At 60.6% G+C, this 55,537-nt stretch carries 61 protein-coding genes (1 of these 61 running past the window's edge); 35 read left to right on the forward strand and 26 right to left on the reverse strand.

Annotated elements, in window-relative coordinates:
• Window positions 1-180: 180 nt before the first annotated feature.
• Both metS and YWU_RS14230 read right to left on the reverse strand, forming a co-directional pair.
• Window positions 181-348, reverse strand: a complete 168-nt coding sequence (gene metS / locus YWU_RS0100270; RefSeq protein WP_027018892.1) for a methionine/alanine import NSS transporter subunit MetS — start codon at window positions 346-348, stop codon at window positions 181-183.
• Window position 349: 1 nt separating this feature from the next.
• Window positions 350-2,029: a sodium-dependent transporter gene (locus YWU_RS14230; protein ID WP_084141425.1), complete on the reverse strand. Its 1,680-nt coding sequence runs from the start codon at window positions 2,027-2,029 to the stop codon at window positions 350-352.
• Between the two features lie 269 nt (window positions 2,030-2,298).
• Here YWU_RS14230 and ychF point away from each other — a divergent pair, with 269 nt between their 5' ends.
• The 3 genes from ychF to YWU_RS14235 are packed head-to-tail and all read left to right on the forward strand — an operon-like array spanning window position 2,299 to window position 5,116.
• Entirely contained in the window at window positions 2,299-3,408 is a 1,110-nt protein-coding gene (gene ychF / locus YWU_RS0100280; RefSeq protein ID WP_027018893.1) for a redox-regulated ATPase YchF, read from the forward strand.
• Window positions 3,405-4,556, forward strand: coding sequence for a hypothetical protein (locus tag YWU_RS0100285; RefSeq protein ID WP_027018894.1), 1,152 nt, complete (start codon window positions 3,405-3,407; stop codon window positions 4,554-4,556). The genes ychF and YWU_RS0100285 overlap by 4 nt, the downstream gene beginning before the upstream one ends.
• A complete protein-coding gene (locus tag YWU_RS14235) occupies window positions 4,553-5,116 on the forward strand; it encodes a DNA N-6-adenine-methyltransferase (protein ID WP_051259834.1) in 564 nt (187 codons plus the stop codon). The genes YWU_RS0100285 and YWU_RS14235 overlap by 4 nt, the downstream gene beginning before the upstream one ends.
• Before the next feature lie 72 nt (window positions 5,117-5,188).
• On the opposite strand, the gene YWU_RS0100295 is transcribed toward YWU_RS14235, so the two are convergent.
• From YWU_RS0100295 to YWU_RS0100305, 3 genes are all read right to left on the reverse strand, one after another.
• Complete coding sequence (locus YWU_RS0100295; RefSeq protein WP_027018895.1) at window positions 5,189-5,611, reverse strand: hypothetical protein; 423 nt, start codon at window positions 5,609-5,611, stop codon at window positions 5,189-5,191.
• Window positions 5,612-5,715: 104 nt separating this feature from the next.
• Window positions 5,716-6,207, reverse strand: coding sequence for a DUF3558 family protein (locus tag YWU_RS0100300; RefSeq protein WP_027018896.1), 492 nt, complete (start codon window positions 6,205-6,207; stop codon window positions 5,716-5,718).
• Between the two features lie 116 nt (window positions 6,208-6,323).
• A complete protein-coding gene (locus YWU_RS0100305; protein WP_027018897.1) occupies window positions 6,324-7,205 on the reverse strand; it encodes a macrolide 2'-phosphotransferase in 882 nt (293 codons plus the stop codon).
• 117 nt (window positions 7,206-7,322) lie between these two features.
• On the opposite strand from YWU_RS0100305, the gene YWU_RS0100310 reads away from it, so the two are divergent.
• From YWU_RS0100310 to YWU_RS0100325, 4 genes are all read left to right on the forward strand, one after another.
• Window positions 7,323-8,270 carry an alpha/beta fold hydrolase gene (locus YWU_RS0100310; RefSeq protein ID WP_027018898.1) on the forward strand — a complete coding sequence of 316 codons (948 nt, stop codon included), beginning with the start codon at window positions 7,323-7,325 and terminating at the stop codon, window positions 8,268-8,270.
• An 88-nt stretch (window positions 8,271-8,358) separates the two neighbouring features.
• Entirely contained in the window at window positions 8,359-9,111 is a 753-nt protein-coding gene (locus YWU_RS0100315) for an SDR family NAD(P)-dependent oxidoreductase (RefSeq protein ID WP_027018899.1), read from the forward strand.
• A gap of 69 nt (window positions 9,112-9,180) precedes the next feature.
• Window positions 9,181-9,618, forward strand: coding sequence for a VOC family protein (locus YWU_RS0100320; RefSeq protein WP_027018900.1), 438 nt, complete (start codon window positions 9,181-9,183; stop codon window positions 9,616-9,618).
• A gap of 2 nt (window positions 9,619-9,620) precedes the next feature.
• Window positions 9,621-10,184, forward strand: a complete 564-nt coding sequence (locus YWU_RS0100325) for a dihydrofolate reductase family protein (RefSeq protein ID WP_027018901.1) — start codon at window positions 9,621-9,623, stop codon at window positions 10,182-10,184.
• A 2-nt stretch (window positions 10,185-10,186) separates the two neighbouring features.
• On the opposite strand, the gene YWU_RS0100330 is transcribed toward YWU_RS0100325, so the two are convergent.
• A complete protein-coding gene (locus YWU_RS0100330) occupies window positions 10,187-11,152 on the reverse strand; it encodes an alpha/beta hydrolase (RefSeq protein ID WP_027018902.1) in 966 nt (321 codons plus the stop codon).
• A 227-nt stretch (window positions 11,153-11,379) separates the two neighbouring features.
• Between YWU_RS0100330 and YWU_RS0100335 the strand changes: the two genes are divergently transcribed.
• Together YWU_RS0100335 and YWU_RS0100340 are read left to right on the forward strand one after the other, a co-directional pair.
• Window positions 11,380-12,444: an NAD(P)-binding domain-containing protein gene (locus YWU_RS0100335; RefSeq protein ID WP_027018903.1), complete on the forward strand. Its 1,065-nt coding sequence runs from the start codon at window positions 11,380-11,382 to the stop codon at window positions 12,442-12,444.
• Between the two features lie 43 nt (window positions 12,445-12,487).
• The gene (locus YWU_RS0100340; RefSeq protein WP_027018904.1) at window positions 12,488-13,192 is read left to right on the forward strand and encodes a hypothetical protein; all 705 of its coding nucleotides are present in this window, start codon (window positions 12,488-12,490) and stop codon (window positions 13,190-13,192) included.
• Between the two features lie 85 nt (window positions 13,193-13,277).
• Here the strand turns inward: YWU_RS0100340 and YWU_RS0100345 are convergent, their stop codons facing one another.
• The 3 genes from YWU_RS0100345 to YWU_RS0100355 form a co-directional block, all read right to left on the reverse strand.
• Window positions 13,278-13,475: a hypothetical protein gene (locus YWU_RS0100345; protein ID WP_156892643.1), complete on the reverse strand. Its 198-nt coding sequence runs from the start codon at window positions 13,473-13,475 to the stop codon at window positions 13,278-13,280.
• A gap of 148 nt (window positions 13,476-13,623) precedes the next feature.
• The gene (locus YWU_RS14240; RefSeq protein ID WP_027018906.1) at window positions 13,624-14,232 is read right to left on the reverse strand and encodes a hypothetical protein; all 609 of its coding nucleotides are present in this window, start codon (window positions 14,230-14,232) and stop codon (window positions 13,624-13,626) included.
• Between the two features lie 73 nt (window positions 14,233-14,305).
• Window positions 14,306-15,562, reverse strand: coding sequence for a serine hydrolase domain-containing protein (locus tag YWU_RS0100355; protein WP_027018907.1), 1,257 nt, complete (start codon window positions 15,560-15,562; stop codon window positions 14,306-14,308).
• Window positions 15,563-15,657: 95 nt separating this feature from the next.
• Between YWU_RS0100355 and acuI the strand changes: the two genes are divergently transcribed.
• Window positions 15,658-16,644 (forward strand): acrylyl-CoA reductase (NADPH), encoded by a 987-nt coding sequence (acuI, locus tag YWU_RS0100360; protein ID WP_027018908.1) that lies wholly within the window; start codon window positions 15,658-15,660, stop codon window positions 16,642-16,644.
• Here the strand turns inward: acuI and YWU_RS0100365 are convergent.
• The 3 genes from YWU_RS0100365 to YWU_RS14245 all read right to left on the reverse strand — a co-directional run bounded on the left by YWU_RS0100365 (window position 16,641) and on the right by YWU_RS14245 (window position 20,238).
• Window positions 16,641-17,597: an alpha/beta hydrolase gene (locus tag YWU_RS0100365; protein ID WP_027018909.1), complete on the reverse strand. Its 957-nt coding sequence runs from the start codon at window positions 17,595-17,597 to the stop codon at window positions 16,641-16,643. The genes acuI and YWU_RS0100365 overlap by 4 nt on opposite strands.
• 105 nt (window positions 17,598-17,702) lie before the next feature.
• Window positions 17,703-19,319, reverse strand: a complete 1,617-nt coding sequence (locus tag YWU_RS0100370) for an ABC transporter permease (protein ID WP_051259835.1) — start codon at window positions 19,317-19,319, stop codon at window positions 17,703-17,705.
• Entirely contained in the window at window positions 19,306-20,238 is a 933-nt protein-coding gene (locus tag YWU_RS14245) for an ABC transporter ATP-binding protein (RefSeq protein ID WP_051259836.1), read from the reverse strand. The genes YWU_RS0100370 and YWU_RS14245 overlap by 14 nt, the downstream gene beginning before the upstream one ends.
• A 99-nt stretch (window positions 20,239-20,337) precedes the next feature.
• On the opposite strand from YWU_RS14245, the gene YWU_RS0100380 reads away from it, so the two are divergent.
• The 7 genes from YWU_RS0100380 to YWU_RS0100410 are packed head-to-tail and all read left to right on the forward strand — an operon-like array spanning window position 20,338 to window position 28,414.
• Window positions 20,338-22,410, forward strand: coding sequence for a RecQ family ATP-dependent DNA helicase (locus YWU_RS0100380; RefSeq protein ID WP_027018911.1), 2,073 nt, complete (start codon window positions 20,338-20,340; stop codon window positions 22,408-22,410).
• Between the two features lie 34 nt (window positions 22,411-22,444).
• Entirely contained in the window at window positions 22,445-22,909 is a 465-nt protein-coding gene (locus YWU_RS0100385; RefSeq protein WP_027018912.1) for an RpiB/LacA/LacB family sugar-phosphate isomerase, read from the forward strand.
• 19 nt (window positions 22,910-22,928) lie between these two features.
• Complete coding sequence (locus YWU_RS0100390; RefSeq protein ID WP_027018913.1) at window positions 22,929-23,468, forward strand: shikimate kinase; 540 nt, start codon at window positions 22,929-22,931, stop codon at window positions 23,466-23,468.
• Window positions 23,465-24,037 carry a sugar O-acetyltransferase gene (locus tag YWU_RS0100395; RefSeq protein ID WP_027018914.1) on the forward strand — a complete coding sequence of 191 codons (573 nt, stop codon included), beginning with the start codon at window positions 23,465-23,467 and terminating at the stop codon, window positions 24,035-24,037. Before YWU_RS0100390 ends, YWU_RS0100395 begins: the two co-directional genes overlap by 4 nt.
• A gap of 9 nt (window positions 24,038-24,046) precedes the next feature.
• The gene (locus tag YWU_RS0100400) at window positions 24,047-25,039 is read left to right on the forward strand and encodes a pyridoxal-phosphate dependent enzyme (protein ID WP_027018915.1); all 993 of its coding nucleotides are present in this window, start codon (window positions 24,047-24,049) and stop codon (window positions 25,037-25,039) included.
• The gene (locus YWU_RS17755) at window positions 25,036-27,645 is read left to right on the forward strand and encodes an FAD/NAD(P)-binding protein (RefSeq protein ID WP_027018916.1); all 2,610 of its coding nucleotides are present in this window, start codon (window positions 25,036-25,038) and stop codon (window positions 27,643-27,645) included. Before YWU_RS0100400 ends, YWU_RS17755 begins: the two co-directional genes overlap by 4 nt.
• Window positions 27,646-27,700: 55 nt before the next feature.
• On the forward strand, window positions 27,701-28,414 hold the full coding sequence (locus YWU_RS0100410) for a hypothetical protein (RefSeq protein ID WP_027018917.1): 714 nt from the start codon (window positions 27,701-27,703) through the stop codon (window positions 28,412-28,414).
• On the opposite strand, the gene YWU_RS0100415 is transcribed toward YWU_RS0100410, so the two are convergent.
• From YWU_RS0100415 to YWU_RS0100425, 3 genes are read right to left on the reverse strand one after another with little or no spacing between them, the layout of a single operon-like run.
• Entirely contained in the window at window positions 28,395-28,601 is a 207-nt protein-coding gene (locus YWU_RS0100415) for a helix-turn-helix domain-containing protein (RefSeq protein ID WP_027018918.1), read from the reverse strand. The genes YWU_RS0100410 and YWU_RS0100415 overlap by 20 nt on opposite strands.
• Entirely contained in the window at window positions 28,602-28,898 is a 297-nt protein-coding gene (locus tag YWU_RS14255; protein WP_338025259.1) for a DUF2975 domain-containing protein, read from the reverse strand.
• Between the two features lie 10 nt (window positions 28,899-28,908).
• Complete coding sequence (locus YWU_RS0100425) at window positions 28,909-29,706, reverse strand: alpha/beta fold hydrolase (protein ID WP_027018919.1); 798 nt, start codon at window positions 29,704-29,706, stop codon at window positions 28,909-28,911.
• Window positions 29,707-29,861: 155 nt separating this feature from the next.
• Here YWU_RS0100425 and YWU_RS14260 point away from each other — a divergent pair, with 155 nt between their 5' ends.
• Window positions 29,862-31,595: a GNAT family N-acetyltransferase gene (locus tag YWU_RS14260; protein ID WP_084141434.1), complete on the forward strand. Its 1,734-nt coding sequence runs from the start codon at window positions 29,862-29,864 to the stop codon at window positions 31,593-31,595.
• Between the two features lies 1 nt (window position 31,596).
• Here the strand turns inward: YWU_RS14260 and YWU_RS0100435 are convergent, their stop codons facing one another.
• Both YWU_RS0100435 and YWU_RS0100440 read right to left on the reverse strand, forming a co-directional pair.
• Window positions 31,597-32,112 (reverse strand): hypothetical protein, encoded by a 516-nt coding sequence (locus YWU_RS0100435; RefSeq protein ID WP_027018920.1) that lies wholly within the window; start codon window positions 32,110-32,112, stop codon window positions 31,597-31,599.
• A 2-nt stretch (window positions 32,113-32,114) separates the two neighbouring features.
• Window positions 32,115-32,450, reverse strand: a complete 336-nt coding sequence (locus YWU_RS0100440) for a hypothetical protein (RefSeq protein ID WP_027018921.1) — start codon at window positions 32,448-32,450, stop codon at window positions 32,115-32,117.
• A gap of 329 nt (window positions 32,451-32,779) precedes the next feature.
• Here YWU_RS0100440 and YWU_RS14265 point away from each other — a divergent pair, with 329 nt between their 5' ends.
• From YWU_RS14265 to YWU_RS18865, 5 genes are all read left to right on the forward strand, one after another.
• Window positions 32,780-33,130 (forward strand): GNAT family N-acetyltransferase, encoded by a 351-nt coding sequence (locus YWU_RS14265; RefSeq protein WP_240484020.1) that lies wholly within the window; start codon window positions 32,780-32,782, stop codon window positions 33,128-33,130.
• Between the two features lie 10 nt (window positions 33,131-33,140).
• Window positions 33,141-33,935 (forward strand): zinc transporter ZupT, encoded by a 795-nt coding sequence (gene zupT / locus YWU_RS0100450; protein ID WP_027018922.1) that lies wholly within the window; start codon window positions 33,141-33,143, stop codon window positions 33,933-33,935.
• Between the two features lie 18 nt (window positions 33,936-33,953).
• Window positions 33,954-34,328, forward strand: coding sequence for a YchJ family metal-binding protein (locus tag YWU_RS0100455; protein WP_027018923.1), 375 nt, complete (start codon window positions 33,954-33,956; stop codon window positions 34,326-34,328).
• Window positions 34,325-34,984 carry an isochorismatase family protein gene (locus YWU_RS0100460; protein ID WP_084141437.1) on the forward strand — a complete coding sequence of 220 codons (660 nt, stop codon included), beginning with the start codon at window positions 34,325-34,327 and terminating at the stop codon, window positions 34,982-34,984. Before YWU_RS0100455 ends, YWU_RS0100460 begins: the two co-directional genes overlap by 4 nt.
• Window positions 34,985-35,106: 122 nt before the next feature.
• Window positions 35,107-35,262 carry a CD225/dispanin family protein gene (locus YWU_RS18865; RefSeq protein ID WP_420805282.1) on the forward strand — a complete coding sequence of 52 codons (156 nt, stop codon included), beginning with the start codon at window positions 35,107-35,109 and terminating at the stop codon, window positions 35,260-35,262.
• Here YWU_RS18865 and YWU_RS0100470 read toward each other — a convergent pair.
• Entirely contained in the window at window positions 35,246-35,797 is a 552-nt protein-coding gene (locus YWU_RS0100470) for a gamma carbonic anhydrase family protein (protein WP_027018926.1), read from the reverse strand. The genes YWU_RS18865 and YWU_RS0100470 overlap by 17 nt on opposite strands.
• A gap of 32 nt (window positions 35,798-35,829) precedes the next feature.
• On the opposite strand from YWU_RS0100470, the gene YWU_RS18025 reads away from it, so the two are divergent.
• The 5 genes from YWU_RS18025 to YWU_RS0100495 all read left to right on the forward strand — a co-directional run bounded on the left by YWU_RS18025 (window position 35,830) and on the right by YWU_RS0100495 (window position 39,128).
• Window positions 35,830-36,063, forward strand: a complete 234-nt coding sequence (locus YWU_RS18025) for a PLDc N-terminal domain-containing protein (RefSeq protein WP_027018927.1) — start codon at window positions 35,830-35,832, stop codon at window positions 36,061-36,063.
• Window positions 36,064-36,086: 23 nt separating this feature from the next.
• The gene (locus YWU_RS0100480; RefSeq protein ID WP_027018928.1) at window positions 36,087-36,410 is read left to right on the forward strand and encodes a putative quinol monooxygenase; all 324 of its coding nucleotides are present in this window, start codon (window positions 36,087-36,089) and stop codon (window positions 36,408-36,410) included.
• Window positions 36,410-36,931, forward strand: coding sequence for a hypothetical protein (locus YWU_RS0100485; RefSeq protein ID WP_027018929.1), 522 nt, complete (start codon window positions 36,410-36,412; stop codon window positions 36,929-36,931). Before YWU_RS0100480 ends, YWU_RS0100485 begins: the two co-directional genes overlap by 1 nt.
• Before the next feature lie 89 nt (window positions 36,932-37,020).
• The gene (locus YWU_RS0100490) at window positions 37,021-37,887 is read left to right on the forward strand and encodes a 3-hydroxybutyryl-CoA dehydrogenase (protein WP_027018930.1); all 867 of its coding nucleotides are present in this window, start codon (window positions 37,021-37,023) and stop codon (window positions 37,885-37,887) included.
• 104 nt (window positions 37,888-37,991) lie between these two features.
• Window positions 37,992-39,128, forward strand: coding sequence for a phosphatase PAP2 family protein (locus YWU_RS0100495; RefSeq protein WP_027018931.1), 1,137 nt, complete (start codon window positions 37,992-37,994; stop codon window positions 39,126-39,128).
• Here YWU_RS0100495 and YWU_RS0100500 read toward each other — a convergent pair.
• The gene (locus YWU_RS0100500) at window positions 39,118-40,284 is read right to left on the reverse strand and encodes a MalY/PatB family protein (RefSeq protein WP_034646516.1); all 1,167 of its coding nucleotides are present in this window, start codon (window positions 40,282-40,284) and stop codon (window positions 39,118-39,120) included. The genes YWU_RS0100495 and YWU_RS0100500 overlap by 11 nt on opposite strands.
• Window positions 40,285-40,480: 196 nt before the next feature.
• Between YWU_RS0100500 and YWU_RS17255 the strand changes: the two genes are divergently transcribed.
• A complete protein-coding gene (locus YWU_RS17255; RefSeq protein WP_027018933.1) occupies window positions 40,481-42,232 on the forward strand; it encodes an HNH endonuclease signature motif containing protein in 1,752 nt (583 codons plus the stop codon).
• On the opposite strand, the gene YWU_RS0100510 is transcribed toward YWU_RS17255, so the two are convergent.
• Both YWU_RS0100510 and YWU_RS14275 read right to left on the reverse strand, forming a co-directional pair.
• Window positions 42,165-43,844, reverse strand: a complete 1,680-nt coding sequence (locus YWU_RS0100510) for an FAD-binding oxidoreductase (RefSeq protein ID WP_027018934.1) — start codon at window positions 43,842-43,844, stop codon at window positions 42,165-42,167. The genes YWU_RS17255 and YWU_RS0100510 overlap by 68 nt on opposite strands.
• A complete protein-coding gene (locus YWU_RS14275) occupies window positions 43,841-45,361 on the reverse strand; it encodes a glycerol-3-phosphate dehydrogenase/oxidase (protein ID WP_084141440.1) in 1,521 nt (506 codons plus the stop codon). Before YWU_RS14275 ends, YWU_RS0100510 begins: the two co-directional genes overlap by 4 nt.
• A 125-nt stretch (window positions 45,362-45,486) precedes the next feature.
• Between YWU_RS14275 and YWU_RS0100520 the strand changes: the two genes are divergently transcribed.
• Window positions 45,487-46,431: a diacylglycerol kinase gene (locus tag YWU_RS0100520; RefSeq protein WP_034646517.1), complete on the forward strand. Its 945-nt coding sequence runs from the start codon at window positions 45,487-45,489 to the stop codon at window positions 46,429-46,431.
• A gap of 275 nt (window positions 46,432-46,706) precedes the next feature.
• Here YWU_RS0100520 and YWU_RS0100525 read toward each other — a convergent pair whose 3' ends face one another.
• From YWU_RS0100525 to YWU_RS0100540, 4 genes are all read right to left on the reverse strand, one after another.
• On the reverse strand, window positions 46,707-48,554 hold the full coding sequence (locus YWU_RS0100525) for an ABC transporter ATP-binding protein (protein WP_027018936.1): 1,848 nt from the start codon (window positions 48,552-48,554) through the stop codon (window positions 46,707-46,709).
• Window positions 48,555-48,580: 26 nt separating this feature from the next.
• On the reverse strand, window positions 48,581-48,838 hold the full coding sequence (locus tag YWU_RS0100530; protein WP_027018937.1) for a hypothetical protein: 258 nt from the start codon (window positions 48,836-48,838) through the stop codon (window positions 48,581-48,583).
• A gap of 133 nt (window positions 48,839-48,971) precedes the next feature.
• Window positions 48,972-50,300, reverse strand: a complete 1,329-nt coding sequence (locus YWU_RS0100535; RefSeq protein WP_027018938.1) for a PH domain-containing protein — start codon at window positions 50,298-50,300, stop codon at window positions 48,972-48,974.
• A complete protein-coding gene (locus YWU_RS0100540; protein ID WP_034646518.1) occupies window positions 50,297-50,785 on the reverse strand; it encodes a PH domain-containing protein in 489 nt (162 codons plus the stop codon). Before YWU_RS0100540 ends, YWU_RS0100535 begins: the two co-directional genes overlap by 4 nt.
• Before the next feature lie 28 nt (window positions 50,786-50,813).
• On the opposite strand from YWU_RS0100540, the gene YWU_RS0100545 reads away from it, so the two are divergent.
• On the forward strand, window positions 50,814-50,993 hold the full coding sequence (locus YWU_RS0100545) for a hypothetical protein (RefSeq protein ID WP_027018940.1): 180 nt from the start codon (window positions 50,814-50,816) through the stop codon (window positions 50,991-50,993).
• On the opposite strand, the gene YWU_RS14280 is transcribed toward YWU_RS0100545, so the two are convergent.
• Window positions 50,990-52,234 (reverse strand): carboxylesterase family protein, encoded by a 1,245-nt coding sequence (locus YWU_RS14280; RefSeq protein WP_051259839.1) that lies wholly within the window; start codon window positions 52,232-52,234, stop codon window positions 50,990-50,992. The genes YWU_RS0100545 and YWU_RS14280 overlap by 4 nt on opposite strands.
• Before the next feature lie 17 nt (window positions 52,235-52,251).
• Here YWU_RS14280 and YWU_RS0100555 point away from each other — a divergent pair, with 17 nt between their 5' ends.
• From YWU_RS0100555 to YWU_RS0100575, 4 genes are all read left to right on the forward strand, one after another.
• Window positions 52,252-54,267 (forward strand): M3 family metallopeptidase, encoded by a 2,016-nt coding sequence (locus YWU_RS0100555; protein WP_027018941.1) that lies wholly within the window; start codon window positions 52,252-52,254, stop codon window positions 54,265-54,267.
• Between the two features lie 11 nt (window positions 54,268-54,278).
• Window positions 54,279-54,464, forward strand: a complete 186-nt coding sequence (locus tag YWU_RS0100560) for a hypothetical protein (RefSeq protein WP_027018942.1) — start codon at window positions 54,279-54,281, stop codon at window positions 54,462-54,464.
• Between the two features lie 130 nt (window positions 54,465-54,594).
• Window positions 54,595-55,092, forward strand: coding sequence for an META domain-containing protein (locus tag YWU_RS17260; RefSeq protein WP_027018943.1), 498 nt, complete (start codon window positions 54,595-54,597; stop codon window positions 55,090-55,092).
• 213 nt (window positions 55,093-55,305) lie between these two features.
• Window positions 55,306-55,537: the start of an AMP-dependent synthetase/ligase gene (locus YWU_RS0100575; RefSeq protein WP_027018944.1), read on the forward strand. It continues 1,589 nt past the right edge of the window; only the first 232 of its 1,821 coding nucleotides appear in the window; the start codon lies at window positions 55,306-55,308; its stop codon lies off the right edge, out of view.

Genomic DNA, 55,537 nt, shown 5'->3' on the forward strand with positions numbered 1-55,537 from the left:
GACGGCCTCGTCGAAGGCGTCCGGTGTCTCGAAGTTAGACGATTCCCCGGGACGCTCCTCCGGGACCTCGCCTCTGTTGGGAGGGCGATTTTAGTTCACGCCCCTAATTATTCCCCAGGGAAAACCTTATGGCGTTCAATGGGTGTAACCAGGGGAGTTTCAGACGCCCCTGGTTGCGACTTAGTGTCGCTCTAGCTTGATGAGGTCACCGTTGGTGGTGCCGGATTCCTTTGCGAGTTCGCCGGAGCGCTCGTCAGGGTGCCGGACGAGGTGGACCATCGAGGCGATCATGCCGCCCCAGATGACCACGATGAAGAGGATCATCATGGTGATGGCGATAGGCGTCATGTCAGGACTCCTTCGTGGGGTTGTCTGCAGACGGGACGCTCTCAAGGAACGGCGCGTCAGATGCAACGACATTCTCGGGAAGCGGAACTGCCTGCTGGGGTGCGTGCGGAGTGACCTTTCCCTTTCCAACTGGGACACCGAAATTGGAGCCTGGTGGGCCTGCAAGGTACTGGTTACCCTTCCAAGGGCGGGTGCTGAAGATGACCGCAGCGATGATGATCAATGCCACGACACCCCAACCAAAGATGCCGATCTGCACCTGGGAGTAGCCCTCGTATGGTTCGGTGACCAGGTTGATGACTTCCGGGACAAGTATTGCCAGCAGTACGACCGGGGTAATGACGTTGATGAACAGCTTCCACCAGCCACGGGTCGAGAATGACGACACTGCGTCGAGATGCTTCGACAGCTCATCGGTACGGCGGTTAACCCACGCGATGATGATGACTGCAATCAGGGCGACGCCAACGATTCCCAGCGAGTTGGTGAACTTGTCCATGACATCCAGGGTGGCCAGGCCAGAAGTGGTCGGGAATAGGATCATTGCCAGAACTGCCATCGGGATGCCGACGCCAAGGACCGCAGTCTTGCGGTTGAGATCCAGCTTGTCCTGCACCGAGGAGACAACAGTCTCCAGCAGCGACATCAAGGAAGTCAGTCCCGCCAGGAAGAGGGAAGCGAAGAACAAGAAGCCGAAGATGGAACCGAAGAGGCCGCCCATCTGAGAAATGACCGTCGGGAAGGCGACGAATGCCAGGCCGATACCGGAGGTTGCGACCTCGTCGATCGCGGATCCTGCCTGCATGGCCATGAAGCCCAGCGTCGCGAAGACGCCGACACCGGCGAGAACCTCGAACGCGGAGTTCGAGAAACCGACGGTCAGGCCGCTGGCGGTGAGGTTGGTGCGCGGACGCAGGTAAGACGCGTAGGTGACCATCAGACCGAAGGCCACGGACAGGGAGAAGAAGATCTGTCCGTAGGCGGCGATCCACACACCCGGGTTAGCCAATGCGGTCCAGTCAGGAGTGAAGAACGCGTTGAGGCCGTCGACGGCACCGTCCAGGGTGAGCGAGAAGACCACAACGACCATGAACAGGACGATTAGCAGCGGCACGAACAGTTTCGCGACGCCACCGATTCCCTTATCGACACCGGCGTACAGGATGCCGATCGTAAGGATCCAGACCAGCAGCAGGGCGCCGGCGATCGGCCAGATCACGGTGGACGAGACCGTAGCGTCAGCGTCCATCTGAAGGAAGGACTCGAAGAAGTACCCGTTGGCGTCATCGCCCCAGGTCTTGCCGAAGGACTTGAACGCGTAGAGCAGCGCCCAGCCGAGGATCAGCGAGTAGTACAGCGTGATGAAGAACGCCACACCGACCTGGATCCAGCCGACGGTCTCTGCCTTACGGGAGAAACGACGGAACGCTTTCGGCGGTGATCCCCTGAAACGGTGTCCCATCGCGTAGTCGAGGAACAGCAACGGGATACCTGCGGTCAGCAGCGCCACGAGGTAAGGGATAAGGAAGGCGCCGCCGCCGCTTTCGTAAGCGACGTACGGGAAACGCCAAATGTTGCCGAGGCCGACGGCAGAGCCGATCGCGGCCATGAGGAACGCGGTACGCGTCGAGAATACGGCGCGTGTCGGCTCCTGCTTCACGGTGCTCTTAGATGAGGACACGGGAGATGTTCCGTTCGTGGGTGGAGTGTGCGGCGCATCAATGTCGCTGGCCCCGGGGGGTGGTGGGGAGTCTGTTGGTGCACAATGTGCAGGCTCCGGTGAGAGTCTGCTGATCAAGTCTTTTGGTGTATTTCGTTCATTTTTACGTGAGAGATGTTCTCAAAGTGTGAACGGCACTTTATCAGTAAACTCTTACCCAGCTGAACCCCCGGTTTTGCTTACTGACGCCCAACTCCCATTCCGCGGGCTTCACGTCGTAGGATGTCCGCGTGAGCCTTACTCTTGGAATCGTCGGTCTGCCCAATGTCGGCAAGTCAACCCTGTTCAATGCCCTGACCCGCAATGACGTGTTGGCGGCCAACTACCCGTTCGCGACCATCGAGCCGAACGTCGGCGTGGTGGAGCTGCCGGATCCGCGTCTTGGCAAGCTCGCCGAGATCTTTGGTTCCGAGCGCATCCTGCCTGCGACGGTGTCTTTCGTGGACATCGCGGGCATCGTGAAGGGCGCCTCTGAAGGGGAGGGCATGGGCAATGCGTTCCTCTCCAACATCCGTGAAGCAGACGCGATCTGCCAGGTTGTGCGTGCATTTACTGACGACGACGTCATCCACGTCGACGGCAAGGTCGACCCAGAGCACGACATCTCCGTGATTGAAACCGAGCTGATTCTCGCAGACCTTCAGACCATCGAGAAGGCACTGCCGCGCCTGGAGAAGGAAGGCAAGAAGGACCGCGATAAGGCCGACGCCGCTGAGGCTGCCAAGAAGGCACTGGCCATCATCGAGGATGGCCGCACCCTTTTCTCTGCGTCCGTCAACGGCGAGATCGACCTCGCATCGGTCCGTGAACTGCACCTGATGTCCGCGAAGCCGTTCCTGTACGTCTTCAACTCCGATGAAGCAGTGCTTACCGACGACTCCCGCAAGCAGTCCCTCCGCGACCTCGTCGCTCCGGCTGACTGCGTCTTCCTTGACGCCGCCACCGAGGCAGAGCTTCTGGAGCTTGACGACGAAGAGGCCGCTGAACTGCTCGCCTCCGTCGGTCAGGATGAGCCTGGTCTGATCACCCTGGCCAAGGCTGGATTCGAGACCCTCGGTCTGCAGACCTACCTCACTGCAGGTCCGAAGGAGTCTCGCGCCTGGACCATTCGCAAGGGCTACACCGCTCCGCAGGCGGCCGGCGTCATCCACACCGACTTCGAGCGTGGCTTCATTAAGGCCGAGATTGTCAGCTTCGATGACCTCGAGTCCGCCGGCTCCATGGCCGAAGCTAAGTCCGCTGGCAAGGTCCGCCAGGAAGGCAAAGACTACGTCATGGTTGATGGCGATGTCGTGGAGTTCCGGTTCGCAGTAACGTCTGGCGGAAAGGGTGCCAAGTGAGCTATCAGTCAGTCGATGCGCTGCAGTCTGCTCTGGCTAACGGAGCCTTTAAGAAAAGAGGTTCGCCGAAGAAGGCGGCAGGTCGAGCGCTGGGTACCGTCGTGGAGATCATCACGTTCTACATGATCCGGCAGTGGGAACTCGAAGACGGTATTGCTATCGAGAGACGCCTTCCTGAGTACGGTAGCCCGGCCGTGACTCACAACGTGGAATTCACTCTTCACGGATCCAGGAGGGTGGCAGTTTCGGACATTCCTAAACCGGTTAGCAAGTCGATGACTACTAACTGGATTAAAAAGGACCTTCCGCACATTCATGCAGGTGAGCCGAAGAAGGGAAACTCTCTGATTAACGCCAAGGGAGTTGTTCGGCACGGTTTCACGATCGGTGAAAGTGATCGGTCGTTTTTCACTGCGATCACTCTCCCTTCGGGCGCCCAATACGCCGTGAACGAGCTTTCTAAGACACCGTACGCGATGTTCGAATGTAAGCGGGTAGGCGTTGAAGAAGGGCAAGCTCGTGGTCCGCAGGCGATCGAGAAGGCTAAGCAAGGAGCGTACGTCGCGCGATCAGTGTCAGGCCTGCAGCGAGTCCCTCGCAGAGATGGGACAGTTGCTGCCATCGTAGAGAATGCCGACGGGGATCTCCAGACCCATGAGAACTACTACGACTTCCTGCAAGGGGCCATCACGCGCAAGTCGAGAGAAGACCTCGATAACATCGTACTCACGGTGGGGGTCGTCAGTAATCATGGAAACTGGTTCTCGTCGGGAAATCAGTCCAAGGAAATCAAGGTGCTCGCACAATCCTACGACTGGCTCCTGTTCTTGACTGACGCAGCTTTGTCGGAGTTCATTGAGACGGTGCTGCAGGGCAAAGATCCCCGCTTCAAGGCCACTAGAGCAGCCTTCGATGCCACTCATGCGCAGGGGCGCACTGGGTCAACTACCTTCACGAAGATAATGATTGACTTCGAGGCAGACAAGGAGCTCACGGACTACTTCGAGAGAACAAAGCCGTGGGAGAAGTGGTTTAATGTCATTACGCCTGCGCCGACAAAAGAGCAGGAAGCATCCGGAGCGAAGATTGACGAGCTCCGTCTTGACTTGAGGAAATTGGCTGAAATCTATCGAGGAGCTAAACCATGACTGCGGGACGCAAGTCTGTTTCCGACACGAAGCACTGGTGCACTCCTCCAGGGATTTTGGATTCAGTACGCTCTGTGTTCGGTGGTAAGATTGACTTAGACCCCTGCTCAAACGAGCATTCGTTAGTCAATGCCTCGGTGGAGTACAAGCTTCCTGAGAATGATGGATTGGCTGAGTCATGGGACTTCGAGCGCATATTTGTGAACCCGCCCTATGGTTCGGACCCAGTTCGCAAGACGCGAATCGCGCACTGGTTCGCGAAAATCGCTGAGTCGGTTCGTAATGGGTCTGAAGTTATAGCGCTTGTTCCTGTAGCGACTAACACGCGACACTGGAAAAACCATGTTTTCCCGTTGGCCGCAGCGGTGTGCTTTCTGTACGAGCCTCGTGTGAAGTTTTATATCGATGGACGGGAAGATCCGAAAGGTGCTCCGATGTCGTGCGCCATTATTTACTATGGGCGGCACCTTGAGTCCTTCGCTGAGAACTTCCGACATCACGGTGCTGTTGTTCCTATGACAGGAGTTGTGCTGCCCCCTACTTTGGTCGAGCTCTTCTAGCTCGTACCCAATCGGGCGCAGGGCATGACAAAACCCCGAGCACTAGGTGCTCGGGGTCAATCTTAGGTGGGTCTAGTCGTCCTGGTCCTCACCGCGGGCGATGCGGTCAGCCTCGATCCATGCCTGGAGGTGGCCGGGATACGTGACGGTCTCGACGGCGGTCTCGACGATCAGTCGCCGAGCGATTGCCAGCTCGGCTGCTTCGGCCTGTGCCATCTCAAGCTCGCCCTGGAATTGCTCGTTCACTCCCTCGTCATCGGTGTCACCGGCGTCGAACTCGACGCATTCGAACGCGTCATGCGTCGAGCCCCACTTCCGAGACTGCTGCAGAACGCGCTCAGTGGTCTCTTCGACGGTGTCTGAGGTATGCACCGTGAAGTACTCGTGATTTCCTGAGCACTGATTAAACTGCTCGTGACTGCACAGACCGCGGAGTCCTTCGGATTCTGTCTCGATGTTGATGTAGAACCCGAAACGATCGGGCTCCACGGTCACCGACACAGTTCCCTCTGATCTGCTGAACCGTCATCGAGACTGAGCTCTACTGCTGGTTCCGATTGCCACTGTGCTTCGATGAGGCACGGTGACCCCAGCAGCCCTTAGAGTTTCGTCCGGACGAGTTCGGCCATGTCCTCTAGGGTGCTTAACTCGTCCTCGACTTCCATCTTTCCGCCAACACCGAGCTGGAACATGAGCCGGTCTTCGCCGAAGCGCACTGTGAGCCGGCTCCACGACGGAGCGAAGAATGCTTCGTCGCCGATCCCGGAGACTGGTTCGCCGTCGGCTGCATCCATCCATCCCTCGGATACCTCGGTATAGAGGCTCGCGAATGCGCCGAAGGTGCATCCGGGGAATACTCCATTGAAGTCATCTGCCCGCGTTGCGCCGAGTGTGTTGTCGGTGGCGCCGATCGAGCGCAACTCCTCGTCGGAGAGAAGTTCGCACGGGTCGGCTAGCGCGGGGTTCGGCGCAGATTCCGTGGTTGAGGTTTCTGATGTGGATTCGGTGACCGAGGTGGTCGCTTCGGTATCCGTGGTCGTGGTGGACTCGACTGTCGTTTCAGTGGTGTCGGCGTTCGTGCAGGCGCTCAACGCGGCAATCAACGTGCACGCGGCGAGCGCCGACTGGAGTCTGGAAGGCCTGCGTGGAGAGGTTATGCCCCATTCATATTGTCGCCAAAATGATTTTTGCCACACCTTGCCGGGTTTTAGGGGTTCAATAGCTTTGTCGCAGCGTCCGCGTCGATTGGGTCGCCAGTTGTCAGTGCGTAGTCGGCGTAGGTGAGGGGGCCTGCGGCAATGAGGGCGTCGCAGCGCTCTTCCAAATGACGGGGGCGCTGGCCGGTGATCTCGGCATAGGCGCCCAGGGTCTCGGCGAATGCCTCTGGAGTCGACATCATGCGCTGATACATGAAGTCCACCGCAGGATCCCCGACCTTCGCGGTGGTCCAGTCGAGGACCGAGAGGATGTCGCAGTTGTCGTTGAGGAGCAGGTGCGCGGGATAGAGCTCACCATGGGTGAAAGCGGTGTATTCCGGCCATAGCTCGTCGTCCTGAATCCAGGTGTGCCAGGTGTGGGATAGGGCGTCGTTAAGCGAAAACTCTGCACTAACCCGCTCCAATCGGGCCCGCCACTCCTCGCGAACGTCCTCAGGGGACTGTGTCGGAATTCCAGCGGCCTTGGCCTCATCCGGGGACATGCTGTGCAGTTCCGAGATGAGCCGACCGAGCTGCCGTGCGTAGTGTCGGTTTTCCTGGTCGAAGTGGAATTCGGGCTCGCCGGCATCGTTGAGGGTCAAGCCTGGCGTGCCGGGCAATAGGGGATAGGCGATGAGGTCACGAGTGTGGATCTTCCATTCAGGCACCGCGGCAGAAAGTCGCGAGCGGACGAAGTCGAGGATGCGCGCTTCGTCAGGAATCTTGTCTGACACGTCAGCTCGCCGGGGAATGCGCAGCACCCAGTCCGTGCCATCGTCATCCACCGCAAACGCGGCTCGGTAATCGAGTCCAGCCTCAACGACCGTGATGGCGGAGGGGTTTATCTGCAGGCCGTGGGTCGCGGCCAGCTCTGCGATTTCTGGGCGGATCATGCAAGTCCCTCCCTTCGGTGCTGGTTCATGATGACACATGCGGATGAAGTCACGGCGAATGAGGTGTGATCGCCATTACACTGACGGCACAGTTATCCACCGGCAGGGGAGTAGTTCATGGCGCTTCAGGAGTTCGAGTTCGAATCGGCTAACGGCCGCGACACCATCAATGGCTGGTTGTACACGCCGACCGGAGAAACCCAGGCGATCGTCCATCTCATTCACGGACTGGGAGAGCACTCCCGCCGCTATATCCACCTGATTTCTTCGCTTCTCGACGCCAACGTCGCAGTCGTCGCCGACGACCACTCCGGTCACGGTCGCACCGCAATGCAGTCAGGGGTGTGGGCGGATTCGGGAGATGACGCGGCGAATGTGGTGGTCGCTGACGAGCTCACGATGATGTCGAAGGCCCGCGCGGAACTGCCTGACGTGCCGTATGTCGTCTTCGGTCACAGTTGGGGATCCATGATCGCCCGAGTTGTTGCGGTGAGTCCGAATGTGGAACTTTCCGGGCTTATTCTCGGCGGAATTGCGGCGCAATTGAAAGGGATCGAGAAGACCCTCGATCGGCAGGAGCTGGCCGAACTGGCGGCAGGTGACGCCCGCGAAGAGCCGGCCCCGATGCACCTGATCGGCCAGCTTTTCGACGGCTTCACCGACCGCTTCGGGCCCGACGCCGGCCCCACTGCCTGGGTTGCTTTGGATGAAGACGTGGTCGCGGATCATGGGCGAGATCCCTTCAATAACTTCGGCGCTCCGATGAGCTCCCGCTTTTTGCAAGGCTTCGTCGACGTGTACGACCGGGCTAATGATGACGATTTCTACTCGTCCTTGCCCGATGAGCTGCCCGTGCTGATCCTGGCCGGTGAGCAGGACCCGGTCGCCAACTTCGGTGAAGGTGCGCTCCATGTCGCCAATCGACTCCGCGACACCGGCCATGACGACGTCACTGCCCATGTCTTCCCGTTGGTGCGCTATGAAGTCCATAACGAGCCGCTCACTCGGGCTCAGGTGGAGGACGAGATCATCGATTTTGTCGAGCGGGTGTCCTCTCCAGAATGACCGTTTATACGGGAAACGGTTGCGTTCGCTGAGTTTGATCGCACCCTCATATATATTTAAGTATTCTCGTCTGGAAGGAACTCACATCATGACTTTCGACAACAAGGTCGCAGTGGTCACCGGCGCAGGATCGGGAATTGGGCACGCGTGTGCAGTTGACCTCGCCGCGCGTGGAGTCTCTGTCGTCGTGGCGGATATCAATGTGGAGGCGGCGGAAGACGTCGTAAAGCAGATCGAGGAGGCAGGCGGCACGGCCGCCGCTTTCCGTGCGGATTCCTCCTCCCCGGAGGACAATAAGGCACTTGTCGACTTCGCGGTAGAGACCTACGGCAAGCTCAACTACGCAGTGAACAACGCCGGCATCGCCGGAGAGAACAAGCGGGTCGGCGAACTCGACACCGACAACTGGGACAAGGTCATCGACCTCAATCTCAACGGCGTCCTGTACGCCATGCGGTACCAGGTACCCGCCATGCTGGAGGCTGGCGCCGACGAATCTGCAATCGTCAACATGGCGTCAATCCACGGATCGGTCGCTGTGCTGGGCAACGCTGCGTACACCGCAGCCAAGCACGGCGTGGTTGGTCTGACGAAGAACGCCGCCGCCGAATACGGCCCTGAAGGCCTGCGAGTCAACGCGGTCGGCCCGGCGTACATCGACACCCCGCTGTTGAAGGCGATGGACGATGACGCACGGAAGGGACTTGTCGCGAAGCACCCGCTGGGTCGTCTAGGCAAGCCAGAAGAAGTCGCAAAGTTCGCGTCCTTCCTGCTGTCGGACGATGCATCCTTCATCACCGGTTCCTACCACCTCATCGATGGTGGCTACACCACCGTGTAAGCACAGCCCTGACCTGTAGAACGCAGGTATATTTGATGGCCATACGACGTCCCACAAGGAGGCGGAGATATGGCCATCATTTTTGAGAACGTCGGGATTGCCGTCGACGACATCGAGGCGGCAATCTCGTTCTTCAGTGATCTCGGCCTCGAGGTCATTGGGCGCGACACTGTCAGTGGGGAATGGGCCGACACGGCCGTGGGATTGGACGGAAACCACGCAAAGATTGCGATGCTTCAGACGCCAGGCGGGGAAGGGCGTTTGGAGCTTATGGAGTACCTCCATCCCGATGCCGTGCCCCAGCTGCCGACGGTTCCGAATAACATCGGCATGCACCGAGTCGCCTTTTCTGTCGACGACATAGATGAATCTCTCGCCATCGCCGCACGCCACGGTTGCCACCCGCTCAGGGGAGTGGCGAACTATCGGGACATCTACAAACTCTCCTACGTTCGCGGACCAAGCGGGATCATCGTCATGCTGGCGCAGGATCTGACGAAGGGCTGATCATGGGATCACTGAGTTACACCGTCGCGATGTCCCTGGATGGCTACATCGCAGACGCAGATGGAGACTTCGACTGGGCCGCGCCGAGCCAGGAACTGTTCCGGTGGCACATCGACCGGCTCGCCAGCGCATCCACCGAGATCATCGGGCGGAACACGTTCTTGTTGATGAAGTACTGGGAACAAGAACCGGACGATGAATCCTGGGGCCCGGACGAACGCCAGTTTGCAGAACTATGGCAGGGATTCCACCACACTGTGGTGTCCTCAACGTTGACCGCAGCCGACGTGACCTCACCGAACACGGATCTCGTCTCTGAGCTAAGTCTTGCTGACCTGCGTCGGATCGTCGACGAGGCCACTGGCGAAGTAGAGATCTTTGGACCGACCACCGCAGCCGAGGCAATCAAGGCCGGAATGGTCCGAGACTTCCGATTCTTGATCTACCCGAAGATCGTCGGAGGTGGCCTTCGTGCCATGCCGCCGGGAGCAGACCTCGACCTGGAATTCGCCGGACAAAGAACTTTCGACAACGGGATCGTGCTGATGCATTACTGGGCCACGTAGGCTCAGAACTGGTTGAACTGCCAGTACAGTTTCTGCTCGGTGAACGCTGCCCGGATCCAGGTATTCCAAGCGTGGATGCCGGTTGGGATGTACGTGATGTGGACGTTCGACTTTCCGTTGAGGCGAGACAGCACATCCCATGCTGCCGTTTCGACTAATGTTCCGGCCTCGAGGAAGCCTCCCTCGACCAAAGTCTGTGTTTCGTAATCCTGGAGATCAGTCTCATGAGGAATGCCAGTAGCAGTGGCCATGTGAACGGGCATTGTCAGGTTGTCGATGTTCCGCCACGGATTGTCCTCGGCTCGGGATGCCTCTGAATCCCACGGAACACCGGAGTTTGTCTCGCCGTGGGTGTTTACGCTGAGATCCGTTGCAGCCCGGCCGATGGGACCTTGGGTGTTATAGAAGCCACTCATCGCCAGCACTGACTTGTACAGATCAGGGTGCTTGGCAGCGAGATTGACTACCGAGTACCCCGTCATGCTGATCCCGACTAGCCCAGTATTGCCCTTGCCTCCGGCGGGGACATCGAAGTTCGCTTCGAGGTAGGTAGGGAGCTCCTCGGTGATGAAGGTCTCGTACTTCATCTTCGTGTCGTTCGGTGGCGCCGGGCTGTCCCAGTCAACGAAGAAGGATCGAGCGTCGGAGGTGGGGAAGATGAGGGTGGCATCTTCGTCCTCAAGATGCTCCAGAACGGATTTCCCATCCTGGTCAGATCGGGTGCTCCAGCCATCGCCGCCGTCAATTCCACTGAAGAACTGGACCACCCGGCTGTTGTTGTCAGTCAGTGACGGCCGAATAACCGTTGGAATCGGCTTGTCCATTGCATCGGACCACACCTCGCATTTCACGGCGGTGCCTCGGTGAGCGGTGCAGCCAGTGGGGTTTGCGGTGGCAGTGGGAACTGCGACTACGGAGACTAGTGCAACTGCAGCCGCAGCAAGTGTGGCGGAGAGGAACCTTTTCACGGAAACAACTTTCAGGGAGTAATCAGCGATCTCGTAGAGATCTGAGACTAACTACTTTCCCTATGGATGCAATGTTCAGATGGAAAGGGGGTGTTCAGGTTTACGGCTGCTAACGAGGGGGCTGGTGCGACGCTCTGTTCGCCGCGTTCTGGTCTCCGCCCACGGGCTTTAACGATTTCCCATAGCAGGCACGGAAGAATCGACGCTGCCTTTTCGTTGTGGTTGATATGTCAACGTACGACTCTTTGGTGATCGGCGCCGGGCAGGCCGGGCTGTCCAGTTCGTTCCACCTCAAGCGGTTCGGGATCAACCACGTGCTTCTCGACGGGGAGGACTTTCCCGGTGGCGCATGGCAGCACCGCTGGAACTCCTTGACGATGAATGACGTACATGGCGTAGCCGACCTTCCCGACGGAACCGCGCCCACCGGGTCAGACCTGCGTGCAAACACCGCAGTCCCAGAGTGGTTCCAGAAGTACGAGAACGAACACGACTTGCCCGTCATGAGGCCGGCCCGGGTCACCTCGGTGTCAGATGACGATGGAGCGTTGCTGGTACGGGCAGGCGACAGGGAATTGCGGACTCGCACGCTGGTCAATGCCACTGGGACGTGGCGGCGGCCGTTCATCCCTCGGTATCCAGGTCAGGAACTGTTCGTCGGGAAGCAACTGCATACACAGGGGTATGTGGGCAGACAGGAGTTCGCTGGTAAACGGGTCATTGTCGTCGGTGCTGGCCCGTCAGCGATTCAGTTCATTGGTGAACTGGCACCGATTTCGGATGTCACGTGGGTGAGTCGTCACGAACCGAGGTGGACCGGAGAAGACGATACGCTGCGAGACTTAGTCCGACGAGTTCAAGAACATGTCGTAGCTGGAAAGCCTCCTCACGCCGCGAAGGGACGAAACATAGCGGTGCTGAGGGAACAAGAAATGGAAGCTGCCGCGACCGGCATCTACGAAAGATGGCAGCCAATGTTCGAGCACATCGAACCGGACGGCGTGCGGTGGTCCGATGGTTCCTTTGCGGAGGCGGACGTGATCCTCTGGGCTACCGGCTTCCGTCACGACATTGATCACCTGGCGCCGCTGCATCTGCGGACCTCGGAAGGTGGGATCGCTTTGATTCCTGGCAAAGGGGACGTTCAAACCTCAGTAACCAGCGCACGTGACCCACGAATTCAGTTGGTAGGTTATGGGCCCTCTGCCAGCACCATCGGTGGCAATCGCGCCGGGCGGGCCGCGGCGGTGGCAGTGAGGGACTACTTGGCTGCGACCGGTAGTTCCGCGTAGAAAAGGCTTTGTGTCGGTATCCGAAGAAAACCCCGTGTATTTAGTGACCACCGACTTTGTTGCGCCTCCAAACCGGCTCGACGAAGCCCTTGATCTGTACCGGCGCAGAGTCGCATCAATTCCGCTGGAATGGGCGACGGTGTTATTCACCGATGCAGATGCCGAGCCTGAAGACCATCCCGGTTACATCTACTGGTCGCTTCTCGCAGAATCGGCTTACCGCTCTGAACTTGGGAATCCGCTTGAGATGGAAGCCTTTCGAGTTCGGACAGTCGTAAGGATCTCAATCGAAGATGTTCTCGACCATCCGAAGATCGAGAAGTTTTTCCTGGAAGATGTCGATGGACCCACTCGCTTCCCAGCGATGGTCACGCCAACTCGACTGCAGAGAATGGACAACACTGGCCTTGCGGCTGAGGACATTTCTCCGCCCGACCGGTCTTTCGAATCCGTGCAGGAATCATCGACGATCGAAGCCGGGACGTGGCTCGCTGAATTCGTTTACCTCGGGGCCGACGCTGAAGATATCCACGTCGAAAGCCTGCAGAGGGCTGCTGAAATGGCCGGAGTGACGGTCCAGTCAGTCTGCGAGATGAAACGCGTCGGCGACCTGGTACACCCAGACATAGTCGGACCACTGTGGGTGCGTGCTGGTAACCGGAATATTCGGGGCCTAGGGGATGGGCATTGGCCTCCCGGCCGTCCGGCATTTTGCGCTCGCGCGGTCCTCGAAGTAGCCGAAGGATAAGCGGTAAGGATCGCTGACGCAGCGGTGGAGCGCTTAGAAGGCGACTCCCAGGTTGTATCCCGGGTGATCGCCTCCAAGCTCTGATCTAGTAGTTCGCGGGGGCGTCACTACCTGGGAACGACTCTTCGCCCCACTCGTCGGCTTTTTCGTCGTCTGACTCAGGGCCGCCGGGCTCGGTGCCCGGATTGTTCTTGTCTTCGCCAGGCTTCGTCGAGTTCTTGTCCGCGTCGGTCTCATTCTGATCCTCGGCGGGCCCCTTGTTGATCTGATCCTTGCTGGTCACCGTGTACTCCTTCCTGTGTTTCTATCGAGCGCGACTCTCGCGCCGTCCGCCCATTCAAGGTCTCGGAGTACCGAGCCTTCACGGACGGTGTTCCCGCGAGGGTACGCCTAGGTAATCGCCGATGGGAGACACCGAGTTGACGTTGGTCCTAGAAAAACTCCGTACCCGCCCGGTTCATCGTCGCGCCGACACCAGTCTCGCTGTTCCAACAGGTCAGTCCGCTTTGCTCGGAGCGGCATGCGAATGGTCCGTAGTAGACGGAGGAACCATAGGGGACGACCTGGGCTTCGATGGTGTCGTCGGAGCCGAAGGCTCTCGGCATGTAAGCGGGGACATCGCCAGCCATGCCAATCGTGGCGGAGTCGCCGGTGATGTTGACCTGGTTATTAGCGCCAGTGGAGCTGCCACCCATCGGCCGGTCATGCGAATAACTGGAGATGCGGCAGTTCAGTTCGGTTTGTGAGATCCAGCAGCCGATGTTGTCAGAGGGCATCTTGAAGACGGCGACCGTGTCTCCGTACCGCGGGTTCTTGATAGTTGTGATTTCCGTGGCGTCAGAGGGGATGGAGTAGCCCTGCGCGCTTGGTTGTTCAGAGGGGGTGGATTCGCTGGAGAGTGTCGGACTTGGCCCGGTGGTTTCCATGGAAGGACTCACCGACGTCTCGGTGGCCTCAACTTCCTCGGTGCCCTGCGTGCTGCAGCCGGCGACCAGCAACGCAACGGCTACGAGCGAGAAGACACCACGGAAGATGTTCATTCTCCAACGATACTGAGTGCCTCAGCGCAGGCTCAAGCCCTTTTCTGTCCGTACTGAATGTGCCGCGGGGCTGCTAACCGATTCCTGATCCGTCCTCGTACGCCTGGTCTACATAGGCCATCAATTCATTTCCGATGTCGACCCCGGCTTTGTAGTTTCCTTCGATGACTAGGTGCGCACCATAGCCCTTTCCCAGGTCAATGAAGGAATTGCTCCCGTACATGCCGTTGATGAAACTGCGGGAGGAACCGTCGGGAAGCGGGGTTGTCCACCAACCCAGCCCGTAGTCAGATCCCGTATGTGCGGTCCGGTTGGTGTGCGCCTTCTCCACGGCCTCCGGGGAGAGGACCTGGCCGCCCTCGCAGCGGCCGCCGCGCAGGTGCATCAGCAGGATGTCCGCGTAATCGGAGGCAGTGCTGAAGGCACCTCCCTCCATCTGCGGATTCGCTGTCGGAGGCTGGGCGGCAGGATCGATATTCGCCGGGTAGGAGGATCCGTCAGTATTAATCCAGTGGTTGCCATAACCGATGGAATCGGTGCCGCAGGGCTCGACGTATGTCTCGTGAATCAACTGGTTCCATGGCTTGCCAGAGACAGATTCCGCGACCGCACCGGCCACCTGCCACGGCGATCCGCCGTACCGGAACAACGTGCCGGGGGCTGCGCCAGCCATCATTGTTGAATGGGCTGGGTCCCCTGACGAACCGATGGCGTTGAAGCGGTGGTTCATCACCTGGCTGGCGCAGTCGGTCAAGGTGATGGCGGGGTCCCGGGCGCAATCGTATGCCTCGTCGGTGACGGGCAAGTGTCCGAAACCGTTGGCGGTCAGGGCACCGATGTCAGGTTCTTGGTAATTCCGGTGGAACCCGGCGATCCCGGAGGTGTTGGAGATCAAATGCCCTGCAGTTACTCCCGGATTTGTTCCTTCGGCCCAGTCGACGTACTCGACGATCGGCTGCTCCAAGTCGATGAGACCTTGGTCTACGAGCCGCGACAACACCCCGGCGGAGAGCATCTTGGAACTGGAAGCGATGAGAGAGACTCGGGACTCATCGAAGGTCCCAACGTAATCCTCAAATACAACCCCCCTGTCGCGATCCACCACGATGTACGCGGCGCCGTCGAGCCCCCAGGATTCGACTTGCTGGGTTAGGGCTTGTTGCAAGTCTGCGTCGACCGGTACTTCGGCGGCAGTGGGGGTGGGCTTTTTGTCTACAGTGACGGTGGTGGTCGACGCGTGCGCATCAGGGTCTGAGGAGCACCCAGCCACAAGAAGACAGGCCACCGCACTAGCGACCGCCGCTGAGGTCTGCGACGCTCGTCGGTGCATAGGGTGCCTCCATAATCGGTCCTCGCAAGACTGTTTTGCCAACGGTAGCATCGAACTGGAAACGAACCTCTCAGACAGAGAAGTGGAGTGATCGCATGTTTAAGGGTGTACTGGTCGACAAAGGTGATGGGGGGCTCGTCGCCGAAGTCCGGGATCTGAACGAGTCGGATCTTCCGGATGGAGACGTGACCGTCGCGATTCATTACTCCGGCATCAACTACAAGGATGCGCTTGCGGTGACCGGTGCTGGGAAGATCATCCGCAGTTTCCCGATGGTGCCGGGAATCGACCTCGTCGGAGTCGTCGAGTCCAGTGATAATGTTCGCTTCGAACCTGGCGACAAGGTGATCCTCAACGGGTGGGGGATTGGTGAGAGTCACTGGGGTGGCCTCGCACAGAAGGCGCGGGTTAAGAGCGAATGGCTGGTGCCGCTGCCGGACCAACTGTCGCTGGAAGAGGCCATCGCCATTGGAACTGCCGGTTATACGGCGATGCTCAGCGTGCTCGCGCTTGAGCGGCAGGGAGTTACTCCCGAAAGTGGAGATATTGCTGTGACCGGTGCGAATGGAGGCGTCGGTAGTGTCGCGACCGCAGTGTTGTCGAAGCTCGGTTATTCGGTTACTGCCGTTACTGGGCGCCCGGAGGAATGGGAGTACTTACAGGACCTTGGTGCCGCTGAGGTTGTCGACCGCAATGATTTCGCGGGTGCAGGCAAGCCGTTGCAGCGTGAGCGCTGGGCTGGTGCCATTGATGCCGCTGGTGGTCACACCTTGGTGAACATCGTCGCCACCACGAAATACCGTGGTGTCGTTACCGCGTGCGGCCTCGCCGACAGCATGGATTTCCCCGGCAACATGGCGCCGTTCATTTTGCGCGGTGTCACCCTCGTCGGTATCGACAGCGTGATGTGCCCCCGTGAGGATCGCCTCGAGGCGTGGGAGCGCCTCGCCCGCGATTTGGATCTGGAGAAGTTGGGGACGATCGCCAAAACGATTTCGCTTAACGACGTCCTATCCGCCTCCTCAGACCTCCTTAACGGGAAAATTCAGGGACGCGTTGTTGTCGACGTCAATGATGTTTAGAAGTCGTCGCTGAGATCCCGGAACATGTCGTACTCGGTGAATGCAACGCGCATGTAGAGGTTCCAGTTGTGGATGCCCTCGGGGATGTAGGTGATGTTGACGTTGTCCTTGTCCCTGAGCGAGGAGTACATGCCCCATGCGAGAGTTCCGCCGAGGACGCCGGCCTCAAGGGCCGCTCCCTGTACGAGAGTGGTCGTGTCGTAGTCCTCGAGGTCCGTCTCGTGGGGGATGCCGGTCGACGCGGTCATGTGAACCGGCATGGTCAGCCCGTCAATGTTGAACCACGGATTGTCTTCGGCGCGGGAGATTTCGTCGTCCCAGGGGGAGCCGGTGATGTCGCCGGCGTGGGTGAGTCCGCTTCCGTCGATGGCGGCTCGGCCGATGATGCCCTGGTTGTTGTAGAAACCGCTGATCGCCAGAACTGACTTGTACAGTTCCGGATTCTTGGACGCGAGGTTGATTACGCCGTACCCGGACATACTCAGGCCGACCAGCCCGGTGTTTCCTCGACCGCCGTTGGCAATCCCGAAGTTCTCCTCTAGGTATGCCGGGACCTCTTCGGTCACGTAGGTCTCGTACTTCATCACGGTGTTGTTCGGTGCAGCCGGGCTATCCCAGTCCACGAAGAACGATCGCTCCTCAGAGGTGAGGAACACGATCGTCGAGTCATCATCCTCCACATGGTCAAGGACAGACCTACCGTTGTCATCGGTGCGGCCGCTCCAGCCATCGGTGCCGCTGATTCCGCCGAAGAACTGGATGACTTTGTCGCTGCCGGGGCGGACCACTGCCGGAATGCTCCGGCCCATCGCCTCGGACGGGATCATGCAGTTGAGCGCGTCAGAGCGGCCATCGACAGGGGTGCAATCGGCGGGTGCTGCGCTGGCGACCGGCGCGACAGCGATACCGGCGGCCACCATCAGGGCAGCGGTGGCGAGTATGGACTTCTTCATAGGGGCTGTCGCCTTTGGTCAGGAGTACGATCAGCGCTCGTCATTGTTCTAAACGAACTATAAATAGTCGAAAGAAAAAGACCAAGACGTCAGCCCCGAACCTGTTTAGGCGCCGTTGACATCGCGGCGACACCACCCGAGAAGTCCGATGAAGATACCCGTGAGGCCGATCGCGGTGAGCCAGAGAACCGGCGGCCAGCTCACATCATCGACGGGGTAGTTGGACAGGTGAGAGAAAAGACTGAGGCGGACCATCCAGTGCGGCATATCCAACAAGTCCGCGAACGAGGTGACCAGAGCTGAGTAACCAACCAGGATCCATCCGACTGGTGCAGCGGCTTTGGGCCACAGCCCGAAGAAGGCGGCGACGATCCCAATGACCGCCAGCGTCGGGGCGAGTTGTAGGGCCGTCGCCAGGAGCAGCGGGCCGGCGTACTCGCTGCCGCCATCCTTTAGCGAGGCCACGGTTCCCAGTCCCATTGCAAGACCGGTTAGCACCAGAATCACCGCCACTCCAGCGATAAGCACTAACAGCTGCGAACCGAACCAGGAAGTTCGGCTGATCGGTGCAGAGAGAGTGTATTCGGCACGACTTTTGGTTTCCTCGCCACGGACCTGCTTCAGACCACTGACCCCAGCTGCAGCAACGAGGATCGCCACAAACACCCCCATGAACGCCAAATAGCCGAGCATGATGTCGTCACCACTGAAGATCAGTGCCATCTCTGAGGGGAGATCGTCAGCAGTGTCGACCATTGCCTGAGCGAAGCCACCGAAGATCAGGCCGGTGAGGACGAGGGCAATTCCCCATCCACGAAGACCTCCCCGCAGCGTGCGGTAGGCCATGCCCACAGGTGTGCCCAGGTATGGAAGCGCCTCCGCTCGTCCCAACCGTGCGTGGATCATGCCTGCTCCCACATCGCGCCTGGTGGAGAGGACAATACCCAGCCAGATCAAGATGACCGCACCGACAAAGGGGAGGATCAACGGCCACCAGCGGTCATCCACGTATGGCGCGGTCTGCTGAGGCCACGCCAATGGAGAGAACCAAGACAGGGCAGTGCCACCTTCTTCCGGCATGTCGCCGGCCAAACGAATCAGATAGGCGATGCCCAGAACTGCTGAGGCCATTGCCGTGGAGGTACGAGCCGATTCGCTGAGCTGCGCGGTGACCGCAGCAACTCCGGTGAAGAACAATCCGACGGCGAATCCTCCGACCCCGACAAGAAGCGTCCCTTCGACATCGAAGCCGACAGCCAAAACGCCCAGGATAATCAGAAGCGCGATCAGCACATTGGAGGCGGTGGTGAGAACGAGAGTTGCCGTCAGGTTCGCATTTCGCCCGACGACATTCGAACGGACCAATTCGGCTCTTCCAGTTTCTTCTTCTGCCCTGGTGTGTCGGACCACCGTGAAGATGCTGAACAAGGCGATGGGCAGATAGATGAACAGGACATACGCCGCGGAGAAAAGTACCTGGTGGCTGGGGTCGGCCAGACCAAAGGACGGTCCGACCAACATGCGCATCACTGGATCGGCGAGCATCATCGCTAGCGCATGAACGTCCTGTTCTGATGCGTAGGTGTTGGTCAGGGCGCTGGCGAAGATGTAGCCGCAGGCGCCGACTGCCAGAATCCACACACTCGTGCGGACCCTGTCTCGCCGGAGCATGAGCCGAAAGATGGTCCACAGGCCGGTCTGGGTCTTTTCAGCCGTTGTCATTGTGGACACCACCCTTGCGGTCTAGCGCGCTCAGATCATCGCGGTAGTGGCGAATCAACAATTCTTCGAGTGTCGGTGGGTGGGCAACGATCGAATGGATGCCGAGTCCAGCGAGCTCAGACATGACCTCGCCGACGTGTGCGCCGTCCACCTGCAAGACAGTCCTTTCACCGGCGGTGTGCAGGTCATGGACGAAGGGTTTGTCATCGAATCCGGAGATGGGGCGTGCGGTCTCAACTTCGATGGTGGTCCGGGTCATGTGGCGGAGGTCCGACAGCGAACCAGACTCGACTATGTGTCCGGCCCTAATGATGGACAGCCGGTCCGATAGCGCTTCCACTTGGGCCAGGATGTGACTGGAGAGCAGTACCGACCTGCCTGCTTCTTTTTGCTCTTTAATGACGTCTTGAAACACCACCTCCATGAGTGGATCCAAGCCGGAGGTGGGTTCGTCGAGAAGCAATAGATCTACGTCAGCCGCCAGCGCCGCGATCAAAGCGACCTTCTGACGATTTCCCTTGGAATACGTCCGAGTCTTTTTCCTCGGATCCAAAGCGAAGCGTTCAATGAGTTCGTCGCGCTTGCGTGGATTGAAATCTGACCTAAGCCGCAAGAACAAGTCGATAACTTCGCCGCCGGTGAGGTTGGGCCACAGTTCCACGTCGCCAGGGACGTACGCCAAGCGCCGATGCAGATCGACCGCGTCGCGCCACGGATCGAGTCCGAACACCTGCACAGAGCCAGAGGTCGGTCGCAGCAATCCAAGCAGCACCCGGAGCGCGGTGGATTTTCCCGCCCCATTGGGGCCGAGAAATCCATGGACCTCGCCCGGCGCAATCGACAGGTTGAGGTTGTCGAGTGCCTTCACCGGACCGAACGTCTTGGTGAGGTTCTCGGTAAGGATGATCGGCGTACTCATGGTCCTTCTCCTCCTCCAGGGCTATTGCAGCTAAAACCAATGGTATCCAGCACAATCCTGGCCGGGTGCGCCGTGGGGGGGACAGGGTATGAATGGGGCATGCTGCAACAACGGGCCACGGACATCCTGAGCGAACTGACCGGCAATTCCTCAGCCTCATTCCGAGAGGGGCAATTGGAGGCAGTGGAGGGGCTCGTGGAGAAGCGGGAGCGCGTTCTTGTCGTACAACGCACCGGTTGGGGCAAATCTGCGGTGTATTTCGTTGCCGCGCGCCTGATTCGCGAGGCAGGGGGCGGGCCGACGCTGATCATTTCGCCACTTCTGGCGCTTATGCGTGACCAGGTCGCAGCAGCAGAGCGTGCCGGGGTGAAGGCCGCAACGATTAACTCCTCGAATGTCACCGAATGGGACGATGTCGTCGCTGACTTGGAGGCCGGCAGCTTGGACGTATTGCTGATCTCACCGGAGCGCCTGACTAACCCTAAGTTCCGCCAGAGGGTGCTGGACCGGCTGCTCGGGGGCGTGGGAATGATCGTGGTTGATGAGGCGCATTGTGTTTCTGACTGGGGTCACGATTTCCGCCCGGATTATCGCCGCATTGGTGCGTTACTGGATTCGCTTCCCGACGATCTCCCCGTCCTCGCCACCACCGCCACCGCCAACTCGAGGGTGGTGGAGGATGTCTCGGCACAACTCGGATCGCACACGACGGTCGTTAGAGGTCCGCTCTCGCGAGATTCGCTCCGCCTCGGTGTGGCACCGGTGTCCTCAGCAGCGCACCGGATTGGTTGGCTCAGCCAGCACCTTGGAGACTTCACCGGCAGCGGAATTATCTACACGCTGACCGTCTCCGCAGCGGAAGACACCACCCGCGCCCTGCGGGAGGCTGGCTGGGATGTTGCGTCCTACACAGGTCGTACTGACTCCGAAGACCGCGCCCGGCTAGAGGACGACCTGAAGAACAACCGGCTCAAGGCGCTCGTTGCCACCAGTGCCTTAGGCATGGGATTCGACAAACCGGACCTGGGGTTCGTTGTCCACCTAGGTGCCCCTAGTTCCGCTGTCGCGTATTACCAGCAGGTCGGCCGCGCCGGGCGTGCCACTGAATCCGCCGACGTTTTGCTGCTTCCTGGCGAAGAGGACGCGCGGATTTGGGAGTACTTCGCCTCAGCGTCGATGCCGGAGGAGGCCGACGCGCAGGCAGTGCTGGCAGCGTTGTCTGATGCACAGAGTCCACTATCCGTACCTGCGCTGGAACCGCTGGTGGGGGTCAAGCGCACGAAGCTCGATCTGCTGCTAAAGACGCTGCAGGTAGAAGGAGCCGTCGACCGGGTTGGCGGTGGATTTATCGGGACTGGCCACCCGTGGGAATATGACGCACCGCGCTACGACGCCGTCGCCGCCACCCGCGACCGCGAAGCCCAAGCCATGCTCGACTACGAGGCCGGCCGCATGTGCCGCATGCGGTTCTTGGCCGAGGCACTCGACGATCCCACTGCCACTGACTGCGGTCGCTGCGACGTGTGCGCAGGGCAGTGGTGGGACGCAACAGTTGATGAGGATCGGGAGAGCGGAGCTCGGTCCATCCTGTCCGGCGTCGGAATCCCGATCGATCCCCGTGCGATGTGGCCAACCGGAATGGAGAAGATCGGTGTGCCACTGAAGGGACGCATCCCGAAGAACGAACAGGTGGCACAGGGTCGGGCCGTCGCGAGGCTCACCGACCTTGGCATGGGGCAGGTGCTCCGCGAGTTCCTTGAGGAAGATCGCCCGATCCCGAAAAACATCGCCGACTCCTGCGTAACCGTGCTTGCGGAGTGGGACTGGGATGAGCGTCCGGAAGTCGTCGTCGCAATGCCAGCACTTACTCATCCAGGAGCCGTGGTGGACCTGGCGACCGGCTTGGCACGCATTGGCCGGATGGACTACGCCGGCCAGATCGTGGCGACGCGGGATCTAGGATCCCCAGACGTCAACAGCGCCTTCCGGGTCCAGAACTTGTTCGGCGCATTGCAGATCGATCCGCAGACTGCGGAGGCTATTTCTGGGCGCCGAGTACTCCTCGTCGACACGGAGGTCGGCTCTAGGTGGGCGCTGACCGTCGCCGGCCGTGAACTATTGCAGGCCGGAGCTGCCGCAGTGTTGCCGTTTGCATTGGCCCTCAGAGGCTAACGCCGGTCGCCAGGGATCTCGGTAGAGTGAGCTCATGCGTATCGCCATGGCCAATGACCACGCTGGAACCGCCCTGAAGAACGAGATCGCGGAGTGGCTGCGATCTGAAGGACATGAAGTTATCGACTTCGGAGCCCACGATGAAGAAGCATGCGACCTGCCCGACCACGTGTATCCGGCCTCTGTAGCCGTCGCCAAAGGCGAGGTTGATCGGGGACTATTCGTCGACGGCGTGGGCTACGGCTCCGCGATGATCGCGAACAAGGTGCCCGGGGTATTCGCGGCCGTGGCTCAAGACCCGTTCTGCGCGTCGCTCGCTAGGTCGCACTCTGACACCAACGTCCTCTGCATCGGCGGGAAGATCATCGGCTCCGCCCTGGCGATGGAGGTCGCGAAGGCGTGGATGACAACGGAGTGGCTCGGTAATTCAGAAGAGAAGTACGCCCGACGCGTCGCGAAGGTCGTTGAGATCGACGAGCGCCACATTCCTCGTCTCTGAGCCGGTATGTTTGACCGCCGTGAACAGGATCAGTGTCGTGGGGTGTTCGGGGTCAGGAAAGTCGACGCTCGGCAGGCAGCTCTCGAGCGCTCTAGGTATCCCATTCATTGAGCTCGATGCCATCCACTGGCAGCCGAATTGGTCTCCACTGCCGAACGACGAATTCCGAGCCCGCGTCACCGACATCACTGACCAGGATCAATGGGTCATCGATGGCAAATACTCGAGCAAGATTGGCACCGTCGTGTGGGACCGAGCCGATACCGTTGTTTGGATTGACCTGCCGCGCTGGTTGATCATGTGGCAGCTCATTCGTCGCACTTTCCTCCGAGCCCTTGTCTCACGAGAACTGTGGAACGGCAACCGCGAGAACTGGACCGGATTCTTCATCTGGAAGAAAGAAGAGTCAGTGATCTGGTGGTCGTGGACCTCTTTCCACCGCAATCGGGAAGGATTCACGGCCGCGATGAAAGACCCGAGATTCGCGCACATCACGTTTCATCGGCTGCGTTCGCGAAGCGCGGTCCGAGAATTCCTTTCGGTAGCCTCCGGGGCATGACCTCGAACCATGAACGCATGCTGGCCGGCGAGCCCTACAACGGCGCAGCTCCTGAACTCGCGGCGATTCGCAAGCGCGCCGAGCTCCTGACCTGGGAGTTCAACAACTCTCATCCGGATGAGGTGGACCGCCGGGCTGAGATCCGCGACGAACTATTCGGTGAGGTAGGGGAGAACGTCACCGTCATGCCGCCGTTTCGCTGCGACTATGGCGAGAACATCTCGATCGGCGCTGGTTCGTTTATCAACTATGACGGACTGATGCTCGACTGCGGCCGCATTACTCTCGGCGAAGGTGTTCTTCTTGGGCCACGAGTCCAATTGATCACTGCGCTGCACCCGATGGATGACTTCGAGGCTCGCCGCGAAGGCGTGGAAACGACCAGCCCCGTCACTTTGGGGGACAACGTGTGGGTCGGTACGGGGGCGATTATTTGTCCCGGAGTGACAGTCGGGGAGAACTCGATTGTGGGGGCTGGCAGCGTGGTCACTCGGGATGTCCCGCCAGGTGTTTTCGCCGCCGGTAACCCCTGTCGCGTGATCCGCCGCCTCGGTCCAATGGACGCGTAACCTGTCGGAATGACCAGCCCACACGCCACCACGCTTTTGGACTCGATCGGTGACACCCCGCTGATCCGGCTTGGGAGATTTCCTGGGGAGCGTGACGTCCGACTGTTCGCGAAACTGGAGTCCGCCAATCCCAGCGGCAGCGCGAAGGACCGCACCGCACGTGAATTGATCAGGGACGCTGTTGAGCGGGGGATTTTGCAGGACGGCTCCACCATCGTGGAATCCAGTTCCGGCAATCTTGGGGTCGCACTGGCACGGGAGGCGGTGTTGGGAGGCTGGGCTTTCCACTGTGTTGTCGATGGCAGGTCGAACCGCTCGACTGTCGACCACATCGCGGCCCTCGGAGGCACAGTCCACGAAGTCACCGAACCAGACCCGGACACCGGGGATTGGCTCACCGCTCGGCGGATGAAGGTCGAAGAGCTAAAAGATACGCTTCCCGACGCCGTCTGTCTCGACCAATATTCCAACCTCGCCGCATTCACCGCACATGATCTCGGCAGCATGAGCGAGATCGTGGCGCAGCTCGGACATGCGCCGGATTATCTCGTGGTGGCGGTCAGCACGACGGGAACTGTCGGCGGCTGCCTGCGCCATATTGAACGCAATGACCTGCATACCCAGGTCATCGCTGTGGACTCGGAAGGTTCCGTGTTATTCGGAGGAAAGCGCGGCGAGCGCACGCTGCCAGGCTTCGGTGCCGGCATGGTCCCATCGCTCTCCGACAACGTTCACCCGCACCACATCCGGCGCGTCTCGGATATTGACTCCGTCATTGGGGCCCGTCAATTGGCCAGGTCGGAGGCGGTGTTGGCGGGGGCGTCGGGAGGTGCGGTTGTGAGCGTCGTGAAGCAGCTGTGCGAGGAGATCCCGAAGGGATCGGATGTAGTGATGATCTTGCACGACAGTGGAATCAACTATCTGCAAACCGTGTACAACGACGACTGGGTACAGCGCACTCTTGGCGTGAGCCCGGAGGAACTGGAGGCGAGAATCGGATGAAGGTCGCGATCGTCGGAGCAGGTCCGCGAGGGTTGTGGGCAGTGGAGGAGTTAACCTCGGTGGCCCGAGATCGCGGGGTCGGGGTGGACATCCATGTGTATGACGCGGAACCAGGACGCGTCTGGAACACGCCGGAGGAGCTGCTGCTGAATGTGCGCTCCTCTGCGATCAGTTCCGGTATCGGCAGTTTCAATGAGTGGCGCGGATCCGATGATCCCTACCCCTCGCGGTCCTTAGTGGGGCAGTTCCTCGCCGCATCGTGGCAGGCAGTGGAGACGTACCTCCCGCCGAACTGCACACTGATCTACCACCGGCAGCATCTCACCGAACTGCCCGAAGCCGACGAAATCCTCCTCACCACCGGCCACGAATCAACCTGGCCAGGCGAACTCTCTGCGCGTAAACCCTACGAGGACCTTTCCGATATCGGCCCTGATGACGTGGTGCTGGTGCGTGGGGCGGCACTTACCTTCATCGACGTGACCAGGATGATTTCCCCGCGACGGATCGTTCCGGTGAGCAGGTCTGGGCGATTCATGGAGGTCAAACCCCTCACCGCTGGTGTCGACATCGCTGACATCGTCGCGTCTGGTCAAAAGGCGATTTGCGCCTCGTCGGACATCGATGAGTTCCGCACCGCTCTTGCCGAAGCATCCGAGCAGATACTGAAGCGCGCCGGCGGCACTGGCGACGTCGCGGCAGTGCTTGACGGCACCGACTTCGCCGGTGACCCGGCCGCCGAACTGCGTTTGTCCCATCAGGTCGCTACTGGCGAGGCCCCGATGTCTGCTGCCTGTGCAGTCGGAATCGCGTGGCGTGAGCTCTACCCAGCGGTTATCGACCGTGCCTCCTATGAAGGCCGCGATAGCCTCGAGGGTTTCGGCGATCTCACCCGCACCCTCGAGCGCGTCGGGTTTGGTCCGCCCCCGGAAAGTACCGCTGACCTACTAGAGCTCATCGACTCCGGCGTGGTGGATGCCTCCTATATGGGCCGCGGCAATGAGGACATCCACGCATTAGGCGATGACATCGGCGCAACCGTCATCATTGATGCTGTGCTGCCGCCGCCGGGAGTGGTGCCGGGTTCGCTCTGCGCTTCTCTCGACAAGGCCCGGATCCGCCCGGGCACAACTGGTCTGGATGTGGAGCGCGATGGCACCGTCGTCGGCTACACCAATGTCGCCGCGATCGGCCGCATGACCGAAGGCGTGGTCCTTGGCAATGACTCCCTCAATCGCTCCCTCCACGCCATCGTCCCGGCGTGGGCTCGTCGGGTCATCGCGCCTACCGCCGTGCATGGCATTCCGCCGCTGACCGCTCGTGTGGAGCCGTGGGCTCAAGATCTGCTTCACGACGTCCTTTCCACACGCACCCTCCTCGACACCCACGCCAGCCCCGTCAATGTCCTGAACTCCGGTCCCATGAAGGCAAATATCCAGGAGTTGGTGGATGAGGGTGAGGATATGGGCGTCGAGACCCGTATTTTCTTCGCTCGCAAGGCGAACAAAGCGCTGACCTTCGTGGATACGGTGCGGGATCTCGGGCACGGAGTGGATGTCGCCAGTGAACGTGAGCTCGCCCAAGTGCTGGGGCGGGGAGTGCCCGGCGACCGGATCATCCTCTCAGCGGCGGTGAAAACTGATGCGCTGTTGACCCTTGCCATCGAAAACGACGTCACTATCTCTGGCGACAGTCGCGCCGAAGTGGAGCGTATTTCTGCGCGGGCACAGGAACTTGGGATCACTGCACATGTTGCCCCGAGACTGGCTCCTGATCCTGCGGCGATGCCGCCGACTCGCTTTGGCGAGCGCTCCGATACCTGGGCCAACTTCTTGTCGGGGGAGACCCCTGGTGTGGAGATCGTCGGGCTGCACGTGCACCTGCATGGATACGCAGCGGCGGATCGTTCGGCCGCATTGCGCGAGTGCCTGGACTTGGTAGACCGACTCGACCACGATCTCACCTTCATCGATCTGGGCGGAGGTGTGCCGATGAGCTATCTCGACGACACGTCAGAGTGGGAAAACTACCACCACGCGCGCACCGCAATGGTCGAAGGCTACGCACCGCCATTCACTTGGAAGTCCGACCCGCTGACCACCACGTATCCCTATCACCAGTCACCGACGCGTGGGCCCTGGCTTCGTGAAGTCCTCGGCGACGGCATCGCCGAAGAGATGACTCGACGCGGACTGCGACTGCATCTGGAACCTGGACGCTCGCTCCTGGATGGCTGCGGATTGATCCTTGCCACCGTCGCCTTCGTGAAGGAGCGCAGCGATGGCGTGCCACTGGTGGGACTGGAAATGAACCGCACCCAGTGCCGAACCACCTCAGATGATTACCTGGTCGACCCCATCCTCGTGAAGAACACCCCACCGAGCGAGGAGATCGAAGCATTCTTGGTCGGCGCGTACTGCATCGAGGACGAGGTCATCCTGCGTCGCCGAATTCGCTTCCCGGACGGTATCGCCCCCGGTGATGTCATCGGTATTCCCAACACTGCCGGCTACTTCATGCACATCCTGGAAAGCGCCTCCCACCAGATCCCGCTGGCAAAAAATGTGGTCTACCCAGAGATGGAACTTGACCTCATCGATCGGTAGATAAGCAGTGCCGTATGTTCGGCAGAGGTTGTCATCGTGGGAAGAGGAGCGGGAAGTGTCAGATCAGGTGCAGGAACTCATCGCCGAGCTGGAAGCGGCCGACAGGGCTCTGACCGAGGTTCATCTCCGGGACATCACTCCCTCGGCGCCGGAGCCTGTTGACTTTGAGGCGATCTCCGCGCGAAAGCGCGCCGCGGCCCTGGCAGGTATTCAAGGATTCCGTCCGCTGGCACGTCGAAAAGCGTTGCAGCAGGCAGATGTCGAGGCCATCGAGGAAGCCGCGAAGCTCAACCGCGAGAACTCCCGGCACAACCCGCTCGCTGAGCTTGGATTCCAGTGTGTGTCGGTCGATGACTCCGTAGCCACCATCATCGGCACCTTCGGCTCCCCGGACATCGTTCCCGAGCGCGTGAAGTCCACCACTCCCGCTGGCAAGACGACTACCAAAAAGCGCACCAAGACCGAACGCAATGCCGTCTACGTCGAGGCGCTCGGTTCGGTGGTTTTGGCTGCTGTGAAGATCACTTTCGCGTCGGTTCCGGCCGCGGACCGTGTCCGCGTCGCGGTGGTCAACGACAATTCGCTTCCCGACGCCCTCTTCACCGCCACCTTCCCCCGCTCCTTCTTCACTGACATTGATTGGGCCTCGATCGAGCCCGGTGAGGAGATCCTCTTCGCCGATGACGCTCAGTTGCAGCGAAAAGGCGTAGCCCAAGAAGTCGTGCCGGTCCCGATCGAGGATGAGGCGCTTAGTCAGGCACTCGCCTAAGGACATCGCCGGGTTGGCAGTCGAGCACCCGGCAGATCGCGTCGAGAGTAGTGAACCGGACGGCCTTTGCTCGGCCGTTCTTGAGAACCGCGACATTGGCCGGTGAGATTCCAATGGCGTCGGCGAAGTCTCCGACGCTCATTTTCCGCTGCGCCAGCATCACGTCGATGTCGACAATGATCGCCATCTAAACCACCTCGGAGAGCTCGGTCCGGTACCCGGTGGCAGTGCGCAGCAGCCCCGACATGACTGCCATGAGCAAGGCGAAGGCGATGCCGATGAGCAGGACGCCTCCGCCCATAAGAATTGCCCCCGGAGCATCGTCGGTCTGGCCGACGACAGCCAGCATTGACGCCACGAGCACACTGGCGATGAGGACTGCAGCGGACAGGATGCGGACCCAGCGAAATGCCCCGATGTCGAAAATCTCGTCTCGGCGGACCATGGAGAGCAACTTCCAGATCGCGAAAATATCGCTCGAAATCTATCGAAAGTCAATAGGCAGTAGCCTGTCGCGAGATCCGGTCGACATCATCCATGAGGATGCTGGGCCACCGGTCGACCTCGGCGGGGGTCCGAGCTACCCGCAGTGAGGCATTCGGCATCAGTTCGGTCAGACGCAGGGCCGTCGATACCGGGTGTCCAGGGTCATCGGTCCAGGCAAGGATGCTGGTGCGTACTCCGATGGAAGCGATCTGCTCTGGATCCGGAAGGTTGCTCATGGCAGCGCCTCGAAGCGCCCAGGGAAGTAGCTCTGGGGTGACGTCCGGCAGGGTGACCGGCAGCCCGCTGCGCGCCGGAGGGGGAGCCACGTCCTGGCCGGCGGTCATCATTGCCTCCACTCCGAACTTCTCCACTAGGTCGGCGCCGAACCGGTACTCGTCGGCTTTCGCGGCGCGGGTCTCCCACGCGGTCGGCGGGACCATAAGGGTGAAACTGCTGAATCGACCTGGGTCCTTGATCGCAGCGTGCAAAAGGGTGGCACTACCCATCGACGGCCCAACACCGTGGACTTGCTCGCCAGGGAACCACTGGTCGAGAATTCGCAGGAGGTCGTCGGCCAGGTTTGGCCACTGGTAGTCCTCTGCGACCTGACGGCCGGTGGAGCGGCCGTGGCCGCGGGCGTCGTAACGCAAAAGGCGGGTACCGCTGAGACCTCGACCGAGGTCGAGGTCGAGGATTCGGTCGCGCTTACGACTCGAGGTCAGACCGTGCAACTGGACGACAGGGTGCCCGTGTTCGTCGCTGAATTCCATGTCAATGGTCGCTCCCGGTACGGAAAAGGACGGCATGACGGCTCCTGTCGTGTTGAATATATATTTCCAAGTGCGAATAATCAGCGGTGATTCCGGTCGTTCACATTGTTGGAAATGTGCTGGAAACGGGGCGGAAATAGGTGTTTCTCGGTACCTATCCCATTTCCCGTGTGAACGATAAAATACCCCATATGCGGCTCACAAACGTTGCTCATATGCGCCTCCCATTCGGGAAACTCTGGGGATACGAAGTATCCGTGTCTCCGCTGGGGGACGAAATTCCCGTCTCTGCGGACCAACGGCGCCACGTCGGGGCGGGCAATCGGGTCGGCTCCTGGATGGCGTTGTCTTTCCGACTGGGCGCGCCAGTGCCGAGGGAGGACCTCGCCAAAGCCTGGCTCGCTGTCATTGAGCGACACGGCACTTTGCGCTCTGCATTCCGGCCGGGCACCGACGGCGAACCCCACGCTTATGAGGTGACCATCGGCCCGGGGACCTGGGTCGAGCATCCGATTGGCCCGGGTGAAGAAGTCAACGACGTGCTTCGCGACGTCCTCGATCAGTCCTGTGCCCCCTACCGCACACCGAGCCACCGCCTTTGTGTCCTGGAGACCGCCGCTGGCCCGACGATCATCATTGGCACCGACCACTCGCATGTGGATATGTGGTCGATGTTGGTGATCCTGCGAGATTTCCTCGATGAACTAGCTGCGGTCCGTGGCGGTGGGGACACTCCGTCACTGAAGGTTGCACCGGACTTCACCGATCACACCCGGATGTCCCGCGGCGATGCTCCCGAGGACGTCAGCCGACGCTGGGAAGAAATCCTCGAGGCCAGCGGCGGCACTATGCCAACGTTCCCATTGCCCCTGGGAGACCCCGGCCCGCAATTGGAGCGAGTGGAGGTCCGCGACGTCTTTGACGCCAATGACAGCGCTGGCTTCACCGCCCAGGCTCGTTTCAAAGGCATCTCGACGCTCTCGTTGGCAGTCTCCGCAATGACTGAAGTGACCCGCGACCTCGCGGACCAGCCGCTGCGCGCGGTGTTCCCCGTGCACAGCCGATTCGACGAGAAGTGGCATGACGCGGTCGGGTGGTTTATCTCCAACTCGGTGTTGGAAGCCACCGACCCCTCTCCAGAGGCTGCCTCCGCTGCGGTGCGTGAAGCGGTGAAGATTGGTGCGCACCCGCATGACGACGCCCCCATCCCCGCCGGCATGTTCGCCATCTCTTGGCTAGACCTGCGCCGACTGCCGGTGAAGGTCGACTCTGTCGGCTTGGAAGCGCAGTATGTTGGTGCCGCGATCCGTACCAACGGTGTGATGCTGTGGTACATCCTCGACGAAACCGGTGTACATCTGCGCTGTCGCTATCCGGACACCCCAGAGGCCAGGCTCAACGTGGGCAAGTGGCTCGATGAACTGGTTCGACGAATGCAGGAACATGCGAGGTTGTCGGCGGGTCGAATCTTGGACGTCGATGAGCGGAAGTTCCGCGTCCAGCGCGCAACTCGCGCCGACATCACTCAGGTCGCAGCATTGCTGTCCCGAGACGAGAAGGTCCGCAATGTGGAAGAGGAGCGGTTCCTTTCCGCATTCGAAGCAGTGAAGTACGACCCATCCCACTACCTCGCGGCGATTCATGACGAGGACGACCACATCGTCGGCACCATGCAACTAACCATCGTCCCTGGTCTCACCCGCAGCGACGAGACCCGGATGGAGATTGAACGGTTCGCCGTCGCTCCCTCTGAGCGGAATAAGGGGTTGGGTGACGCGATGCTGCGGTGGGCGCATGCCCGCGGACGCGCGCGAGGCGCCACTTACACGCAGGTCTCCGACGACGGCTATTGCTCACACATCCCAGACCTGTGCGCCGACCTCGGCTACGACACCGGTCGCACCGTGTACGAGATGGGTTTGTGAGCTACTTCTGAACGGACTTCCGCTTCCGCTCCAACTCGATCCACGTCTCATCGATTTGAGCGGCCACCCGGATCCGCGTCCGGCGGCTCTGCGACGACACATCCTGCTGCCGAAGCTTCTCTGCCTTCTCCATGAGTCCGTTCACGGAAGTGAACAGGTCCTGTGTTTCGGCGTTGACCTCGCCGTGGAAGTAGGCCTTCTCCAAGGTCGTGCCGAGTCCGCGGTTCGACTGCAGGCGGTCCCATGCAGTCATCTCCACTGCTAGGCGAGCGTGGGAACGGGAGGTGAGGTCGGCGATGGAGGCGTCGAGAAGCAATCCCTCCTCAGTAACACGCCGGCGCGAAACGCGCGCCGCCCACACCGCGAACACCACAAGCAACGCTCCCACTGAGCCGAGGCCAATCGCCACGACACCAAGCAAGATCACCGCGATTTTGAACAGCCACGCGATCACCGCCAGGAAAATCAGCCCGATAAAAATCAATGCACAACCGGACGGGGCTCCACCTTTAGCCATGATTAGTCTCCGCTCAGATCGATTGCCATGCCGGTGTTGAACAGCCAGATTCCCGCCAGAACCAACATCACCCCGCCGAGGATTGCTGCCAGAGTCACCGCGATGGCGAAGGGAATAGTGATGGGGGCGCCCTCGAGTGCGTCCTGGCTGTCGGCGATTTTGTTCAGATCCCGAGACGTCGACGCGATGATGCCGATGTCCTGGTGGTAGTGGTCGACCTGCGGAGCAGTGTCAGGCACACCGATGCGCGGGGCGACGGCCGGTGTGGGTTCGGTGAAGATCTCGCCGCGCTTAGCCAGAACATCATTCAATTGGGGGAGGGGTTCGGTGCTGTCCATGATGAGGTAAAAGTATCAGGCACCTGGACACTGGTATTTCACCAGTCGAACACAAACACGAACATCGTCAATCCTGAGTCAATGCCAGATGTAGAAACCTCTCAAGAGTGGAGGCGGAGTCATTTCGCTCGGCCTCGTCTACCTCGCCGGGAGGCTAGGAAAGGAACGTACACAAGGTAAACAAACGCTAGGAGAATGAGCCACAAAAGGCCCATCTCTGCCCAGCCGAACTCTGCGACGCTCATCCCGTCGTCATTCGTGGTGTTCCTTCTTGTACCGGTCGCGAAACCTCATGGTTCCACCGTGACATACCGTTCTCTCATGATTTTTTGGCCACCGCACATCGTGACGCCATCGAGACGAAGCTCGCTTCGGACTATTTTCCAGCGGTCACCCTGACCGTCGCCGAGCGGGATGAGGCTCCGGTCGGTTTCGCTGGCACCGCGGAGGGCTGCCTGGAGATGCTCTTTGTGTATGACGACATGCGCGGTCGCGGCGTCGGTACCGCGCTTCTCAACCACGTGCTTCCTGACGCCTCCGACCTCGAAGTCAACGAGCAGAACCCAGAGGCGGTGGCCTTCTATGAATCTCGTGGATACACCGTTGTTGGACGCCGCGAACATGACGACTTCGGCATGCCGTATCCTTTTATTCAGATGAGACGAATAAGAGGAAAGTGAGGCCCCCATGATGGAAGGCTTCTGGCTGGCGTTGGGTATGACCACGCTGGCGGGGCTGGCTACGGGAATTGGCGGCATCATTGCCGTCGTCAAGCAAAATCCCGGAAAACGCTTCATGGCCGGAGCACTCGGTTTCTCTGCCGGAGTGATGATCTACGTGTCATTTGTGGAAATCCTGCCGAACGGTTTCGAGGAACTCACCGACGCCTGGGGCAGAGCCGGTCCATGGGCAGCAGCTGCGGCATTCTTCGCCGGAGTTCTGCTTATTGCTGGGATCGATCGGCTTATTCCGGAGTCGATTAACCCGCATGACTCAGAGAAGATCAACGATCCGGCCTTTTCGTCCGAGCGCAACCGACTCATGCGGATGGGCACGATCACTGCACTGGCGATTGCGGTGCACAACTTTCCCGAGGGCTTTGCGACGTTCGCCGCCGCCCTCGCCGACCCCTACGTCGCCGTTCCAATTGTCGTGGCCATCGCCATGCACAACATCCCAGAAGGTGTTGCGGTGGCGGTGCCGGTTCGCCAAGCCACCGGGAGCCGAGCCAAGGCCGTTATATGGTCCTTCGTCGCAGGACTTGCTGAGCCTTCAGGTGCACTCATCGGCTTCTTCCTGTTGCAGGCATTCCTGGGGCCGGTCGCGATGGGCATGGTGTTTGCTTCGATCGCGGGCATCATGGTGTTCGTCTCTTTGGACAAGCTCCTGCCGACCGCCGTGGCAACTGGTCGCCACCACACCGCGGTCTACGGACTATTCGCAGGTATGGCTCTGATGGCCCTCAGCCTGCTGATCCTCGAATAGTCAGGTAGGAATGCTCTCATGAGCATCGCGTTAACGGACCCGTGTCCGTGTGGGGGAGAGTCGTACGGCACCTGCTGTGCCAGGTTCCATTCAGAGGAAGCCCGAGCATCCACTGTAGAGGAGTTGATGCGGGCCAGGTACAGCGCCTTCGTCGCTGAACACGCCGATTTCTTATGGAAGTCATGGCATCCACGCAATCGCCCGGAGTTGATCACCTTTGATGACACCGAGTGGCTCGGTCTGGAGATTCTCGAGGTGGTCGAAGGGAACTCCGAAGGCATCGTTGAATTTATCGCCCGCTACCGGGGCGGCGAGCTGCACGAGCGCTCCCGGTTCCTCACCCGCGCCCGACGGTGGATGTACCTCGATGGCGAGTATCCTGTGCAGTCATGAGCAACGAGCAGACCCCGGACTCCCGCCGCGCCAACATCGCATTCGGTTCCGATGAGCCGGAGCCACGGCCGTCGATCGCCTACCTCGTCGTTGATGCGCAAAATGATTTCTCTGAAGGCGGCGCCCTAGCCGTCGACGGCGCGATCGATGCCTACCGGGCCATGCGTCTGCACACCGTCGGCCGTGCCGGACGGTACTCGGTGCTGGCCACTACGCGGGACAACCACATCGATCCGGGCAAGCACTTTGCGCTGAGCCCGAACTTCGTCGATACCTGGCCGGTGCACTGCCAGGCTGACACCCCGGGTGCGGAATTCCACGCCGATGCGAAGGTCGCCTTGGACCTGTTCGAGCAGCTCAACCCGCACGCCCCGCGCATCGACGTCACCAAAGGCGAGTTCGACGCTGCGTACTCCGGCTTTGAAGGTCACACCTCAGTCGGTGTCTCGCTTGCCGACGCCCTCCGCGCTGCAGAGGTCGAGGAACTAGACGTCGTCGGCGTCGCCACCGACCACTGTGTTCGTGCAACGGTTCTCGACGCTCTGAAGGAAGGCTTCATCGTTCGCGTTCTCACCAACCAGATCGCTGCGGTGGATTCTGAGCGCGGACAGGCCGCGCTCGAGGAAATGGAGAAGGCCGGCGCCGTGATCGTCTGATGCGCAGCCCATTCGAACCCTACGACACCCCGCCGCCAGAACGGCCCCGTCCGCAGGGCAAACCCTGGAACGGATGGCCGGTTTCCATTGCCGCCGTGATCATAAATCTGATGCTGTACTGGATGGCTCCGGTAGCGGTGGTTGCCCTGGCTTTCTCTTACTTGGTTGATTCCCGGTGGAAAAGAGGGGATGGAGTGGGGGCGGGGAGGGCGTCGAAAAGCGTCTTCGTGTCGTCCGCGCTGAGTATCGCATTCAGCGTGGTTATGTACTTTCAGTGACGGACTCCAGGGACACCGGCGTCAGATCCGCATGCCCGCGGGCGGTCTCCACGTAGCGTCCTGCGTGCGCAATGAACTGTTCCGCAGATTCATCATCGAGCTCGCGGCGGACCTTCGCCGGAATGCCCGCAGCCAGAGAGGCCTCGGGGATCTCTTGGCCTTCCAACACCACGGCGCCGGCGGCGATCAGGCTGCCGGCCCCGATCTTGGAGCGCGACAACAACCCCGACTTCATGCCGATGAGAGATCGACTGCCGACGGTGGAGCCATGGACCAGGGCCATGTGACCGACAGTGACGTCATCACCGATCACGACGGGGGCATCGCCATCAACGTGAATAACTGAATTGTCTTGGATATTCGTCCGGGCACCGATGGTGATCGAATTGATGTCACCGCGTAGGACACAGCCGTAGAACACCGAGGCGTCCGGGCCAATGCGGACATCGCCGATAATGACGGCTGTCGGTGCGATCCACGCTGACGGATGGATACGGGGGGTTCGGCCTTCAAAGGGGAGGATGAGGGGTTCCATGCGACCATTGATACACACGTAAACTTCGGGACATGTCTAACAAAAAGAAGTCACTTAAGAACCTGCCCACAACCCAGAAGATCGTCATTGGTGCTATCAGCGCCGTCGAGTTCGGCCTCAAGGTCCTCGCTTGGTACGACATCTCCCAGCGCAAGCCCGGCGAACTGCGCGGACCGAAGTGGTTCTGGACCACCGTCCAGGGCGTGAACTTCATTGGACCGATCGCTTACTTCGCTTTCGCCCGCAAGCCGAAGCAGGGCAAGTAGCTCTTCTCGGTACAATCGGACGCATGATTTTCATTGTGGTCAAGTACAACGTTAAGGCTGAGTTTGCAGAGGAATTCCCGAGCCACGTTGCGGAGTTCACCAAGAACACCCGCGCCGAGTCGGGCAACAAGTTCTTCGAGTGGTCCCGCGACTTGGACGACCCGAACCAGTATGTGCTCGTCGAAGCGTTCGAGGACGATGCGGCGGAAGCCCACGTGAACTCCGAACACTTCGCAAAGGGCCTTGAGGCGATGCGCCCGCTCCTCGCGCAGACGCCGCGTATCGTCTCGCAGTCCCTGCCGGACATGGACGGCTGGGATGAAATGGGAGAGCTGGTCATCGACTGATGAAGACCTTCCGCTTTACGACGTTCACCGCCACCGCCGCAGCTGCCACCCTCCTCATCACTGGATGCGGGTATGACCCGGGCACGGTCGAGGATGGAGGTGAGCGTCGTCAGCAGATTGAGGAGGCACAGGAGGCAGGCTCGGAAGAGACTGACCGTCAGATGACGGCACACCTCCTGGCGGATGCCCACGCTTTGGTGGAGATCTCCGGCGCGATCATGGCTGATCCGGAAACTCCGCAGGAGATGTGGGATATCGCGGATCGAGTTCAGGTTCTGTCGACCGGTCAGCTCGGTTCCCTCCCGGAAGAGTTCCAGGAAGGCGGCTCCGCAGCTATCGATCCGGCTACGGTTCTGGACGCAGAGGACCCAAATGCCGCATACATCGAACTTCTCCAGAGCGACCTGCCACGGTTGAGCAGCGCGTGGGGCGAGCTTGAAGATGCGCAGAACGAGACACTTTCGACCACGGCACGGATGTCCGTTGAAGAGATCGACGCCATCGAACAGATGCTGCCGTAGCTCTCAGATCCCGCCAAAACTCTCATCTTTCGAGTGCGTGTCCGGTAGCATCACGCAGCTGACACAAGCACCACACGAAAGTTGAGGACATGGCTAACGAGATCACCCGCGTCGGAGTCGTCGGAGCAGGACAGATGGGCTCCGGAATTATCGAGGTCTGCGCGAAGGCCGGAAGCGACGTCAAGGTCTGGGAGGCGAAGCAGGAGTTCCTGGACTCCGGCCGTGACCGCTTGGCAAAGTCCCTCGACCGCGCGGTGTCCAAGGGCAAGCTCGACCAGGAGGCTCGTGATGAGATTTTCGGTCGGGTCACCTACACCACCGAGTTCGAGGACTTCGCTGATCGTCAGCTGGTCATCGAGGCCATCGTGGAGAACCCCGAAGTGAAGGCTTCCGTCTTCTCTAAGCTCGATGAGGTCATCAAGGACCCGGACGCGATCCTGGCCTCCAACACCTCCTCGCTGCCGATTCAGTCGATCGCCGCATCCACCAAGCGCCCGGAGCGCGTGATGGGTCTGCACTTCTTCAACCCGGTTCCGGTTCTGCCGCTGGTTGAGCACGTGGTGACCCTCTCCACCGGTGAGGTCCAGTCCGAGCGTGCCTACGCTTACGCCGCCGAGGCTCTCGGCAAGAAGGTCATCAAGGCGACCGACCGCTCCGGCTTCATTGTCAACGCACTCCTGGTTCCGTATATCCTCAGTGCCATTCGCATGCTGCAGGACGGTGTAGCCACCAAGGAAGATATCGACGCCGGCATGGTCAACGGCTGCGCCCACCCGATGGGTCCGCTGACCCTGGCTGACATGGTTGGTCTGGACACCGTGAAGTTCATCGCCGACGCGATGTACGACGAGTATGCAGAGCCCACCTACGCTGCGCCGCCGCTGCTCAAGCGCATGGTCGAGGCTGGCCGCTTCGGCAAGAAGTCCGGCATCGGCTTCTACGACTACAGCAAGTGATTTCAGCAGGTGAATGATGGTTAGCCATCATTTCATCTGAATGACGGCGGGTGTTCGGGATGCGTCGGTAACTTCTCTCAGGTTGATGACCTGAAGGAGAACCCGTGACCCGTACCCCGTTCCGTATCGGCGCAGCAGTCACCGCACTGACTCTGCTCACCGCCACACCTGCCGTCACCGAGCCGTTCCCGCGGGAGCAGATTCTCCGTCCCTATGAGTCGGATAATTCGTCGGACGGTATGTTCTATTTTTCGGTCGTCGCACCGTTTGAGGACCTGCAGGCGAATCACCCAGAGGTGTTGGACCAGAGCCTGGAGAAGGTCATCGAGGTCAACAACACTGTGGCGGATGACCGGGCGGCACAACTTCGGGCTCTTGATGACGCCCATGATGACCCGCCCTACCTCATGTCCGACGCCCTCGGCGCCACCGTGGGACAGCATTTCCGCGATGCCTGGGACGAGGGGAAACTGCAGAAGACGCAGCAATTGCTGTCGGGCAATCTCGCCCGAGCCGGGGGAGTGGCATCCTCGACGTTCGCCGAGAAGTACTACTACGACTACGAACGTCCCTATAACGCCGCTCCCGACCGGGTCAATCACTACGAGCGGGAGGCCGAAGACACCCGTCCGACCTCTCCGTCATTCCCTTCCGGGCACACCAACAAGGCTGCTTGGACCTCGTCACTCATGGCGCTGATGATTCCGGAGGCAGGTCCCCAGATCCAAGCACGTGCCTCCGAGGCCGGGCACAACCGAATGGTTCTGGGGGTGCACTACCCGTTGGACATCATCGGTGGTCGCATGACGGGCAACGCCGCCGCAGCCGACCGCTGGGCTGACCTGGAGTTTCGCGCTCTCATTGAGGCTGCCGCCGAGGAGGTCAGGGGCGAGATCGAATCCCGCTGTGGCGCTACCGTCGAGGTCTGCGTCGCGAACGACTCTCCGTACCTCTCCACGTCTGAAGCCGTCGATGTCTACACCGAACGTATGACCTACGGCTTCGATCCGATCGCTGCCACCGGCGAACCTGTCACAGTGCCTGAGCGCTACGCCGGACTCCTCGCCACCACGTTCCCCGAGCTCACTGACGAACAGCGCACGCAGATCCTCGCCCACACCGCCATCGACTCCGGCTATCCGATGGACGGCCCTGGTGGACACCACCGTATGAACCTCGCCCGCGCCATGGCAGCGCAGGTGACGGTCAACGCCGATGGGTCCTTGTCGATTACCGGTTAACAGCGCGGCCGATCCGGTTGAGGCCCTCTTCCAGGAGCTCCGGTGACGTCGCAAAGTTCAGGCGAATGTGGCCTTCGCCGCCGTCGCCGAAGGCCTCGCCCGGGTTCACTGCGACTTTGGCCTCGTTCAGGAGCCAGCGTTGGGCGCTCTGGCCGTCGGAAAGCGAGTTCTTGATCGGTTCGACATCCCGGACGTCGATCCACGCCAGATACGACGCTTCATTCGGCGTGTACTTCGCACCCGGCAGCACCTCCGGAAGTCGCTCCGCAATGCGCTCGGAGTTGGCGCGCAACAGCTCGACGAACTCCTGCAACCACTCACCACCGTCTCGATACGCCGAGGTCGCAGCGATAAGGCCGAGGGTCGACACGCCCTCCGTCACCACATGAGGGATGGCGCGCCAGGCCTTCTCATCCTCCTCATTGAGGATGAGCTGCGCGCACTTGAGGCCGGCAGTGTTCCATCCCTTCGACGTGGCCACCGCAGTGACCGTCACCTTGTCTGCGGTCTCGCTGACTGACGCCGTCGGAATATGCCGACCCTTCAGCACAATCGGTGCGTGGATCTCGTCGGAAATCAGCCGCGCGTTGTGCCGGTCCGCCAGGTCGGCCAGGGCCCGGAGCGTCTCGGCCTCGTAGGTGAACCCCAGCGGGTTGTTCGGGTTGCAGACGATCAATGAACCGGCGCCGTCGGCGAAAGCCTTCTCCACCGCGTCCAAGTCCGGACCCTTCTCCAAGGTGGGGACGTACACCAATTCGCGGCCGGTAGCCTCGCCGACCTCGAAGAATGGCATATAAGCAGGAGTCGGGAGCACAATCGCTGACCCGGGACGAGTAAAGGTCTGTACCGCCAGGATTACGGCGCGAACCACATCAGCCGTCGCATGGATGCGGGACGGTTCGGGGGTCCAGCCGGTGTTTTCGGCGTACCAGCGGGAGGTTTCGGCGCCGAGGTTGACTTCGTTGCGCGGCGGGTATCCGAAGAACTCCTGCTCGAGTGATTGACTCAGCGAATTCACGACCGCCGGGCACGTCGCCACATCCGATTCCGCTACCCACATCGGGAGGACATCCTCCGGATACTGCGTCCACTTCAGGGTTCCGCGAGCCCGAAGCGCGTCGATAGAGGGAAAGGTCAGATGCTTGAAGTCGCTCATGAATTCAGACCATACCCCCTTCCCAATAGGCATGTGAACAGAGCTGTCTAGTTCCTGCTTCCCGACGCCTCCGACCCCACGCCCTCCCCGGCAAACTTTAGGTGAATTTCGCTGTGACCTCTTGTGACGGTGAACGTGGTCTGCAATAGTCGAACATGTAGTCGAATAAACGAGCGGGCGAATCTGGGGAGGGATCGTGAGCAAGGGAAGTCAATCCACCACCGACTGTCCTTTCACTGCCGCACTGCGTGATGATGCGCCGAAGTGGGGCCACGAGAACTCGTCTCACCGTTCCCAGGCTGGATTGGTACGAAATCGTGCCGAGCTGACTGTCGCCGATCTTTGTCTATGCGCGATGGAAGACGATGCCCGCCACCAGGTCACCTGCATTGCTGCGGATCTCGGTCACACCGAGGCAGCTGCGCGGGAGTACCGGAAGATCGGACTGATGCTGTCTCGGATGCCGTTTTTGGCGCATGTATTCACTGTGCGTGGATTCATGCCGCTGCGACTGCTGAAGAAGCTTGCATCCGTGACCTTCCCTGTCGAGGAGGAGCTCTTTAAGGAACTGGAACCGTTGCTGCTCGCGGCAGTGTTGCCGAACGTCGACAAGCTTGCGATGCCGGAGTGGAAGGGTCTTTTCGCCGGCGTGCAGGCAGCTATCGACGCGGTCCAGCATTCCGCTCGTCCCGTCGATCTTGCCGGTGCCCCGGTGCCTGAAGAAGTGGAAGAGTCCTTCACCGTTCGCGCACCGGTGGCTCCCGAGCGGGCAACTCATGTCAGCCTGAAGCTCGATCCTGCCCATGCGGAGGAGACGAATCGCGTGATCTCCACCATCGCTGCGACGAAGGAGTGTGACAACGCGCAGGCGTTCATGCACTTGGTCCGAGGGACTGCGGATGTGTCCGTCGGGCTGCATCTGTACCGAAGCTTCGACGGAGGTCCGGTGTACATGCCGGGTGTTGGGGCGCTGTCCGAGGTCGTGGCCGCGGAGTATCTGGCCATGGTTGATTCTGTCGACATCGTCGCTCCTTCGGCGACCGGTGGCTACGCCGCGACCGCAAACCAGCGGGCATTCGTAATCGGGCGCGACGGTTCCTGCATGTTCCCTGGATGCACTCGCCGTGTCGCAGACATGGATCACATCACCAACTACGACGAGGGCGGGCCGACCGACACCCACAATCTGCACGGCCTGTGCCGACGCCACCACAATGAAAAGACCAAGGGTCTATGGGACGTGACCCGCTCATTGGAGGGAACCGAATATTGGACGTCGCATTGCTCTGGCGCTCAGGTCGCTAGCGAACCTGACGGCCCGATTCGTCACCCCGGAGTCGTCCCCTTCGGCGCAAGCGTGCGTAAGGCAGGAAAGCTCCGAGCCGAACACAATGAAAAGCGCGACACTGCCAGGGCTGAGGTGCGAGTGTCCGTGGTGCAGGCACGTCGGGTGCAGCCCGTGGTCCGGATGCTGCAGCATCTCCGAGTCATGTCTCCGGAGGAAACTGCAGAAGACTTGATCAACTCCGTGACTGAGGAAGCAGCGGCGGTGGCTGCCGCTGCCGCGAGCCACCGAGTCAGCGAACGCACCGAACACGAGGAGCTGCGTGTGCGCCGGTACCGGGCCCAGGCTAGGTCTGGTGGGCCGGTCACTGGAGCGGATCCGCCGACCGTGTCGGCACCGGACGCGATCCTGGAGATTCTGCAGGTTTACCTGAATGAACGGGATCCGGACGGGGCGCTGAAGGCAATTGGTCGACTACTGGCCAAGATCGACCCGGACACCATTAAAGGCTGGGAGAATTCCCGATCCTTCGATGACCCGTCGCCACTAAAGCGACGGATCCGACACCACCAGGCGGAGGTGTTCCGACGGAAGGTCAGACCGCGTCGCCGTCGTACCGCTCACGCAGATCGTGCGGGCCCGTCTGCAACTTACCGGGGTTGAGGATCCCGGCAGGATCGAAGACCTTCTTCATTCCGCGCAGTGCCTCGGCGAAGAGCTCTGTGTTCTCCACGTAGTTCTGCGGCGAATGGTCCTGTCCGACGCCGTGGTGGTGCGTGATCGTGCCCTGGAAATCCAGGATCGCGGATCCAGCAGCGTCCTTGACGTCCATCCACTGATCCAGGATATGGCCTGTGTTTTCACGGAAGAAGTAGGTGAAGTACAGCGAACAACCGGACTCGTAGAGATGGGAGATGTGGCAGAACACGTATGCCGGAGTTCCGTGTGCTTCGGCTGCTGCGCGCATCCGGGACATGATCTTCCGACGAAGTTCGGCGGCATGCTCCCAGGTTGTGGAGGTTTCCAGCGTGTCGACTCCAACTCGTCGCGTCATCATGACATCACGCAGATACGGCGAGGTGAAACGATGCTTCACCCATAGCTGACCCGGAACCGGACCCAGTCGGACACACTTCTTGCGAAGCAAACGTCCCGCCAGGACCTCTCGGGCAGCGCGTGCAGAAGCCTTCGACTGCTGGCCGAACCCGAAAAGAACCATGCACGGGGAATCGATGCCTCGTAGTGAGAGGTACTTCCGCAGTTTGCCGCCGATGCCGCCGCCCATTTGCTCGATGCCGAAACGGGTCTCAGATTCGTCCGAAAGTCGAGCCAGGTGCGGGATGTTTCCGTCCTGCTCCAGCTCACGGAAAATCTCCAGGCCCTCTTCGAAGCAATTCACGAAGTAGGTGTCGAAGAGCATCTCGTCCGGGTGGTCGTGTAGCTGCAGAGTGACCTGGGTGATGATGCCGAGGGTGCCTTCCGAACCGAGGAATGCCTGGCGGGGATTCGGGCCCGAAGCGGTGGCGGGGGAGTCGCGGAACTCCATGGTGCCGGCAGGGGTCACTACTCGCATGCCGATGACATTGTCGTCGATGCGTCCGTAACCGGATGACTCCTGACCTGCGGAGCGGCAGGCAGCCCAGCCGCCGACGGTAGAAAACTCGAACGACTGAGGGAAGTGCCCCACGGTCAATCCGAGCGGCTGCAGCGCTTCCTCCAGGTCAGGTCCGAAAACACCTGCTTGAACGGTTACAGTGTGGGCCTCGCGGTTAATGTCGACGATCGCGTCGAAGGCGACCATCGATAGCGCAATGGCCTTGCCGAAGCCGCCATCAACAGCCTCGACACCACCGACGACGGACGTGCCGCCACCGAAAGGAGTCACGGCGATCTTGCGCTCGGTGCAGATCTCCAGCAGAGCCTGGAGCTCCTCTTCGTTCGCGGGCATAGCCACGGCGTCCGGGGCCACGTCGACTACTCCGGTACGCAGGCGTGCCAAGTCGGGATAGGACCGACCTAAGGCGTGGCGGACGCGGGTGTCGTGGTCGGCGGAAAGTGTGGATACGACGTCGTTAAGCGAAGAAATGTCCTCCTCACTCAAGCGCGACTCGGGGATGGTCACCTCGGAGATATCCTTCGGCGGGTTGTCCGCGCCGTCCTCCAGGCCAATCTCCTCACGCAGCAGCGTTTCTGCTTCAGCGGTGATGGGCTTGTCGTGGCCCTCCACGCCCCAACCCCACCAACGCATGCGGTGAGGGATTGTCTTCTGGGTCATGATGCGCCTTTCACTAGTGCGAGTGCTTCCTCCGCCGCGGGCAGCGCGGCGTCGCGGTCGGAGTCGACGAGTCCAACACGTGTCCTGCGGTCGAGAATGTCGCTGACCGTCAACGCACCCTCATGGGTAACTGCCCACGCGAATTCTGCGCGGGTGACGTCGATGCCGTCGGCGACCCTCTCCAAGGGAAGCTCCAGTGCACACGAATTCACAACGGCCGCAGCCTCAGAACCGTACCGCTCCCGGACCCAGTCCGGGGTCCCTTCAGGAAGCTTCCCGACGGGCCCTGCCCCGACAAGCGGAATATCTTTCGTACGGCACGTTTCGGAGGAAATGAGATCGACAGTCTGTTGTGCCATCAGTCGATATTCGGTGAGTTTGCCGCCGACGACCGTGATGACTCCATCGTCGTTGGTGAAGATGGCGTGTTCACGGGAAACGTCTGCGGTGTCACCGTCGCCAGAATCGATCAGTGGGCGCAGACCAGCGAAAGATCCGATCATGTCGTCGCGGGTGACGGCAGTCTGTAGGGCAGGGTTGATTACGTCGAGGAGGAAGTCGACGTCTTCTTCGGGAACCTCTGGCACATCGGGGATGGGGCCGGGGGAGTCCATGTCGGTGAGGCCGAGGTAGACCCGACCGAGTGGAGCTGGCAGGACGAAACAGAATCGATTCACATGGCCGGGCACAGGGACGGTCAGTGCTCCAGTTGGGTTGCCGAAGACCTCCGCAGGGAAGATCAAATGCGTGCCACGAGACGGTCGAACCTTGGTCGACGAGTCGATGTCGCCGGCCCACACCCCGGTTGCGTTAACAACGGCTCCGGCGGTGAGGATGCGGTCGGGGTGGTGGCCGAGTTCGTCGTGAAGCACGACTGAATTGCCAGTGACCTGGTGCGCGGAGGTATGCGTGAGGACCTCGGCGCCGAACGATGCGGCGGTGCGGACGATGGCGGTGACGAGGCGGGCGTCGTCGACCAGCTGACCGTCGTAGTTAACGAACCCACAGAGCAGACCGCGGGAGCGGACTGCGGGGGCAAGGTCGCGGACTCGCGCCGCGGTGACAGAGCGGGACATTGGCAGAGTTCCGCGGGAAGTGCCCGCAGCGATTCGCAGGGCATCCCCGGCGATGAACCCAATGCGAGGAAGGAACCGGTGCACCATCGCCGAGTCAGTCATGACCGGCATGACCTGTGGGAGCGAGTGCACCAAGTGCGGGGCGGTGACCTCCATCATGATCCCGCGCTCGCGGGCGGACCTGGTCGCGATGCCGAAGTTCAGCGAGGCAAGATACCGTAGTCCGCCGTGCGCTAGCTTCGACGACCACCTGCTGGTGCCAAATGCGATGTCATGCTTATCGACAATCACCACACTCATCCCGCGAGACGCCGCATCCAGCGCGATCCCCGCACCAGTGACGCCAGCACCGATGACGACGAGATCGACGTGGTCCAGGGAATCCCAGGCCAGGTTCCTGCTGTGACCGTCGAGGACGGGAGTTTTCCGGGCAGTGCGCATAGTGTCCTCATTTTCCCTTAAGTAGCGGCTTTATTTTCCCTTAAGTAGCGGCTTTCGCTGCATAGGATGATAACCGTCTGGTTCTGCTGTGAACACGAAACCGCCGGACAGGAAGGGTGGCTCACATGAGCGCTGACAGGTACCCGGTGGGCTACGAGGACATCAAGGTCGTGGCCATGATCACGAGTCCGGAGGCAGGGCACGGCTCCGCGCCGCATGCCGCTGAGCGGGCGATGGACCAGTTCACTAAGCGTGGTGTTGACGTGGTCGCTATGCAGGGAAATAGCCCCGAGCGGGCGCAGGGACTCATTCGCGAGGCGATTAAGGACGAGCGTTTCGACGCCCTGGTTGCATGCGGCGGAGACGGCATGATCAACCTCGCCCTCCAAGAGCAAGCGGAAAGTGGCATCCCACTAGGGGTTATTCCCTCTGGCACCGGCAATGATCATGCTCGGGAGTATCGACTGCCGTCGAATGATGCAGCCGCAGCCGCAGATGTCATCGCAGATGGCTTCACAGTGACGACAGATCTCGGCCGGATCACCGGGGAGGGGCAGGACCCGCTGTGGTTCGGCACGATCATGTGCGCCGGATTCGACTCGCTGGTGTCCGACCGCGTCAATCGCATGCGTTGGCCGCATGGTCGCAACCGCTACAACCTGGCGATCGTGCTGGAGTTCCTGAACTTTCATGCGCTGCCGTTCACCATCACTTTGGATGACGGCACGGTGCTTGATGAGGACATCATCCTCGCCGCCTTCGGCAATACCAAGAGCTACGGCGGAGGAATGAACATTTGCCCAGACGCGGACCACTCCGACGGGCTTTTGGACATCACTGTCATTGGTCGGGCGAACCGATTTAAGGCCGCTGCGGTGTTCGGGAAGGTCTTCAGCGGAAAGCACGTGGACTTCCGTGAAGTCGCGCAGTACCGCAGCCGTTCGGCTCGGGTGGAGTTCCGTGGGGACGAGCGAATGAATGCCTACGCGGATGGTGACTTCATGGCGCCAGTGCCGGTGACGGTGGAAGTAGTCCCGCGGGCGGGCCGGTACATCGTTCCAAGGCCGTAGTAGACATACCGGTCGGGGTTAATCGCAGGTGAGTGGTTGACTTCGGACAAAACTAGACTACTCTGTTCACTGTTGATGTCTGACGGTGAAGGAGGTCTGTGATGGTCCGCAATCGCAAGCTGCCATCACTGTCCATGTGTCTCGTGTGACTGCCCATCACCCGACACACAGAGAAAGTTCACGACAGTGAGTACTACCGAATATCTCAACCTTTTTTCCTATGACGGCCCGGACAAGGCTGGCATTCTCAGCGATGCCTTGGTCACCGTGGCTGCTTAATCCACCTTTACGCCGAACGCCTTGAGTCGCTTCCGGTCCGATTCGGACGCGGAGGCAGTCAAGCGCAGCAGTTCGGCGTAGATGCCATCAGAGACGGCTAGTTCCGCAGGCGATCCGATCTCGTCGACGTGGCCGCCGCGCAGCGTGACGATGGTGTCGACACCGGAGATCGTCGAGAGCCGGTGCGCGATGACGATGGTCGTGCGCCCTTCCATGAGCTTCTCCAGTCCGATCTGGACTTCGCGCTCGGCCTTGGTGTCCAGAGCCGAGGTCGCCTCGTCGAGAAGCAAGATCGGTGCATCCTTGAGAATTGCCCGTGCGATGGCTACGCGCTGCTTCTGTCCACCGGACAGTTTCAATCCGCGCTCGCCGATCGTTGTGTCGTAGCCTTCGGGGAACGCGGAGATGAAACCGTCCGCGTTCGCGCGCTGGGCCGCGTCGATGATCTCAACGTCCGTTGCATCCGGCTTGCCGTAGGCGATGTTGTCCCGGATCGTCCCGGAGAACAACGACGCATCCTGGAACACCGTGCCAACAGAATTGCGCAGCTCGTCCATCGGTACCTCTGTGATGTCGCGATCGAACATCCGAAGTTGCCCGCCGGTGGGCTGATAGAACCCCAGCAACAGGTTGACGATCGTCGACTTGCCGCCGCCGGACTCTCCGACCAAGGCAACTTTGCTACCGGTCTTGGCAGTGAACGAGATCTTGTGGAGGACATCCGTACCTGCCTCGTAGGCAAAGTCAACATTGTCGAAACGGATGGCCGGGTCGGAGGGGGTGACGCGCGTTTTGGGGGGAACGTCGGGAAGCGTATCTCCGCCATTGCGTTCGGCGGCCGCGACCAGCGCCGGGCTGGCGGACTTCTCCGGCTCCAGATCCATGACCTTGAAGTAGTCGCGGGAACCGGCGATGGCGCGCTGAGCAGCGTCGATGATGTAGCTCATCATGCTAACCGGGTCCTTCGCCATGGTGACCAGCTGGATCAGCATGACCATGGTGCCGATGGAGAAGTGTCCCTGCAGGGTCCGATAGAACAACAGCAGGTACACCGCAAAGAAGATGAGATTCAGGATGGATCCGCGTAGGGTGTCCATGCCGTGCCACCACTTAGACTGGCCGCGGGTGACCTTCACGATGTGGTTGTAGCGGTCGGCGAAACCACGCATCTCTCGCTGCTCAGAAGTGAACGAGCGGACGACCTGGATCTGTCCGACGGACTCGGCGAACCGGCCACCAGCTACATCGAGGTCCTCATTCTTGACCTGCTCCATTTTCAGCCACCGCTTGGAGGTCAGCGCCGTGAGCCAGACGTAGACGGGGAAGATAATCGCCAAGAGAATCGCCAGCGGCCACCAGTGCCAAGCAGTAATAGCCAAGACTGCGACCAGAGTCAGCAGCATTGGGAAGAAGTTGTTGGAGAATGACTGCAGGAACTGCACCACGTTATGGATCGAACGGTCCAAGCGGGCGATGATTGTGCCGGTGACGTTGTTGTCGAAGTATCGCTGCGGTAGAGACAGGAGTTTCGCGAAATAGCGGGTCGCGAGGATTTCTCGCATCCGGGCAGCCATCACGTCTCCGAAATAGCCGCCAACATTGCGCATCAGCGTCTGCAGTAGATCAGCGATGAGGAGCCCGACCGCCAACCAGATAACGGTGGTCATGGCGGTCGGGATCAGGTCGTCATTGCCGAGGGCATCGACGATGGTGTCGGTCGCGTCGCGAACGAGGAAGGGGCTGACCAACGTCGCTGCAGCGGTTGCTACCGCAGCGAGAACGATCCCCAGGTAGAAGGGCCACAGGACTTTCGCCGTGCTGAGTATTCGGGTGAGGGATTGCACTCATCCGAGGATATGACTCCGGTGGGTCAAGACGCCAATGCCCGGTCAGCCCACCAGGCGCCGGAATTCCGGTTGCGGGTCCACAGGGTCTGATCCCTATCAACCTGGACTTCCCGCGCGGTGCGGGTGGCCCAGTCGAACCGTTCGGCGGAGACCGTCAGCCAAATGACGCCGTCCGTGAGTCGGAGGGTTTCCTCGCCGTTTTCTAAGTAGCGGTCGGCGATGCGGAATGTGCGCGCGGATGGGCCCGGTGCGTCGATGATTGGGCGGGGTACTGGGTACATGTGGTGCTCCTTGAGTTTTCCGTAGTCGGCTGGTCGTTGTCCGGGTGGGCACCGTGAACTCGCGGTTGCCAGGCAGCTCAATTCCCGGGGAAGCTGCACTTCTTGACCTACCTCCAACTATAGACAAAGCGGTCTATATGCTGTCAAGGCGATCCTTCAAAATCTCATCTAGCAGTGCCCTGGCGTCATCGACAGATAGATCTCGAGCCACGACCTGCGCTGGCCCCGCGACCACTGCAGCCTGCACATTCGCAGTGCCGAGTAGCTTCTGGATCGGGCCGCGCTGCAGCGAAGCACCCTGGATGTGCCGCCACGGCACGAATGCCCATCGCGTGGTCAGCCGACCCCAGGTCACCTCCACACCGCCGGTCGACAGCGACACGCTTTGCTGTCGCCAATCCACCGGAGAGACCCATTTCGCGCTCGGCGGGGAGTACATGGTGAGGAAAGGATCTCGCTTCCCGACGTTCACCTCTGCCAACACCGTCTCCACCGTCCGATCGACTGCGGCATTTTTGTCCACTGGTACCAAGACTGTCGCCCCGTCGCCAGAGGATTCAAGGCCGTAGCCAGCGATACTGGAATTTAGGTCTGCCCAGTTTGGTTTGCGCCAGAGGAAGGGTCGTCGAATCCGCAGGGCGTGGACCCTGTGCAGGGGGATGGTCTGTTTGTACGTAGAGGTCAACCCTGCAGTGATGCGCAGTCTGCGCTCCTCGCGATTGAGCGAAAGCTCTTGGCGCCACCTGCGATTCAGCGGAGCCCAGACCAGAACAACTGCACCAACCAGACCACCAACGAATGTGAAGATGCCGCCACCGGCGATGGAGCCGATGCCCGCGCCGATGAGAGCCAGCACTGCCCATACACCGAATGACAGCAGAACCATGCCCACCAGCATTCGGGTGGGGACGGGTCCGTTGAGGGTGGTGGATTCGGGGTGGGCGTCGGGAAGCGGGTCGTGTTGCTCGCCCTTTGCGTGCGCGAGGATTTCGGTGCGCAGCGACTCCAGGAGCGGGACCTTGAGATACGCGATACTTAGCGCCGAGCCGGATCCGCCAGCGGTCTCAAGGGTTAGCTCGCCGAGACCGAAGAGGCGGGGGAGCAGGGGCTGCTTGATATCCACCGACTGCAGACGGTCATACCGGGCCGAGCGGCGTTGACGGAAGAAGATGCCGCTGCCGATTCGAATCTCTTCGACGTCGAGTTCGTAGAAGCGCTTGGACCAGCTCCAGTAACTAATGCCGGCGATCAGAGCCACAATGGCGATCAATCCGGCGAACACGGCCAGTACCGCCAGCAGAGGAGTGCCATCTGCCAGATCGCTCACTGCGGCGGCCGCGGAGATTACTGCCGCACCTGAATTGATGGCGACAGCGACAAGAACCGCAGTCAATCCCATCCAGGCGCGCAGCACCGGGGTGAGTGGGTGGACGCGTTGGCGTCCTGCTCCGATGCAACTCACAGGCCCTCCATCCGAACGCGAGCGGCCTCAGAGATGCGGGTGCGCAACGCCTGCGCGTCATCGCGCGTCAGTCCGTAGATCACTGCATCGGAGGTGGCGCTGGCGGTGTTGAGCTTCAACGTAGCCAGACCGAACATCCGCAGAATCGGTCCTTCGGACAGGTCGACGAACTGGATTCGGCCATAGGGGACCGCGGTGACCTTCCGCCAGAGGATGCCGCTGGCGACGACAAGGTCGTCGTCAAGCTCCATATACCTATGCGCGCTGGCACGGCGCGCGGAGATCCACATCAGCCACACCAAGAAAACCACTGCGGCGGCGAGGATGATCGAACCCCACAGGCTCTGCCACAGCACTGCCAATACGATCGCTGCGATCACGGGGATTCCTCCCCAGATTGCTGCGCTGAGCAGTTCTGCACTGCGATATTTCGGTGACATCGGGGTGAGCGCGGGGGAACGGGGATCGAGGAAGTCGGCGGTCATGGCCCCAGCCTATGTGTAGAAAGGAGCCATGCCGATCCCAGGAGCACCTGACCCAGACGACCTGAACAACAAGAAGACCGACGAATTCAATGGAAGTGACCCGCGCGGCGGGAAAATGAAGATCTGGTGGGCCGTTCTCATCAGTCTCATCGCGGTGATTTCGGCGATCATGCTGCTGATGCAGGGCTTTGAATCGGGGATCTTCTAGAACTGGTCACGCACTTCGGCCCACGGGTCGTCGATCGTTTCTTCGGTGGCGAATTCCCCAGCACCGAACCAGGCTTGAGCCTTGCCAGTGTCGTAAGTGGGCCAGGGCAAGGTTCCGCCAGTAATGAAGCCGAGTACCTCCTGATGGAAAGGGTGCGCCTCACGGCCAAACAAACGGGGAATGTCAATGCAATGCGGGGCGCCGGAGGTCAGTTCACCGTCCGGTCCCACGCCTAGTCCCTCCCCGGGATAGAACTCACCGGCCCACACCTGTGTCCCCGCAGCAACTGCCGCATCGGCGGCTTTGACCGCCCAATTCCGGATCGTGGCGTCAGAGATGAGCCGCGCGAGGGGACGCGGGTCGTCCGGAATCTTCACTGATGCACCGTGAATCGGGGCTAGTGCCCTGGCAGCGAGGCGGCCAAATCTAGAGGCGTCCGCCTTTTGCAGGATGCCCATGAAGTGGAATTCCTCCGACGTGGTCGTCACCAGCATCGGAAGGTCCCGGACTGCGTCGGAGATGCGGGGTCCCACGCAGGTGTCAGTGGGGAAGAAGGAGCGAGTGCGGCGATAAAGAGCCTGCTCGTCCTCCGGACTCATGGCGGCGATGGTGGCGCGGGCCGGCGAGGTCCGGGTGAGGGCTCTGACCACAGCCCGGCGACGAGCACTGGTACCTGCACGGGAGAACCCTGGCGACAGGGCGATAACTCGGGCGATATGGTCGTGCACCTGCGGATCGGCGGCGAGTGTCAACGCCAGCCCGGCCCCGGCGGACTGCCCGCCCAAGGTCATGTTTGAGGTGTCAATCCCGAGCGCTTCGGCATTGTCGAGGACCCACGCGACCGCATGTCGCAAGTCCGCCACAGCAGTGAACGTATCCTCAGGAGAATCACGCCAGAACCCCTCGAAGCGCTTGCGGTAACCGAAGTTGACCGTGACGATGCCTTCTTCAGCCAAGTGCCGGCCGTTCGACCAGGGCTCCGAGGCGCTGCCTTCCTCATACCGACCACCGTGCAGCCACAACAGCGCCGGGGCATTGCCCGTGAACTCTGCTGGCGCGCACACCGTCACAACCATCTCCGCGCCGCTTGGAGTACGGCCGTCATGGTCTTTCGGTGCAGCGGGTGTGGACGGAGCGAAAGGCTCAGCGAACGCGTACGGAATCGAGTGGCATTTCCATACCCCGTTGCGGACGGTTCCGGTGAGATCTCCTGCTGGGGCACGGACGGTCTGCTCGGTCATGTAGCTACAGTATCGGCATGACCGACAACCCGCTCCTGACTCCTTCCGACCTTCCGTATGGTCTTCCGGATTTCGCGGCTATCTCCGATGACGATGTCATCCCAGCATTCCGTGTGGCCTTTGACGACCACCTGGCAGAGGTTCGAGCAATCGTGGAGAACCCTGCTGAGCCCACATTCGAGAACACCCTCGAAGCACTCGAGCGCTCAGGTCGCCTGCTGGATCGCGTTGCTTCCTACTTCTTTAATCTCGCCGGAACTGACGCGACCGATAGTCGTATCGCCATCGAGGCGGAGATCGTCCCGCTCCTGGCGGCGCACAACGACTCGATTGTCCTGGACCCGGGCCTGTGGCAGCGCATCGCCGCGGTGCAGCCGCCGGAAGACGAGGAAGGCCGTCGCTTGTTGGAGAAGATCCGCAGCGACTTTGAGCGCGCTGGTGCTGATCTGGATGAGGATGGCAAGGCGCGCTTGAAGGAGATCAATACGGAGTTGTCTGAGCTCTCCAACCGGTTCGGAGAGAACCTGCTCAAAGACACCCAGGCCCGTGCGGTTCTGGTGACGGACCGGGTCGAATTGGCAGGGCTGTCTGACTCCACCATCGATAACTTGCGTCGCAATGCCGGTGACAAGGATGGCTGGCTCATCCCGCTGGAGCTCCCGTCGATTCAGTCGCTGCTGGCCCAGCTGACTAACGCTGATCTCCGTGCCCGCATCCTGGAGCAGTCCCTTGCTCGGGGTACCGGCGACGGCAACGACAACCGCCCGATCCTCCTGCGCGAGATCAAGCTCCGTGCCGAGCGAGCAGAGCTCCTCGGCTTCGACTCCCACGCTGATTACGTCATCACCAACGAAACTGCCGGCAGCGCCGCAGCAGCGCGCAAACTCCTCACCGACCTTGGTCCAGCCGCTGCCGCCAACGCTGAAGGCGAGTACAAGCGACTGCTCGACCTCGCCGATGAGAATATTGGCGCCGCTGACTGGCCATACTGGGCAGAGCGCCGCCGCGCCGAGGAATTCCAGGTCGACCAGGAAGCACTGCGCAAGTACTTCCCCTTGGACCGAGTCCTTACCGACGGAGTCTTCTACGCAGCGAACTTGCTCTATGGCATCACCGTCGAACCCCGAGACGACCTCGACGGATACGCGCCGGGCACCCGCGTCTGGGAGGTGAAGGATTCCGACGATTCCGGCATCGGCCTCCTTGTCACCGATTTCTTTGCCCGCTCCACCAAGCGCGGTGGCGCGTGGATGAGCAGTTTCGTTGACCAGTCCAAGCTTTTGGGCACCAAGCCTGTGGTCGTCAACGTCCTCAACATCCCGGAGCCGGCAGAAGGGAAGCAGGCACTGCTCACCCTCGATGAGGTTATGACCCTGTTCCATGAGTTCGGCCACGGACTTCACGGACTGCTTTCCGACGTCACCTACCCGCGCTTCTCCGGCACCAATGTCCCGCGCGACTTCGTTGAGTTCCCTTCCCAGTTCAACGAGAACTGGGCTCTGGAGCCGGCCGTTCTCGGCAACTACGCCTTCCACGTAGAGACCGGAGAGCCGATTCCGGAGGAGCTCGTTGCCGCGGTTAAGCGAGCCGCCACTGCCGGTGAAGGTTTCGCGACTACTGAGTACATCGCGGCTTCCGCTCTCGACCTGGCCTGGCATTCTCTCTCTGCAGCGGAGGCGGAACAGATCGACGACGTAGAGGCGTTCGAAGCCAAGGCTCTGGAAGAGGCAGGCCTGGCGGTCGACAACATCTCACCGCGGTACCGCTCGACCTACTTCAATCACATCTTCGCCGGTGGTTACTCCGCCGGTTACTACTCTTACCTGTGGGCAGAAGCCCTCGACGCCGACGGCTTCGACTGGTTCGAGCAGAATGGCGGGGCCACTCTCGATGGCGGCGCTCGACTTCGGGAACTGATTCTGTCCAAGGGCGGCTCGATTGACTACGACGAGGCATACCGGGCTTTCCGTGGCCGTGACAAGGACATTGGTCCGTTGTTGGCCAGGAGGGGCTTGGCTGGGGCCGTCGGGTAGCATGTCCAGTCGTGAATGACGTGTTTGACGCCGTCGGACAATGGCTGGTGTCGTTGTCCGTGTTCTTGCAGACAGTAGTTCTGCTGTCGGTCCTGGTTCCCGCGGGAGCCGTGGCCGCGGTGGTGTTGATGCGAAGCATTGACATGGTGAGCACCTGGTACCGACGTCTTCGACACACCGACAACAGCAGTAACTAAAGAAGGAAGCCCTCGTGCGTTTCAACAAGGTCCGTCTGGCCCTGATTGCGCTGATTATCCTGGTCGTGGTCATCGGCGTTTTCAGCGGTATAATGTGAGCCGACTAAACATCCACTGAGCGGAGTGGCTGATGAGCAAAGTTGTATCCCGTGAAGGTACCGGCACCGGCCTGATGGCCGTCATCCTTGCGATTTTGCTGGGCGTGGTCGTGTCGGCTGCGTTGATCATTCCGGTCCGCGCAACTGCGGGTGACGGAGGCTTTAGCTACCACCCAGGAGAGCACTCCGGCGAAGGCATCCTCGGAGTGGCCTGGGAACTCGACGAGGACTCCAGCGGGTGGTTCCAGATCGACGAAGACGGAACCGTCTCCGGCTCTGATGGATGCAATAACTTCGGTGGTAGCCACGGTCATCTAATCCGCCAGGACTACAGCGGCCGCACGGTCGTTGAGTTCGGGGCAGTGGTTTCCACGATGATGGCGTGCCCGGACCGTGGAACTCAGCAGTTCATGACTGGACTGACCGGCTCAGAGAAGGTCAAGATTTTCCTCGACGGAGACCAGGAGGGAACGCCGTCGGCTCAAATCAAGGGTGATTCCGGTCCCTGGAAAACGTTCTCTCAGCGATAGTTCAACCCGCCTCCGGGCGGGTTTTTAGCTCCCAGTCCCCCAGTGCTAACGGCGTTGACCTCCGATAGTGCGAAAAGCCTGGAATTTTCGGCTTTTGAGCGAAACTCAGGAAATTTTCACGTATCTTCATAAAGGTAACCGACCTCACAAGTGTGGGGTCGAAACGTTTTACATCTGGTCGCAACTGGAACGGCCGTTAAGGAGACTGACGAGATGCGTGAATACTCGACCGAACTCGATTACTCGGTCGGAGAGTCCGAGACATGCGTGACCGCCATGATGGAGATGGCCGCGGATGATCCGAAGAACGTGATGTTCACCCGACCGGTCAACTTCGAGTGGGTGGAGGTTTCGTCCGAGGAGTTTGTCAACGAGGTCATCGACGTGGCCAAGGGACTTATTGCCAACGGCGTGGAGAAGGGTGATCGTGTCGGTCTGCTTTCTG

The organism is Corynebacterium sputi DSM 45148 (assembly GCF_000427865.1).
In the GTDB taxonomy this organism is placed as follows: Bacteria; Actinomycetota; Actinomycetes; order Mycobacteriales; family Mycobacteriaceae; genus Corynebacterium; species Corynebacterium sputi.

Excerpts from the sequence above, each read along its gene's own strand:
- YWU_RS0100335 (WP_027018903.1), top strand. The coding sequence starts at position 11,380 with ATGTCAACGTACGACTCTTTGGTGATCGGCGCCGGGCAGGCCGGGCTG.
- YWU_RS0100370 (WP_051259835.1), bottom strand. The coding sequence starts at position 19,319 with ATGACAACGGCTGAAAAGACCCAGACCGGCCTGTGGACCATCTTTCGG.
- YWU_RS0100480 (WP_027018928.1), top strand. The coding sequence starts at position 36,087 with ATGATTTTCATTGTGGTCAAGTACAACGTTAAGGCTGAGTTTGCAGAG.
- YWU_RS0100530 (WP_027018937.1), bottom strand. The coding sequence starts at position 48,838 with ATGTACCCAGTACCCCGCCCAATCATCGACGCACCGGGCCCATCCGCG.
- YWU_RS0100380 (WP_027018911.1), top strand. The coding sequence starts at position 20,338 with ATGCTGCAACAACGGGCCACGGACATCCTGAGCGAACTGACCGGCAAT.
- YWU_RS0100500 (WP_034646516.1), bottom strand. The coding sequence starts at position 40,284 with ATGAGCGACTTCAAGCATCTGACCTTTCCCTCTATCGACGCGCTTCGG.
- YWU_RS14275 (WP_084141440.1), bottom strand. The coding sequence starts at position 45,361 with ATGCGCACTGCCCGGAAAACTCCCGTCCTCGACGGTCACAGCAGGAAC.
- YWU_RS0100470 (WP_027018926.1), bottom strand. The coding sequence starts at position 35,797 with ATGGAACCCCTCATCCTCCCCTTTGAAGGCCGAACCCCCCGTATCCAT.
- YWU_RS0100365 (WP_027018909.1), bottom strand. The coding sequence starts at position 17,597 with ATGAAGAAGTCCATACTCGCCACCGCTGCCCTGATGGTGGCCGCCGGT.
- YWU_RS14235 (WP_051259834.1), top strand. The coding sequence starts at position 4,553 with ATGACTGCGGGACGCAAGTCTGTTTCCGACACGAAGCACTGGTGCACT.
- YWU_RS18025 (WP_027018927.1), top strand. The coding sequence starts at position 35,830 with ATGTCTAACAAAAAGAAGTCACTTAAGAACCTGCCCACAACCCAGAAG.
- YWU_RS14245 (WP_051259836.1), bottom strand. The coding sequence starts at position 20,238 with ATGAGTACGCCGATCATCCTTACCGAGAACCTCACCAAGACGTTCGGT.
- YWU_RS0100310 (WP_027018898.1), top strand. The coding sequence starts at position 7,323 with ATGGCGCTTCAGGAGTTCGAGTTCGAATCGGCTAACGGCCGCGACACC.
- YWU_RS14280 (WP_051259839.1), bottom strand. The coding sequence starts at position 52,234 with ATGACCGAGCAGACCGTCCGTGCCCCAGCAGGAGATCTCACCGGAACC.
- YWU_RS17260 (WP_027018943.1), top strand. The coding sequence starts at position 54,595 with ATGAGCAAAGTTGTATCCCGTGAAGGTACCGGCACCGGCCTGATGGCC.
- acuI (WP_027018908.1), top strand. The coding sequence starts at position 15,658 with ATGTTTAAGGGTGTACTGGTCGACAAAGGTGATGGGGGGCTCGTCGCC.
- YWU_RS0100440 (WP_027018921.1), bottom strand. The coding sequence starts at position 32,450 with ATGGACAGCACCGAACCCCTCCCCCAATTGAATGATGTTCTGGCTAAG.
- YWU_RS0100320 (WP_027018900.1), top strand. The coding sequence starts at position 9,181 with ATGGCCATCATTTTTGAGAACGTCGGGATTGCCGTCGACGACATCGAG.
- YWU_RS0100415 (WP_027018918.1), bottom strand. The coding sequence starts at position 28,601 with ATGGCGATCATTGTCGACATCGACGTGATGCTGGCGCAGCGGAAAATG.
- metS (WP_027018892.1), bottom strand. The coding sequence starts at position 348 with ATGACGCCTATCGCCATCACCATGATGATCCTCTTCATCGTGGTCATC.
- zupT (WP_027018922.1), top strand. The coding sequence starts at position 33,141 with ATGGAAGGCTTCTGGCTGGCGTTGGGTATGACCACGCTGGCGGGGCTG.
- YWU_RS0100510 (WP_027018934.1), bottom strand. The coding sequence starts at position 43,844 with ATGACCCAGAAGACAATCCCTCACCGCATGCGTTGGTGGGGTTGGGGC.
- YWU_RS0100315 (WP_027018899.1), top strand. The coding sequence starts at position 8,359 with ATGACTTTCGACAACAAGGTCGCAGTGGTCACCGGCGCAGGATCGGGA.
- YWU_RS0100545 (WP_027018940.1), top strand. The coding sequence starts at position 50,814 with ATGCCGATCCCAGGAGCACCTGACCCAGACGACCTGAACAACAAGAAG.
- YWU_RS17755 (WP_027018916.1), top strand. The coding sequence starts at position 25,036 with ATGAAGGTCGCGATCGTCGGAGCAGGTCCGCGAGGGTTGTGGGCAGTG.
- YWU_RS0100400 (WP_027018915.1), top strand. The coding sequence starts at position 24,047 with ATGACCAGCCCACACGCCACCACGCTTTTGGACTCGATCGGTGACACC.
- YWU_RS0100395 (WP_027018914.1), top strand. The coding sequence starts at position 23,465 with ATGACCTCGAACCATGAACGCATGCTGGCCGGCGAGCCCTACAACGGC.
- YWU_RS14260 (WP_084141434.1), top strand. The coding sequence starts at position 29,862 with ATGCGGCTCACAAACGTTGCTCATATGCGCCTCCCATTCGGGAAACTC.
- YWU_RS0100555 (WP_027018941.1), top strand. The coding sequence starts at position 52,252 with ATGACCGACAACCCGCTCCTGACTCCTTCCGACCTTCCGTATGGTCTT.
- YWU_RS0100460 (WP_084141437.1), top strand. The coding sequence starts at position 34,325 with ATGAGCAACGAGCAGACCCCGGACTCCCGCCGCGCCAACATCGCATTC.
- YWU_RS0100520 (WP_034646517.1), top strand. The coding sequence starts at position 45,487 with ATGAGCGCTGACAGGTACCCGGTGGGCTACGAGGACATCAAGGTCGTG.
- YWU_RS0100490 (WP_027018930.1), top strand. The coding sequence starts at position 37,021 with ATGGCTAACGAGATCACCCGCGTCGGAGTCGTCGGAGCAGGACAGATG.
- YWU_RS0100385 (WP_027018912.1), top strand. The coding sequence starts at position 22,445 with ATGCGTATCGCCATGGCCAATGACCACGCTGGAACCGCCCTGAAGAAC.
- YWU_RS18865 (WP_420805282.1), top strand. The coding sequence starts at position 35,107 with ATGGCTCCGGTAGCGGTGGTTGCCCTGGCTTTCTCTTACTTGGTTGAT.
- YWU_RS0100305 (WP_027018897.1), bottom strand. The coding sequence starts at position 7,205 with ATGATCCGCCCAGAAATCGCAGAGCTGGCCGCGACCCACGGCCTGCAG.
- YWU_RS0100425 (WP_027018919.1), bottom strand. The coding sequence starts at position 29,706 with ATGCCGTCCTTTTCCGTACCGGGAGCGACCATTGACATGGAATTCAGC.
- YWU_RS0100455 (WP_027018923.1), top strand. The coding sequence starts at position 33,954 with ATGAGCATCGCGTTAACGGACCCGTGTCCGTGTGGGGGAGAGTCGTAC.
- YWU_RS0100355 (WP_027018907.1), bottom strand. The coding sequence starts at position 15,562 with ATGCACCGACGAGCGTCGCAGACCTCAGCGGCGGTCGCTAGTGCGGTG.
- YWU_RS0100325 (WP_027018901.1), top strand. The coding sequence starts at position 9,621 with ATGGGATCACTGAGTTACACCGTCGCGATGTCCCTGGATGGCTACATC.
- YWU_RS0100540 (WP_034646518.1), bottom strand. The coding sequence starts at position 50,785 with ATGACCGCCGACTTCCTCGATCCCCGTTCCCCCGCGCTCACCCCGATG.
- YWU_RS14240 (WP_027018906.1), bottom strand. The coding sequence starts at position 14,232 with ATGAACATCTTCCGTGGTGTCTTCTCGCTCGTAGCCGTTGCGTTGCTG.
- YWU_RS0100435 (WP_027018920.1), bottom strand. The coding sequence starts at position 32,112 with ATGGCTAAAGGTGGAGCCCCGTCCGGTTGTGCATTGATTTTTATCGGG.
- YWU_RS0100485 (WP_027018929.1), top strand. The coding sequence starts at position 36,410 with ATGAAGACCTTCCGCTTTACGACGTTCACCGCCACCGCCGCAGCTGCC.